Annotated in this window: 48 protein-coding genes and 1 riboswitch (1 of these 49 cut by a window edge); of the genes, 35 read left to right on the plus strand and 13 right to left on the minus strand. The window is 69.7% G+C overall.

Translation table 11 applies throughout. The features are described 5' to 3' along the window. The 5 genes from LRH25_RS19755 to LRH25_RS19775 form a co-directional block, all read left to right on the plus strand. The coding region (locus tag LRH25_RS19755) for an RHS repeat-associated core domain-containing protein (RefSeq protein ID WP_231012015.1) at window positions 1–3,777 on the plus strand (3,777 nt) is incomplete at its 5' end. Between the two features lie 27 nt (window positions 3,778–3,804). Further along, window positions 3,805–4,062, plus strand: a complete 258-nt coding sequence (locus LRH25_RS19760) for a hypothetical protein (protein ID WP_141290265.1) — start codon at window positions 3,805–3,807, stop codon at window positions 4,060–4,062. 217 nt (window positions 4,063–4,279) lie between these two features. Then, a complete protein-coding gene (locus LRH25_RS33175; protein ID WP_310742438.1) occupies window positions 4,280–11,254 on the plus strand; it encodes a hypothetical protein in 6,975 nt (2,324 codons plus the stop codon). A gap of 101 nt (window positions 11,255–11,355) precedes the next feature. Next, window positions 11,356–11,988: a glutathione transferase gene (yfcF, locus tag LRH25_RS19770; RefSeq protein ID WP_141291601.1), complete on the plus strand. Its 633-nt coding sequence runs from the start codon at window positions 11,356–11,358 to the stop codon at window positions 11,986–11,988. A 68-nt stretch (window positions 11,989–12,056) separates the two neighbouring features. Further along, on the plus strand, window positions 12,057–12,611 hold the full coding sequence (locus LRH25_RS19775) for a Uma2 family endonuclease (protein ID WP_231012016.1): 555 nt from the start codon (window positions 12,057–12,059) through the stop codon (window positions 12,609–12,611). Between the two features lie 32 nt (window positions 12,612–12,643). Here LRH25_RS19775 and LRH25_RS19780 read toward each other — a convergent pair whose 3' ends face one another. After that, entirely contained in the window at window positions 12,644–14,050 is a 1,407-nt protein-coding gene (locus LRH25_RS19780) for a glutamine synthetase family protein (protein ID WP_231012017.1), read from the minus strand. A 269-nt stretch (window positions 14,051–14,319) separates the two neighbouring features. On the opposite strand from LRH25_RS19780, the gene LRH25_RS19785 reads away from it, so the two are divergent. The 5 genes from LRH25_RS19785 (at window position 14,320) to LRH25_RS19805 (ending at window position 19,323) form a co-directional block, all read left to right on the plus strand. After that, a complete protein-coding gene (locus tag LRH25_RS19785) occupies window positions 14,320–16,527 on the plus strand; it encodes a hypothetical protein (RefSeq protein WP_231012019.1) in 2,208 nt (735 codons plus the stop codon). A gap of 58 nt (window positions 16,528–16,585) precedes the next feature. Next, window positions 16,586–17,467: a 3',5'-nucleoside bisphosphate phosphatase gene (locus tag LRH25_RS19790; RefSeq protein WP_141289288.1), complete on the plus strand. Its 882-nt coding sequence runs from the start codon at window positions 16,586–16,588 to the stop codon at window positions 17,465–17,467. Window positions 17,468–17,563: 96 nt separating this feature from the next. Next, complete coding sequence (locus tag LRH25_RS19795; RefSeq protein ID WP_141289289.1) at window positions 17,564–18,187, plus strand: L-threonylcarbamoyladenylate synthase; 624 nt, start codon at window positions 17,564–17,566, stop codon at window positions 18,185–18,187. Between the two features lie 158 nt (window positions 18,188–18,345). Further along, a complete protein-coding gene (locus LRH25_RS19800; RefSeq protein WP_141289290.1) occupies window positions 18,346–18,876 on the plus strand; it encodes a hypothetical protein in 531 nt (176 codons plus the stop codon). A 63-nt stretch (window positions 18,877–18,939) separates the two neighbouring features. Next, window positions 18,940–19,323, plus strand: coding sequence for a VOC family protein (locus tag LRH25_RS19805; protein ID WP_141289291.1), 384 nt, complete (start codon window positions 18,940–18,942; stop codon window positions 19,321–19,323). Window positions 19,324–19,386: 63 nt separating this feature from the next. On the opposite strand, the gene LRH25_RS19810 is transcribed toward LRH25_RS19805, so the two are convergent. Beyond that, window positions 19,387–19,731 (minus strand): RidA family protein, encoded by a 345-nt coding sequence (locus LRH25_RS19810; RefSeq protein ID WP_141289292.1) that lies wholly within the window; start codon window positions 19,729–19,731, stop codon window positions 19,387–19,389. Between the two features lies 1 nt (window position 19,732). Next, a complete protein-coding gene (gene plsY / locus LRH25_RS19815; RefSeq protein WP_141289293.1) occupies window positions 19,733–20,422 on the minus strand; it encodes a glycerol-3-phosphate 1-O-acyltransferase PlsY in 690 nt (229 codons plus the stop codon). A 238-nt stretch (window positions 20,423–20,660) separates the two neighbouring features. Between plsY and LRH25_RS19820 the strand changes: the two genes are divergently transcribed. After that, complete coding sequence (locus tag LRH25_RS19820; RefSeq protein ID WP_231012020.1) at window positions 20,661–22,925, plus strand: hybrid sensor histidine kinase/response regulator; 2,265 nt, start codon at window positions 20,661–20,663, stop codon at window positions 22,923–22,925. Between the two features lie 59 nt (window positions 22,926–22,984). Here LRH25_RS19820 and LRH25_RS19825 read toward each other — a convergent pair whose 3' ends face one another. From LRH25_RS19825 to LRH25_RS19835, 3 genes are all read right to left on the minus strand, one after another. Next, on the minus strand, window positions 22,985–23,821 hold the full coding sequence (locus tag LRH25_RS19825) for a substrate-binding periplasmic protein (protein ID WP_141290159.1): 837 nt from the start codon (window positions 23,819–23,821) through the stop codon (window positions 22,985–22,987). A gap of 66 nt (window positions 23,822–23,887) precedes the next feature. Further along, window positions 23,888–24,376 carry an aminoacyl-tRNA deacylase gene (locus LRH25_RS19830; RefSeq protein ID WP_141290160.1) on the minus strand — a complete coding sequence of 163 codons (489 nt, stop codon included), beginning with the start codon at window positions 24,374–24,376 and terminating at the stop codon, window positions 23,888–23,890. A 114-nt stretch (window positions 24,377–24,490) separates the two neighbouring features. After that, window positions 24,491–25,549 carry an aldo/keto reductase gene (locus tag LRH25_RS19835; protein ID WP_141290161.1) on the minus strand — a complete coding sequence of 353 codons (1,059 nt, stop codon included), beginning with the start codon at window positions 25,547–25,549 and terminating at the stop codon, window positions 24,491–24,493. 112 nt (window positions 25,550–25,661) lie between these two features. Here LRH25_RS19835 and LRH25_RS19840 point away from each other — a divergent pair, with 112 nt between their 5' ends. The 3 genes from LRH25_RS19840 to LRH25_RS19850 are packed head-to-tail and all read left to right on the plus strand — an operon-like array spanning window position 25,662 to window position 27,118. Then, on the plus strand, window positions 25,662–26,264 hold the full coding sequence (locus tag LRH25_RS19840) for a DUF2975 domain-containing protein (protein ID WP_141290162.1): 603 nt from the start codon (window positions 25,662–25,664) through the stop codon (window positions 26,262–26,264). A gap of 7 nt (window positions 26,265–26,271) precedes the next feature. Then, entirely contained in the window at window positions 26,272–26,508 is a 237-nt protein-coding gene (locus LRH25_RS19845; protein ID WP_141290163.1) for a helix-turn-helix domain-containing protein, read from the plus strand. Next, complete coding sequence (locus LRH25_RS19850; RefSeq protein ID WP_231012028.1) at window positions 26,501–27,118, plus strand: hypothetical protein; 618 nt, start codon at window positions 26,501–26,503, stop codon at window positions 27,116–27,118. The genes LRH25_RS19845 and LRH25_RS19850 overlap by 8 nt, the downstream gene beginning before the upstream one ends. Window positions 27,119–27,197: 79 nt before the next feature. Here LRH25_RS19850 and LRH25_RS19855 read toward each other — a convergent pair whose 3' ends face one another. From LRH25_RS19855 to LRH25_RS19875, 5 genes are all read right to left on the minus strand, one after another. Further along, window positions 27,198–28,613 (minus strand): ATP-binding protein, encoded by a 1,416-nt coding sequence (locus LRH25_RS19855; protein WP_231012030.1) that lies wholly within the window; start codon window positions 28,611–28,613, stop codon window positions 27,198–27,200. Further along, window positions 28,610–30,286 carry a sensor histidine kinase gene (locus LRH25_RS19860; RefSeq protein WP_141290237.1) on the minus strand — a complete coding sequence of 559 codons (1,677 nt, stop codon included), beginning with the start codon at window positions 30,284–30,286 and terminating at the stop codon, window positions 28,610–28,612. Before LRH25_RS19860 ends, LRH25_RS19855 begins: the two co-directional genes overlap by 4 nt. Window positions 30,287–30,321: 35 nt before the next feature. Then, window positions 30,322–32,586 (minus strand): S8 family serine peptidase, encoded by a 2,265-nt coding sequence (locus LRH25_RS19865; protein WP_231012031.1) that lies wholly within the window; start codon window positions 32,584–32,586, stop codon window positions 30,322–30,324. Between the two features lie 138 nt (window positions 32,587–32,724). Next, window positions 32,725–32,812, minus strand: a riboswitch (cyclic di-GMP riboswitch). A gap of 164 nt (window positions 32,813–32,976) precedes the next feature. Next, window positions 32,977–34,752 carry an acetate--CoA ligase gene (locus LRH25_RS19870; RefSeq protein WP_231012032.1) on the minus strand — a complete coding sequence of 592 codons (1,776 nt, stop codon included), beginning with the start codon at window positions 34,750–34,752 and terminating at the stop codon, window positions 32,977–32,979. 62 nt (window positions 34,753–34,814) lie between these two features. After that, complete coding sequence (locus tag LRH25_RS19875) at window positions 34,815–35,315, minus strand: GNAT family N-acetyltransferase (protein ID WP_141291991.1); 501 nt, start codon at window positions 35,313–35,315, stop codon at window positions 34,815–34,817. 80 nt (window positions 35,316–35,395) lie between these two features. On the opposite strand from LRH25_RS19875, the gene LRH25_RS19880 reads away from it, so the two are divergent. The 21 genes from LRH25_RS19880 to lhpI all read left to right on the plus strand — a co-directional run bounded on the left by LRH25_RS19880 (window position 35,396) and on the right by lhpI (window position 56,368). Continuing rightward, window positions 35,396–36,331 carry an alpha/beta fold hydrolase gene (locus LRH25_RS19880; protein ID WP_231012033.1) on the plus strand — a complete coding sequence of 312 codons (936 nt, stop codon included), beginning with the start codon at window positions 35,396–35,398 and terminating at the stop codon, window positions 36,329–36,331. A gap of 350 nt (window positions 36,332–36,681) precedes the next feature. Continuing rightward, window positions 36,682–37,359 carry a hypothetical protein gene (locus tag LRH25_RS19885; RefSeq protein WP_141291222.1) on the plus strand — a complete coding sequence of 226 codons (678 nt, stop codon included), beginning with the start codon at window positions 36,682–36,684 and terminating at the stop codon, window positions 37,357–37,359. A 34-nt stretch (window positions 37,360–37,393) separates the two neighbouring features. Beyond that, window positions 37,394–38,233, plus strand: a complete 840-nt coding sequence (locus tag LRH25_RS19890; RefSeq protein ID WP_141291224.1) for a hypothetical protein — start codon at window positions 37,394–37,396, stop codon at window positions 38,231–38,233. 71 nt (window positions 38,234–38,304) lie between these two features. Beyond that, entirely contained in the window at window positions 38,305–39,339 is a 1,035-nt protein-coding gene (locus LRH25_RS19895) for a beta-ketoacyl synthase N-terminal-like domain-containing protein (protein ID WP_231012034.1), read from the plus strand. A gap of 9 nt (window positions 39,340–39,348) precedes the next feature. Further along, window positions 39,349–39,630, plus strand: coding sequence for an acyl carrier protein (locus LRH25_RS19900; RefSeq protein ID WP_141291645.1), 282 nt, complete (start codon window positions 39,349–39,351; stop codon window positions 39,628–39,630). A 10-nt stretch (window positions 39,631–39,640) separates the two neighbouring features. Beyond that, complete coding sequence (locus tag LRH25_RS19905) at window positions 39,641–42,058, plus strand: virginiamycin B lyase family protein (RefSeq protein ID WP_231012038.1); 2,418 nt, start codon at window positions 39,641–39,643, stop codon at window positions 42,056–42,058. A gap of 1 nt (window position 42,059) precedes the next feature. Next, complete coding sequence (locus LRH25_RS19910; protein ID WP_141290197.1) at window positions 42,060–42,569, plus strand: SRPBCC family protein; 510 nt, start codon at window positions 42,060–42,062, stop codon at window positions 42,567–42,569. A gap of 13 nt (window positions 42,570–42,582) precedes the next feature. Then, a complete protein-coding gene (locus LRH25_RS19915) occupies window positions 42,583–44,712 on the plus strand; it encodes a virginiamycin B lyase family protein (protein ID WP_141290196.1) in 2,130 nt (709 codons plus the stop codon). 4 nt (window positions 44,713–44,716) lie between these two features. Then, window positions 44,717–45,754 (plus strand): alpha/beta hydrolase, encoded by a 1,038-nt coding sequence (locus tag LRH25_RS19920; protein ID WP_231012040.1) that lies wholly within the window; start codon window positions 44,717–44,719, stop codon window positions 45,752–45,754. After that, window positions 45,747–47,630 carry a virginiamycin B lyase family protein gene (locus tag LRH25_RS19925; RefSeq protein ID WP_141290667.1) on the plus strand — a complete coding sequence of 628 codons (1,884 nt, stop codon included), beginning with the start codon at window positions 45,747–45,749 and terminating at the stop codon, window positions 47,628–47,630. Before LRH25_RS19920 ends, LRH25_RS19925 begins: the two co-directional genes overlap by 8 nt. Further along, window positions 47,627–48,427 carry a cyclase family protein gene (locus LRH25_RS19930; protein ID WP_231012041.1) on the plus strand — a complete coding sequence of 267 codons (801 nt, stop codon included), beginning with the start codon at window positions 47,627–47,629 and terminating at the stop codon, window positions 48,425–48,427. Before LRH25_RS19925 ends, LRH25_RS19930 begins: the two co-directional genes overlap by 4 nt. Further along, window positions 48,424–49,434 (plus strand): cytochrome c, encoded by a 1,011-nt coding sequence (locus tag LRH25_RS19935; protein ID WP_231012042.1) that lies wholly within the window; start codon window positions 48,424–48,426, stop codon window positions 49,432–49,434. Before LRH25_RS19930 ends, LRH25_RS19935 begins: the two co-directional genes overlap by 4 nt. Window positions 49,435–49,447: 13 nt before the next feature. Next, a complete protein-coding gene (locus tag LRH25_RS19940) occupies window positions 49,448–50,704 on the plus strand; it encodes a beta-ketoacyl-[acyl-carrier-protein] synthase family protein (RefSeq protein ID WP_231012043.1) in 1,257 nt (418 codons plus the stop codon). A gap of 8 nt (window positions 50,705–50,712) precedes the next feature. Next, window positions 50,713–51,882, plus strand: a complete 1,170-nt coding sequence (locus LRH25_RS19945) for a multicopper oxidase family protein (protein ID WP_141291300.1) — start codon at window positions 50,713–50,715, stop codon at window positions 51,880–51,882. After that, window positions 51,879–52,568, plus strand: a complete 690-nt coding sequence (locus tag LRH25_RS19950; protein ID WP_231012045.1) for a 4'-phosphopantetheinyl transferase family protein — start codon at window positions 51,879–51,881, stop codon at window positions 52,566–52,568. Before LRH25_RS19945 ends, LRH25_RS19950 begins: the two co-directional genes overlap by 4 nt. 137 nt (window positions 52,569–52,705) lie before the next feature. Continuing rightward, complete coding sequence (locus LRH25_RS19955; RefSeq protein ID WP_170201051.1) at window positions 52,706–52,954, plus strand: response regulator transcription factor; 249 nt, start codon at window positions 52,706–52,708, stop codon at window positions 52,952–52,954. Between the two features lie 62 nt (window positions 52,955–53,016). Continuing rightward, complete coding sequence (locus tag LRH25_RS19960) at window positions 53,017–53,547, plus strand: SRPBCC family protein (protein ID WP_141290180.1); 531 nt, start codon at window positions 53,017–53,019, stop codon at window positions 53,545–53,547. A 15-nt stretch (window positions 53,548–53,562) separates the two neighbouring features. Then, the gene (locus LRH25_RS19965) at window positions 53,563–54,159 is read left to right on the plus strand and encodes a hypothetical protein (protein WP_141290179.1); all 597 of its coding nucleotides are present in this window, start codon (window positions 53,563–53,565) and stop codon (window positions 54,157–54,159) included. Window positions 54,160–54,269: 110 nt separating this feature from the next. Next, window positions 54,270–54,698, plus strand: coding sequence for a hypothetical protein (locus tag LRH25_RS19970; protein ID WP_141290178.1), 429 nt, complete (start codon window positions 54,270–54,272; stop codon window positions 54,696–54,698). 87 nt (window positions 54,699–54,785) lie between these two features. Then, window positions 54,786–55,412 (plus strand): glutathione S-transferase family protein, encoded by a 627-nt coding sequence (locus LRH25_RS19975; RefSeq protein ID WP_141290177.1) that lies wholly within the window; start codon window positions 54,786–54,788, stop codon window positions 55,410–55,412. Continuing rightward, window positions 55,409–56,368: a bifunctional Delta(1)-pyrroline-2-carboxylate/Delta(1)-piperideine-2-carboxylate reductase gene (gene lhpI, locus LRH25_RS19980; RefSeq protein ID WP_231012046.1), complete on the plus strand. Its 960-nt coding sequence runs from the start codon at window positions 55,409–55,411 to the stop codon at window positions 56,366–56,368. The genes LRH25_RS19975 and lhpI overlap by 4 nt, the downstream gene beginning before the upstream one ends. A 1-nt stretch (window position 56,369) precedes the next feature. Here lhpI and LRH25_RS19985 read toward each other — a convergent pair whose 3' ends face one another. Beyond that, on the minus strand, window positions 56,370–57,113 hold the full coding sequence (locus tag LRH25_RS19985; RefSeq protein WP_231012047.1) for an anti-sigma factor family protein: 744 nt from the start codon (window positions 57,111–57,113) through the stop codon (window positions 56,370–56,372). After that, window positions 57,110–57,415, minus strand: partial view of a sigma-70 family RNA polymerase sigma factor gene (locus LRH25_RS19990; protein WP_141290094.1) — the 3' portion only. 222 nt of this gene lie beyond the right edge of the window; 306 of the gene's 528 nt are visible here — the last part of the coding sequence; its start codon lies beyond the right edge, outside the window; the stop codon is at window positions 57,110–57,112. Before LRH25_RS19990 ends, LRH25_RS19985 begins: the two co-directional genes overlap by 4 nt.

Raw genomic sequence — 57,415 nt, forward strand, 5'->3', positions numbered from 1 at the left:
GGCTGGCGGCCGGTGACGGTGGCCGAGGCCGCGCAGGTGCGGGGCATGGGCTACACCAACTCGGGCGATCCCAACGCCACGCGGCCGGACGACCCGAAGGAGAAGCCGCCTTGCGGCAATGCCGGCATGTGCGGCTACAACGCGCATTCGATGAACGTCAGCCTGAACCTGACGGACACGCCGGTGGGCTACCGGCCGGCGGTCGGCCCGGATGTCTTCTTCCAGCTGACCTACAACCAGCGCGAGGCTCGCCAGCCGACGCTGCCGACCTTCGGCAACCTGGGCCCGAAGTGGACCCACAACTGGCTGGCCTACGTGGTGGACGTGCCAGGGCGCCCGGGGGTCAACACGATGAGTTATGTGCGCGGGGGCGGCGCCTATGACGAGACGGGTTATTCGGCCAACACCGGCAAGTTCGCCCACGAGCCGGCGGGCTATTCGCTGCTGCGCATGGTCTCGGCCAGCCCGGTGCGCTACGAGCGCAGCTTCAAGGACGGCAGCGTGGAGGTATATGCCAGCCCGGATGGGGCGACCGTCTACCCGCGCCGGGTGTTCCTGACGCAGGTGCTGGACCCGCAGGGCAATGCGGTCACGCTGACCTATGACGGCAGCATGCGGGTCACCAGGCTGACCGATGCGGTGGGCCGCATCACCAAGCTGGCCTATGGCAATGCGAGCTTCCCGCTGCAGGTGACCAAGGTCACCGATCCGTTCAACCGCTTTGCGGCCATCGTCTACGACGCTTCGGGCCGGCTGCAGAAGATCACCGACGTGCTGGGCCTGGCCTCGACGATGACCTATGACGCGGGCAGCTTCATCACGCAGCTGACGACGCCTTACGGTGCCAGCACCTTCACGGCCTCCGAGAGCGGGCCGGACCGGGTGCTGGAGATGACGGACCCGCTGGGCTACACCGAGCGGGTGGAGTCCAAGCAGTCGGCGCCTGGCATGCCGTATTCGGACCCACGCGGCATGCCCGCGGGCATGGACAACGACAACCAGTACCTGTACTACCGCAACACCTTCTACTGGGACAAGCACGCCTACCAGCTGGCCGCCGGTGACTACACCCAGGCCAGGGTGCAGCACTGGTACCACGACATGGTGAATTTCAGCTATTCGTCCAGCGCGATGGCGTCCACCGTCAACCCGCTGGAAGGCCGGCTGTGGTTCCGCACGCCCAACGACAGCGGGCTGACCTCGGGCACCTACAACCAGCCCTGGCAGATCGGCCGGGTGCTGGACGATGGCAGCACGCAGCTGACGACCCTCCTCTACAACCAGACCGGCAACCCGGCCTCGGTGACCGATCCTGAAGGGCGCTACACCCAGTACACCTACGGCAATGGCAACGGCATCGACGTGACCCGGGTGCGGGTGCGCGACAAGAACGGCAACTACTACGTCACGGCGCAGGCGACCTTCAACACGCGGCACCTGCCGCTGACCACCACCGACGCAGCGGGCCAGGTCACGACGTACACCTACAACCCGGCCGGGCAGTTGCTCACCAAGACCAACCCGCTGGGCCAGGTCTGGACTTACCAGTACGACGCGCTGGGGCAGTTGACCAGCATCACGCTGCCAAATGCCGTCGCTGGCGTCACGCTGACCTACGACGGCTTCGGCCGGGTGGCCTCCCGCACCGACTCCGAAGGCCACGTCATCGGCTACAGCTATGACGCGCTGGACCGCATGCTCAGCGCCACCTACCCGGACGGCAGCAGCGAACAGTACGCCTACGACAAGCTGGACCTCGGCAGCTACACCGACCGCCTGGGCCGCGTGACCAGCTACGGCCACGACGCCAACCGCGCGCTCAGCAGCGTCACCGATCCGCTGCTGCACACCGTTTCCATCGGCCGCTACCGCAATGGCGAGTTGCAGACGCTGACCGATGCCAAGGGCAATGTCACCACCTGGCAGCGCGACCTTCAAGGCCGCGTCACCAGCAAGACCTTTGCCGACGGCAGTGTCGACACCTTCAACTGGGAGACTTACGGCGCACGCATGAAGTCGCGGGTGGACGCGACCGGCCGCACCCAGACGCTGACCTACCGCAAGGACGACCGCATCGCCAGCGTCGCTTACAGCGGCGGCAGCGTTGCCACGGCCACGGTCAAGTTCAGCTACGACACGGTGTTCCCGCGTGTGAAGTCCATGAGCGACGGCACTGGCACGACCCAGTACCAGTACGGCGCCGTGGGCAGCCTGGGCGCACTGCAACTGACGGGTGAAGACGGGCCCTACGCCAACGACGACATCGCCTACGCCTACGATGAACTCGGCCGGGTGAAGCAGCGCACGGTAGCGGGCAATGCCGAGAGCATCGTCTTCGACGCGCTGGGCCGCGTGAGCAGCGGCCAGAACGCGCTGGGCGCACTGGCCTACAGCTACCTGGGCAACACCTTCGCACCGCTGACCGTGGCCGTGGGCACCAAGGCCAAGACCACCTTCGGCTACGAGAACAACACGCTGGACCGGCGGCTGAGCAGCATCGCCGGCCTGGGCACGCGCAGCTTCCAGTACACCAGCAACGCCCAGGCCCTCGTCACCGCCATCGCCGACACCACGATTGCCGGCGCGGCACGCGGCTGGACCCCAGCCTACGACGCCGCGGACCGGCTCACCGCCATGTCGGTTTCCCCTGGCGATGCATTTGCCTACGCCTACGACGCGGCCGACAACCTGACCAGCCTGACCCTGCCCGGCGGCACCACCTCCACCGCCACCTTCGGCGTCAACAACCAGTTGCTGAAGCTGGCCGGCGCCAATGTGACGCACGACAGCGCCGGCAACATCACCGACGACGGCAAGCGCACCTACACCTGGGACGGCGCCGGCCGACTGGCCACCATCCTCTACAAGAACAACGCGGCGCTGAAGAGCGAATTCCGCTACGACGGCATGGGCCGCCGGGTGGCGATGCTGGAGACCAATGGCAGCACCGTCACCGAGACCCGCTTCCTGTGGTGCGGCATGGTGCTGTGCCAGGCCCGCGACGGCAGCGACGCGGTGACCCGGCGCTACTTTGCCGAAGGCGAATTCCGCCCGGCGAACTCGGCCAAGTATTACTACAACCGCGACAAGCTGGGCTCGGTGCGCAACGTGACCAACGTCGCCAGCGGTGCCGTGCAGGGCTCGCTGGACTACGACGCCTACGGCAACTCGGTGGCCACCGGCGGCACGCCGACCTCCACCGACTTCCGCTACGCCGGCATGTTCTATCACGCCACCAGCGGCCTCTACCTCACGCCTTTCCGGGCCTACAACCCGGCGGCCGGCCGCTGGCTCTCACGGGACCCGATTGCCGAAAACGGTGGCGTGAACCTGTACAGCTACGTCAAGGGCAACCCGGCTTCGCAGATCGACCCGCTGGGCCTGTGGACCATCAACATCGGCATCTCCGGCAGCGTCAACATCCCGCTGATCGGCCCGGTGGGCATTGGCGGCGGCGGTTTTGCCGGCATTGCCTTCGACGGCACCAACTGGGGCTTCTACGGCGGTGGTGGCGGTGGCGTGGGCGCTGGGGCCGGCGGCTCGATCGGCATCCAGTTCGGCGGCTCGAATGCCAAGACGATCTGCGACCTGGCCGGCCCGTTCGCCTCGGTCAGCGGCTCCGGCGGCGAAGGTGTCATCGGCGGTGCCGAGGGCTACTACGGCCAGGGCTCCGACGGCAGCAACATCTACGGCGGCAACGGCTTCATTGGCGTGGGCGGCGGCACCCCTGTCTCAGGCACCGCCGGCGCCACCTACACCTGGGTGCACCCCTTCTGAACAATGCCTGCCGACACAAGGATGCCGATGCTCAGATCCCTGAAAATCATCTGCGGCCTGCTGGCGCTGGGCTTGTGGTGCTGTTCCTTCTTCGTCTGGCAGCGCTACGCCTCGACCGGCGCCGCCTCGCCACCGCCCGGCGAACCCTCGTACCCGCTGAACACCCACGGCGCAGTGGTCTACCTCACGGCCGGCGAGCACTTGCTGCTGTACGGCCTGATCACGGCCGGCGCGGTGCTGTTCGTGCTGGCCGCCGGCCTGTACTTCTTCGGGGACAGGAAATAAGCCGCGGCGCGCCAACCCAGCTGCGGCAAGCCCGTGGCCACCCTGCAGGCTCATGGCCGCATCGGCCTGCATGCGCCCGTTCGTGCGCGCCTTCCCATTCGTGCGCGCCTTCGCGCGCCTCTTCATTCAATCAAACGCTGCCGCCAGGCCCGGCCACCGCATCGGGTGGCCGGGCTTCGCCGCGGCCCCAGTGCCCCACTCCCTCCTGGAGCGATTCATGCAAGCTTTCTCCGACACCTCCCGCGCCAGCAACCCGCAGCGCCGTCCGCAAAGCCTGAAGCTGGGCGCACTGGCGCATGCCATCCAGGCCTGGCGTGCGGGGAACTCGACGCGGTTGGCCGAGGCCGGCACCTGGTCGGCCATCGGCGCACTGCTGGTGCCGCTGGCCATCGGCATCGCGCTGCAACCTGCGGCCGCCACCACCGTGACCACGACCGGCTCCAACGGCACCACCGGCACGGCCGGCACCGACCCTGGCGGTGACGGCGGCGTTGGCGGCAACGGCCAGGCGGCCAATGCCACCAACCCGGCCAACGGCGACAACAGCAACACCTCGACCGCCACCGGCGGCACTGGCGGCACCGGCGGCAATGGCGGTGCGGGTTCCGCCGGCGTGCCGGGTGGCAATGCCGGCAAGGGCGGCGCAGGCGGCGCGGCCACCGCGGTTGCCAACACCACGCCGGCCACCGGCAACGCAGCGGCCATCAGCCGCGCCTATGGCGGCCAGGGCGGTACGCCGGGCACACCAGGCTCGAACGGTGGCGTGGGCGGCGGCCTGGGCGCGGCCGGCGGCAAAGGCGGCGCGGCCACCGCTTCGGCCAGCGCCACCGGCATCGGCAGCGCCACCGCTTCGGCCGATGCGCAAAGCCTTGGTGGCAACGGCGGCGCGGCCTCACGTGGCAAGGCAGGCGACGGCGCCACCGCCACCGCCAGCGCCGTGGCCCAGTCAGCCAGCGGCGATGCTGCGGCGCTCGCCGCCGCCACCGGCGGCTCCGGCGGCACCGGCAACACCAACTCCGACGGCGGCAATGGCGCCGCCACCACGCTGACCAATGCCGTCAGCGGCAGCACCACCGGCAACCTCAGCCTGACCCAGAACGCCACCGGCGGCTCGGGCGGCTTCTCGTATGGCGACAGCGGCGGCAACGGCGGCGCAGCCAGCAGCTCGCTCACCGTCAACGACACCACGGCCAACGCGCTCACGGTGAGCCTCAACGCCACCGGCGGCAACGGCGGCGGCACCTCCGGCGGCACGGCGGGCAGCGCCGGCGCCGGCACGGCCACCGCCAACATCACGGCCAAGGGCGGCCTGACGCTGAACGTGCTCGCCGCAGGCGGCGTGGGCGGCGTGGGCCAGGCCAACGTCGACGCCACCAACGGCGCCAATGCCACCGCCTCGGCCACCGGCACTGCCAAGGGCGCGTCCAACCTGTCGATTCTTTCGCGGGCCTATGGCGGCAATGGCGGCGGCACTTCGGGCAGCGGCTTCGTGCAGGTCTCGGGCGACGGCGGCACCGCAGCGGCCACCGGCATCGGCAAGTCCGGCCGCGGCAATGTCAGCGTGCAGGTGCAAGGCTTCGGCGGCACGGGCGGCGGCACCAGCGGCACGGCAGACGGCGGCGCAGGTGGCCTGGTCAACCTGGTCAACGCCACCAAGGGCACGACCAGCGGCGACATCACGCTGGTCCAGCAGGCCTACGCCGGCAATGGCGGCGGCACCGGTGGCGGGGCAGGCGGCACCGGTGGTGCGGCCACCTCGAACCTGACGGCCAGCGACAGCGCCGCCTCCAGCCTCAGCGTCACCCAGCAGGCCTACGGCGGCACCGGCGGCGCGGCCAACATCGGCTTCACGGGCGCAGGCGGCGCAGCCACGGCCAAGGGCAACTTCAATGCGGTGGGCGAACTCGGCGTGACGGTACTGGCCACTGGCGGCAATGGGGGCAACGGCAGCCTGACCGGCGGTGGCGCTGGCGGCGCCGCGCTGGCCACCAACTCGGCAACCACCGTGGACCAGCACACCGCAGGCGCCACCACCACGGCCAACGGCGGCAATGGCGGCTCGGCCGGTGGCAGCGGCAGCACCGGCGGCAACGGCGGCAATGCCAGCGCCACCGGCGCGGCCGTGTCCGACTTCGGCCCGATCAATGTCTTCACCACCTCGGCGGCCGGCTCCGGCGGCAGCGGTGCCTCCGGCGCCAGCGGTGGCAGCGCAGGCACTTCCAGCGCCACCGCCACCGGCACCAGCATGGGCAGCGACACCGTCAACGTGCGCGCCGATGCCTATGGCGGCAACGGCGGCGGCGGCAATGGCACGGACGCCACCTCGGCCGATGGCGGCAGCGCCAGCGCCACGGCCAGCGGCAGCTCCAGCGTCGGCACCGTCAACGTCACCACCCGCAGCTTTGGCGGCAGCGGTGGCGCCGGCAGTGCAGGCGTCGATGGCGGCGCAGGCGCGGCCCAGACGCTGACCAACGCCACCACCGGCAGCACCGCCGGCACGCTGAACCTTTCGCAGAGCGCCACCGGCGGCAACGGCGGCAGCAGCGACACCGCGCTGGCAGGCCTTGGCGGCAAGGGCACGTCCAACCTGACGCTGACCGACACGGCCGCCAGCAACCTCTCGGTGGCCGTGGGCGCCGCGGGCGGCGTGGGTGGCGCCACCACCTCGGGCACGGCCGGCGCGGGCGGCGCCGGTGTGGCGACGGGCAACGCCACCAGCGTCGGCAGCCTGGGGCTGAACATCAGCGCCTCGGGCGGCACTGGCGGTGCCGGCAGCGCAGCCAGCGGCGGTGCCGGCGGCAACGCCAGCAGCACTGGCCAGGGCACGACGATCAACAACCACACCGCCGGCAGCACCATCAATGCCTACGGCGGCACAGGCGGCACTGCCACCGGCGCCGGCTTCACCGCGGGCGCAGGCGGCACTGCCACCGCGATTGGCAGCGCCACCACCGGCAGCGCGGCCGCCAGCGTCGCCGCCACGGCCTACGGCGGCGCAGGCGGCACCGGCTACAGCGGGGCGGCCGGCGGCGCAGGTGCAGCGGTCACCGCCACCAATGCCGCCAGCGGCAACACCACCGGCGGCCTGACGCTGACCCAAACGGCCAATGCCGGCACCGGCGGCTATTCGTATGAAGCCGCCGCCGGCATCGCCGGCAAGGCCACCAGCAACCTGACGGTCAACGCCAGCAGCGCACAGTTCGACACCACGGTCACCGCCAATGGCGGCGGCGGCGGCTCGACCACCAGCGGCACCGCCACCGCCGGCGGTGCGGCGGTCGCCAAGGGCACGACCACCAGCCTGGGCGGACTGAACCTGAACGTCTATGGCAACGGCGGCACCGGCGGCTATGGCGGCAGCAACGCCACCGGCGCATCCGGCGGCAGCGCTTCGGCCACGGCCAGCGGCAGCAGCATCGGCATCAACACCGTCAGCGTGCTGGCGCAGGCCGTGGGCGGCGGCGGCAACTACGGCAACGGCGCGGGCAAAAAGGGCGGCGACGGCTCGTCCAGCCTGACCGCCATCGCCAGCGGCGCCTCCGGCAGCGGCACGGTCAACGTCACCAGCCGCGCCTATGCCGGCAGCGGCGGCATCGGCTACGCAGGCGCCACCGGCGGCAAGGGCGGCAGCAGCACCTTGACCGACGCGGTCAGCGGCAGCACCACCGGCACGCTGAACCTGACGCAGAACGCCTACGGCGGCAACGGCGGCGGCACCGACAGCGGCAATGCCGGCCTGGGCGGCGCCGCCAGTTCCAGCCTCACGCTGAGCGACACGGCGGCCAATGCGCTGTCGGTCAGCATCGGCGCCACGGCCGGCGCGGGTGGCAACACCGGCACCGGCAACATCGCGGCCGGCGGCGCGGCCACCGCGGCCAGCACGCTGAACAGCGTCGGCGCGCTGGGCCTGAACGTGGGCGCCACCGGTGGCACTGGCGGCTCGGGCACCGGCACCGCCAACGGCGGCCTGGGCGGCGCAGCCACCAGCAGCGGCAGCGGCACCACCACCACCAACCACAGTGCCGGCATCAGCGTTGGCGCCAGCGGCGGCACCGGCGGCTATGCCAGCGGCGCCGGCTTCACCGGCGGCAACGGCGGCACGGCGACTGCCAGCGGCTCCGGCACCAGCGGCAGCGCGCCGGTCAGCGTGGGCGTCACCGCCAGTGGCGGCTCGGGCGGAACCGGCTACAGCGGCGCGGCAGGCGGCGCAGGCGCAGCAGTCACCCAGACCAATGCCACCAGCGGCAGCACCACCGGGGCGCTGACCCTGGGCCAGACCGCCAACGGCGGCAGCGGCGGCTACTCCTACGAGGCAGCGGCCGGCGTGGCCGGCAAGGCCACCAGCAACCTCACGCTCAACAGCACCAGCAACGGCCTGTTCGACACCACGCTGCATGCCAACGGCGGCAACGGCGGCTCGACCACCAGCGGCACCTCCGCTGCCGGCGCCGCTGCGGTTGCCAAGGGCATCGCCTCCGGCCTGGGTTCGCTGAACCTCGCCGTCTATGCCAATGGCGGCGGCGGCGGCTACGGCGCCACCAATGCCAGCGGCAGCATCGGCGGCACCGCCTCGGCCACCGCCAACGGCAGCAGCGTCGGCCTGGCCACGATCAACGTGCTGGCGCAAGCCACCTCGGGCGGCGGCGGCTCCGGCAACGGCGCCGGCAAGAAGGCGGGCGACGGTGCCTCGGGTGCCGTATCGGTGGCCAGCGGCGCGTCCGGCGGCGGCAGCGTCACGGTGACCAACCGGGCGTATGCCGGCAGTGGCGGCATTGGCTACGCAGGCGCCAACAGCGGCAAGGGCGGCAGCACCACGTTGACCGATGCCACCACCGGCAGCACCAGCGGCGCCCTGAGCCTGACGCAGAACGCCTACGCCGGCAACGGCGGCAATGTCGACACTGGCGTGGCCGGCGCAGGCGGCGCGGCCACCAGCAGCCAGACGGTCAATGACACGACGGCCAGCAGCCTGACGGTCAGCACCAGCGCGATCGCGGCAGCAGGCGGCAGCGCCTCGTCCGGCACCGCTGCGATCGGCGGCGTGGCCACCGCAAGCCAGACGGTCACCGGCGTTGGCACACTGAACATCGGCACCGGCGCTTCCGGCGGCAATGGCGGCGGCGCCAATGCCGCGGCCGGCGCCAAGGGCGGCGCAGCCACCGCCACCAGCAGCGGCACCACGATCAACAACAACGGCGCCACCGTCAGCGCCTCGGCCACCGGCGGCAACGGCGGCGGTGCCGGCGGCGCCGGCAAGGTGTCCGGTGCGGGCGGCACCGGCACCTCCAGCAGCACCGCGGTCACCGGTACCGGCGGCGTGAACGTCAGCGCTGGCGCCACTGGCGGCACCGGCGGCTACGGCGGCGGCGGGGCCAGCGGCGCGGTCGGCGGCGTGGGCAGCGCCACGGCCAGCGGCACCAGCGGCGGCTCGGCCACCATGTACAGCCAGGCCACGGCCTACGGCGGACGGGGCGGCGATGGTGACGGCAGCGGCAGCACCGCAGGCAACGGCGCGGCGGCCACCGCAGTGGCCAGCGGCACCGCCGGCAACGGCACGCTGAACCTCAGCGCCGGTGCCACCGGCGGCGCTGGCGGCACCGGCTTCAATGGCGCCAAGGGCGGCGCCGGCGGCGCGGTCACCGAGACCGACGCCGTGACAGGCAGCACCAACGGCACGCTGAACCTCAGCCAGGGCGCAGCGGGCGGCGCGGGCGGCTATTCGTACACCGCCGCAGCCGGCAAGGGCGGCAACGCGACATCCACGCTGACCCTCAGCAACGCCAGCGCCAGCAGCGCCACCATCGCGCTGTCTTCCGGTGCCGGCGCGGGCGGCGGCACCAGCTCCGGCACCGGTGGTGCCGGCGGGGTGGCCAAGACGGTCGGCACGCTGACGCTGACCGGCGTTGGCGCACCGCTGACCGCCAGCACGCTGGCCAACGGCGGCGCGGGCCAGGGCACGGCAGCCGGCGGCGCGGCCACCAGCACCTTGACCGCCACTGCCACCACCTCAGTTACCGCCACCGCCACAGCCAATGGCGGCAGCGGCGCAACCGTCGGCGCAGCCACCGCCTCGGCCACCGCGAAGGAAACCCTGGCTTCGGGCTATGCCCACGCGGTCAGCAACGCCAACGCGGTGGGTGGCGTGGCCACCTCCACGGCCACCAGCCAGGGCCTGGCCGCGGCCGACCTGGACGCTGTCGCCAACGCCAATGGCGCCAGCGGCACCGCCACCGCCAACAGCACGGTGACCAATGGCGCAAAAAGCATCAGCAGCACGGCCGCGGCCGATGTCTCGGGCGCCACGGTGACCAACACCCAGTCGGCCTACCGCACCGCCGTCGGTCTGAACATGCCCAACCTCAGCGGCGGCAGCAATGGTGTGCAGTCGTTTGCCTATGCCAACGGCTCGCCCAGCGCCGCCACGCTGAACGCCCAGCTGTCCTCGCACCCCAACGTGGCGGCCTCGCTGTCCGGTGGCAGCACCACGCTCGGCCTGGGCTCGTTTGGCGCCAACTATGGCGGCGGCGCCAGCGGCACGCGCACCTACTCGTCGAGCACGACCTACGGCTTCTCGCTGTCGGACACGCGCACGCTGAGCCTGGGCCTGCTGGGCATGACCAGCTACAACGGCGGCTTCGATTCGCTGAGCTTCACGGTGAAGAGCGGTAGCACCACGCTGCTCAGCAACACCTTCACCACGCTGGCCTCGGCGCAGACCTTCTTCACCGACAGCGCCGTCAGCCTCGGCAGCTTCAATGCCGGGGCCAACAGCGTGGTGCTGAGCTTCAGCCTGACCGCCAGCGCGGCCAAGGGCACGGACATCAGCTACCTGCTGTCCTGGCTCACGCCGGCTGTCGCTGGTGCGCCGACGACCACCACGACGGCCAGGCCGACCATGGGCATCGCCTCGACTGTCACGGTGGCCAAGCCTGTGGCAACCGCAACGGTTGCTGCGGCGGCCGACGACGACGCCATGACGCTGCGCCGCGGCTTCGGCCGCGCCATCAAGCCGGGCGTGGTGAGCTCGATGACGGTCGCCAAGCCAAGCCTGGGCATGACCGGCTTGCGGCCGACGCTGGGCGGCGCCACGCTGGGCAGCACCGTGCTGCCCACCGCCGCAACCGCCAACGGCCGCGCCGGCAACATGGCACTGGACCGGGCCGACGGCCTGCTGCGCGGCCGCGGGCGCTGAAAGGCAGGCAAAGCACTGGCCGCCCGCGAGGGCTGCCGGTGCTACGCTGGCCTTCCCTCCGTTTTGACAGACGCGGCGCCCAGGGCGCCGCGCGCCATTTGATGCGCCAGCTCTACGTCGATGCCCAGTACGCCAGCCCTTACGCCATGTCGGTCTTCGTGGCCCTGCATGAAAAAGGACTGCCCTTCGAGATGCACACCGTGGACCTGGGCGCAGACGCCCACAAGGCCGCGACCTTGGCCGGCACGCTGCTGACCCAGCGCGTGCCCACGCTGATCGAGGACGATGGCTTCAACCTGGCCGAGTCCTCGGCCATCACCGAGTTCCTGGAAGACACCGCCGCAGGCCCTGCCCTCTACCCCACCTCGCCGCGGCAGCGTGCGCACGCTCGCCAGGTGCAGGCCTGGCTGCGCAGCGACCTGATGCCGATCCGCGTCGAACGCCCCACCGAAGTGATCTTCTTCGCCCAGCGCCGTGCCCCGCTGTCGGTCGAAGCCGAAGCGGCTGCGCAGAAGCTGTTCAGCGTCGCGGACACGCTGCTGCACGGCCACAGCGACGACCTGTTCGGCGAGTGGTGCCTGGCCGACCTGGACCTGGCACTGATGCTGAACCGGCTGGTAATGCACGGCGACCCGGTGCCGGCCCACCTGGCGGCCTATGCGACGCGGCAGTGGCAACGCCGCAGCGTGCGCGAGTGGCTGGCGTTGCCGCGGCCCGGGCTCAGTCTGTCTTGATGAGAGGTTCAGGGCCGCGCTATGCTGGGGCTCAGTGACTTCCAACCATGAGGGCCACGCGAATGGGCATGCCACTGCACAAGATGACGATGGCAGAGTTCCTCGCCTGGGAGGAGGAACAGCCGGAACGGCATGAGTTCTACCGAGGCGAGACCTATGCCATGGTCGGCGGAACCTTGCGCCACAACCGGGTCATCCTGAACCTGGCCAGCCGCATCGGCGACCACCTGGACGGCACGCCGTGCCAGGTCTTTGCCGAGAACGTCAAGGCAGAACTTTCCGAGGGCTTCCTGTACCCCGACGTGATGGTCACCTGCGGCAAGGCCGAGGCCGGCGACGAGCAGACCATCACCGACCCCAAGCTCGTCATCGAAGTGCTGTCGCCAAGCACCAGGGGCTACGACAAGCGGGACAAGTTCATCCTCTACCGCACACTGCCTTCACTGCGCGAGTACGTGTTGATCGACACGACCAAGCGCCAGGTGGAGGTCTTCACCCTGGCCGAGGCCGGCGCCTGGTTGCTGACCGACCAGACCGGGACCGGTGAGTTGGTGCTTGGCAGCATTGACCTCAAGCTGTCGATGGCACTGGTTTTCAAGGGCGTGGAGAGCGGCGCAGCATGAGCAGCTGAACCCGAGAACCGCGCCTCAGCCTCTCAGCCCAGTTCGAGCAGGTGGGTCAGGTCCCACTGCTCGCGCGGCTGGGCCAGCGCGGCGCGTTCGGCGTGTTCGTGGCGCTTGATGGCGATGAAGGCGTTAACCAGCGGGTCGCCGAGCAGTTCGCGCAGGGCCTGGCTGGCATGCAGCGCGTCCAGCGCGGTGGGCAGGCTGCGTGGCAGGCGCAGCAGCTCGTCGCTGTCATCCATCGGTGGCTCGGCCGCCTGCAGGCCCAGCAGGCCCAGGCCCAGCGTGGCGGCCACCGTCAGGTAGGGGTTGGCATCGCCACCGGGCAGGCGGTTTTCAATGCGGCGCGCGCTGGCGCCGGAGGCCGGGATGCGGAAGGCCAGCGAGCGGTCTTCATGGCCCCAGCTGGCGTGGGACGGTGAGGCATTGCTCAGCGCGATGCGGTCGTAGCCCATGTCGTGCGGCGAGAAGAAGGCCATGGCCGCAGGTGCGGCGCGCTGCAGGCCGCCCACGAAGTGCGCCAGCGCGGCGCTGTCGGCCCCGGCCGGCTCGGCGAACAGGTGCGGCCAGTCGGCCGCCTGGCGCTGCACGCTGAAGTGCCAGTGCATGCCGGTGCCAGGCTCGTCCAGGAAGGGCTTGGGCGCGAAGCTGCACAGGTAGCCATGGCGCGCGGCGATCTCACGGGCCAGGCGCTTGAAGCGGAACACCGCATCGGCCTGGGCCAGCGGCTCGCCGTGGCGGAAATTGACTTCGTATTGCGACAGCGCCGATTCGTGGGCATGGCCGTTCACCGGAATGCCCAGCAGGTCGCAGGCGGCGTACAGCTCGTCGAAATAGGCCTCGAAGTGCGACAGCCGCTCCAGCGACAAGGCCTCGCAGGCACGCTCGCGGGTCAGCGAGCCGCCATGCGCACGGGCCGCGCTGAGGCGGGCCTGCGCGTCGCGGTCCAGCAGGAACAGCTCCAGCTCCGGTGCCACCAGCGCCTGCAGGCCGGCGGCGTCCAGCCGGGCCAGCACGGCGCGCAGGGCGGCGCGGGGCGAATAGGCCGAAGCGTCCACCATGCCGGTGGCCGAGCGCAGCGCGCCGGTGGGCTCGCACAGCACTGTCAGCTCGCCGGGGCGACCCGGCCGGGCGCTGAGTGTGCGCAGGTCCGGCACCAGGTGCATGTCGTCGTAACTGTCCGGCAGCAGGGGGCCGAAGACGGCTTCCGGCTCGCCGGCGGTGAGCGTCAGCCCCATCACCACCGAGGGCGCACGGCAGCCGCCCATGCCGGTGAAGTCGTCGGCGTGCACCAGCTTGCCGCGGGCCACCGAAGTGAAGTCGCCGAATGCGCATTCGACCAGCCGCGTCGGCTTGCCGCCGCTCCTGGCGGTCTCGCAGGACTGCAGCGCGGCCTTCAGCTCGGCGGTGGACGGGGAAACAAGCGGCTCGATCTTCATGGGAACGTCAGGGAAATGGGTGTGCCTTGTGGGCGCAACCGAGCATGATAGGTGAGCCGACCTTGGTCACCCAGTCGGGTAAGCCGGGGCCAACCGCCGGGCCGGGCCCAGCCACCGATGGTCGAACAAACTTGCGCGTGGGCCACTTGCCGGCCCCAGAATCAGTCCACGTTGGGGACGGCACCGGCCACGTCGCAAGGGAGCGGCGCGGCACAGGGGGCCGCCAAAAAGCGGCGCAGCACGCCTGACGCCGCAAAGGAAGATTGACCGTGCAGGAACACACGCAAGGCAGCGCCAGCCTGGGTGCGCGCAGGCCGCCGCCGGAACAGACGCTGCGCCAGCAGGTCGCCCGCCATGAGCTGGCCTGCCGCGACAACCCGGCCGCCTTTGTGCAGGCCACCACGGCCTGGGCGCTGGGCGCCTGGCTGGCGCTTGCGCTGCCGGCCGTGCTGGCGGTGCTGGCGATGGCCGCCGCGCTGGCCGGCTGGTGGATGGACGAAGCGCTGTGGCCGCCGCTGGTCGGCCTGCTGGGCCTGCTGCTGGGCTGGACGCTGGCCAGCGCGGTGTGGCCGCAAACGCTGCCTGCCGGTGGCAAGACCTTGCCGCGCAACCAGGCGCCGCGGCTGTTTTCGCTGGTGGACCGCCTGCGCGGCGCACCGCCACCTGCACCACCTCGCCCGGCCGGCGCGCCACCCCAGCCTTTGCTGCCCCGCGCCATCGCCGCCTGGCGCCAGCACCGCAACCCGCCGCTGGCCGTGCAGCTCGACAGCAGCCTGCAGGCCGAACTGCAGGAAGCGCCGCGCCTGGGCCTGCTGGGCTGGCCGCAGCGCCGGCTGCGCCTGGGCCTGCCGCTGCTGATGGCGCTGGACGGCCCGCAGCTGGCCGGTGTGCTGGCGCGAGAATTCGCCCACCAGGGCCGCGGCGTAGAACCGCGCCTGGCCTGGATCTTCCGGCTGCACCAGCGCTGGGCCAGCCTCTCGCCGGCTCAGCGCCCCGCCCGGCTCAGTGCGCCGGGTGCGGACCTGGCCCGGCGCCTGTTCTACCGCCACCTCTACCCCGGGTTCGAAGCCCGCGCGCTGGTGCTGGCCCAGTTGCACCAGCGCGCGGCAGACGCCTGCGCGGTGCAGGTGGCCGGCGCCCAGGCCGCCTTGCAGGCACCGCTGGCGCTGGCAATCCAGCAGCGCTACCTGGACCAGGACTTCTGGCCACGCCTGTGGGAACAGGCCGCCCGCGTGCCCGAACCGGACGCCGCACCGCTGCGCGGCTTGCGCGTGCTGTTGAAGGACAGCCCGCGCCAACCGGCCGCACGCCGCTGGCTGGCCGAAGCACTGAAAGCGCTGCCCGCCCAGCGCGCGCTGGAACCCAGCCTGCGCGAGCGCGTGGCCTGGTTGCAAGGACAGACGGGCGACGAGGCCGACGCACCGGCCGCCCTGCCCGCGCCAGTCGAAGTGCCGGCCGTGCCGGCCCGCAGCGCCGCCGAGGTGCTGCTGGGCAGCGGCCTGGAGCCCTGGATCGACATGCTGGACGCCGACTGGCGACACCAGGTGACCGACGAGTGGCGCGCGCAACATGCTGCCCACCGCCGCCGTGAGCGCCTGCTGCACGAGCTGGCCGATGCCGATGCCAACGCACCGTTGCCACTGGCTGACCTGCTGCTCTGGGCCCGGCTGGCGAGACAGGTGCAAGGCCCGGGCGCCGCGCTGGCGCCACTGCGGCTGACGATGGCCCGCCACCACGCGATTGGCGAGGCCCGCTACCTGCTGGCCTGTGCGCTGCTGGACCATGGACCTGCCGTGCAGCCGCGCGGCAGGCGGCCGGACCCGACACCGAGTCAAGCCGAAGCCATCGAGCTGCTGCAAAGCCTGGCCAACGAAGGCCGCGAAAGCCTGCAGTACACGCAGGCCCTGGCGGCAGACCCCCACTGGCGGCTGCCGGCCGCGCAGCGGCTGGAAATGGTGCTGGAACAGCGCGAGGATTTCGAGGCACTGAAGCCTGTGCGCGCCCGCCTGCGCGAGCTGGCGCTGGAGGCCGAGCGGGCCGAGAAGGTGTTGCGCAGCTTCCAGGGCGAACAGCAGCTGGAAGTCGCACCCACCGGCCTGCGCAGCCGCCACACCGGCACGCTGCCCAGCACCGCGGCCCAGTTGCACACCCGCCTCAGCGCCCGCGTGCTGGCCGACACGCTGGCGCTGCTGAAGTCCGAGCCGGCCGTAGGCAAGGCCTGGCTGCTGCGCAAGACCAGCCCGCAGGTGCGCGGCTGGAGCCTGTACCTGATGGTCATCGAGCGCTCGCACGCGCTGCTGCAGCCGGACCCGGCGCAGTGGAGCCAACTGCTGGAGGCCAAGATCCAGCTGCCGCTGCCGGTGGCCGTGGTGGACCTGGCGCAGCCCTACTGGCAGGACATTGGCCGGACCGACCTGGTGCAGGCGATGCGCAGCACCGAAGGCGCGTGCATTTACACCGCCGAAGCCCCGAAATGAGCAGCCGGAATTGACCCTGACGCCGCAGACGGGCGGCGGAGTTTTTTAGAATGCTGCAGTGCACCTACTGAACGCCGACCTGCACTGCCATTCCATTTTTTCGGACGGCAGCCTCTCCCCCAGCGAACTCGCCCAGCGCGCCCACCAGGGTGGCGTGGCGCTGTGGTCCCTGACCGACCACGACGAACTCGCTGGCCAGGCCGAAGCCAGGGCCGCTGCGGAGGCCCTGGGCATGGCCTACGTCACCGGCGTCGAGATCTCGGTCACCTTTGCTGGCGAAACCGTGCACGTGCTCGGTTTCGATTTCGACGAACACCACCCCAGCCTGGTCCAGGGCCTGACCGAATTGCGTGCCGGCCGCCACCAGCGCGCCCGCGACATGGGCGAAAGCCTGGCCCGCGCCGGCATTCCGGGCGCCTACGAAGGCGCGATCAAATACGCGGCCAACCCCGAGCTGGTCTCGCGCACCCACTTCGCCCGTTTCCTGGTCGACAACGGGCATTGCAGCTCGATCCAGGAAGTTTTCTCGCGCTACCTGAAGGAAGGCAAGCCAGGCTTTGTCGAGCACCGCTGGGCGGGACTGGGCGAGGCCGTGCGCTGGGTCAAGGAAGCCGGCGGTGTGACCGCCATCGCCCATCCCGCCCGCTACCGCTTCTCGCCGACCGAGGAGTTCGCGCTGTTCGGCGAGTTCCAGGCCCATGGTGGCCGCGGCGTGGAAGTGACCTGCGGCAGCCATTTCCCGGATGAGGTCGTGAAATACGCCGACATGGCGCTGGAGTTCGACCTGCTGGCCTCGCGCGGCAGCGACTTCCACGCGCCCGGCGAGAGCCGCGTGCCACTCGGTACGCTGCCGGACCTGCCAGGCAAGGTCACGCCGATCTGGTCGCTCTGGGCGCCGCGCCTGGCAGCCCATCAAGCGGACCCGATGGCCGCGGCTTGAGTTGGCCCGGCCCGCCAGGCCACACACCCACATCGGTATGTGGATGGCATTGACGACACCGTCAAAAGGGCCGTCCGGCGCTGCGAGAATATCGGCATGGCCCAGTACTTCGAGGTCCACCCGCAGAACCCGCAGCTGCGCCTGCTGAAGCAGGCTGCTCAGCTGCTGCATGCCGGCGGCGTGGCCGCCGTGCCCACCGATTCCAGCTACGCCCTCGTCTGCCACCTGGACGACAAGGCCGCCGCCGAGCGCCTGCGCAGCATCCGCCAGGTCGACGACAGGCACCACCTGACGCTGCTCTGCCGCGACCTGTCCGAACTCGCCAATTACGCCCGCGTGGACAACCGCCAGTACCGCCTGCTGAAGCTGGCCACGCCAGGCCCGTTCACCTTCATCCTGGAAGCCACCAAGGAAGTGCCGCGCCGGGTCTCGCACCCGTCCCGCCGCACCATCGGCCTGCGCGTGCCCGAGCACACGGTGCTGCAAGCCCTGCTGGCCGAATTCGGCCAACCGCTGCTGGCCACCACCTTCATCCCGCCCGGCGAAACCGAAGCGCTGAACGAACCGGCCGAAATCCGCGCGCGCTTCGAGAAACAGCTGCAGGCGGTGGTGGACGCCGGCGCCTGCCCGCTGCAGCCAACCACGGTGATCGACCTCAGCGGCGACGAACCCGTCATCGTGCGCGAGGGGCGCGGGGACGCGGCGAAGCTGGGGTTGTAGACGCCACCCTGCCGGCCGCTGCCGCAGCATGCTTGGCGCTTGGTTGGGGTGGCGGCAGAATCCGCCGCGGCCAGTGCCTACCTTGCAACGGCCACAGTCGCTGGCCTCAGGGATTTCAGGAGGAGGCCTGCGTTGGTCAAATCCAGAAGACAGCTGCCATGCAAGAACCCCAGTTCAATCCATTTGCGCCCCCGACGATAGAGACCGAGCGCAAAACCACCGATTGCGTCCGCAAAGGCAAATCGGTCATCGTGCCGGTCGGTTTCGACCTTCCCCAACGTTGCATCATTTGCAACTCGGCCGCGCAAACGCCGGTCAAGTCGAAGAAGCTGTATTGGCACAGCCCGTGGCTGTATCTGCTGATCCCGCTGAACATCCTGATCTACTTGGTCGTCGGCTTGCTGGCCAGGAAGTCGTTTGTGGTGTCGCCTGGGCTTTGCGAGGCCCATGCCAGCCGCCGCAAGCGGCGCGTGGGGGTGGCCATGGCCATCGCGTTGGTCGCACTGTGCCTGGGCGTGGGCCTGCTCGCGCGTGGCCAGCAACTGCCTGGCATCGGCATGCTGTCTTGGGGACTGGTGAGCCTGATCGTGGCGATGTTCCTGGGCCGCAAGGTCTATCCACGCAAGATCACCAAGGAATACCTCAAGCTCGGCGGTTGCAAGGAACCCTTCCTCGCCTCGCTGGAGTAGGCGAGACGGGCCCAGCCCGCCAGTGCCACGCCCTCATCCATTCACACAGGGAAGCAAACCAACATGATCGACCACACCGGCGTCAGCGTCAGTGACTACGGCCGCAGCAAGGCGTTCTACGAGAAGGCGCTGGGCGCCATGGGTTACCAGCTGCTAGCGGAGATGCCGGCCGAGCTGGTGGGCACCCGGGTGGCGGGTTTCGGCGAGCCGCCGAAACCGGACTTCTGGATCGCCGAAGGTACGCCGAATGTGCCGGCGATCCACATTGCCTTCCGCGTGGCCTCGCGCGCCATCGTCGACGCGTTCTACCGTGAAGCGATGGCTGCGGGCGGGACCGACAACGGGCCCCCCGGCGTCCGCGCGCACTACCACCCGAACTACTACGGTGCGTTTGTGCGCGACCCGGACGGGCACAACATCGAAGCCGTCTGTCACGCGCCCGAGTGAGGCGCTGAAATGGAAAAGGCCTGGAGAACCCAGGCCTTTTTTCATGGTCGAGAGACCCGCAGCTCAGAGCGCAGCGGTCACCACGATCTCGATCTTCCACTCCGGCTTGGCCAGTGCGGCCTGCACGGTGGCACGCGGCGGCGTGTTGCCGGCGACCACCCAGGCGTCCCAGACGGCGTTCATGCCGGGGAAGTCGGCCAGGTCGGCCAGGAAGATCTGCGCGCGCAGGATCTTGGTCTTGTCGGTGCCGGCCTTCACCAGCAGCGCGTCGATGGCTGCCAGCACTTGCCGGGTCTGGCCCCCAATGTCCTGCGAGCCGTCTTCGGCCACCTGACCGGCGAGGTAGCAAACGCCGTTGTGCACGGCCATCTCGGACATGCGGGCGCCGACTTCGTAGCGTTGGATCATTTCAGTGCTTTCCTTTGGTGTGCGAGTGCGGACGAGGATGCGCGGGCTTCTTCCCGGTGGCCGCAGCAGCGGTCGCCGCGCTCGCCTTCTGGCCCAGCCTGGATTCGGTCCCGTTCATCAGTTTGCGGATGTTGGCGCCATGGCGCCAGATCAACAGCAGGCTCATCACGGTGATGGCCAGCAGCAGCGGCGAGACCTCCCAGATCAGCATCTGGTAGAACGGCGCAAAAGCTGCGGAGACGATGGCCGCCAGCGACGAATAACGCGTGAAAACCGCGACGATGACCCAGGTGCCCAGCGTTGCCAGGCCCAGCCAGGGGTTCAGCGCCATCAGCACCCCGGCCGCGGTGGCCACGCCCTTGCCACCCTGGAAGCGGAAGAACACCGGCCACAGGTGGCCGATGAAGGCCGCCAGGCCCACCAGGCCGATGGTCAGTTCGCCCCAGCCGAAGCGAGGTGCCAGCAGCATGGCCAGCACCACCGGCACATAGCCCTTGAGCGCGTCGAAGGCCAGCGTCAGCAGCGCGGCGACCTTGTTGCCGGAGCGCAGCACGTTGGTGGCACCCGGATTGCCCGAGCCGTAGGAGCGTGGATCGTCCAGCCCCATGAAGCGGCTGACGATGACTGCAAACGACAAGGAACCGATGGCATACGCCACGGCCACGGCAAGCAGGGAGGTCGCAATGTCCATCGAAGCAGGCGATGGCGAAACCGCACACCGCAATGAAATACCGGGCGTGGAGTGTAAGCTGCCCGACAGGCCGGCCTGGCTGGCGTCTGCCCTGAAGACCTGCGCCAACGCAAGCCCCGGCAATACCGAGGCACTTCCGGCGGGCGATTACCATCCAGGATTGCAGCCGCCACCGCGCCTGCACCGACCGGGCCGGCGAGCCGCGGGTGTTCGCTGAAGGTCCACACGCTTGTACAGGATGTCTTCCTCACTGGTCACGCGCATGCTGCTGGCGGTGGCCGCCGCATCGCTGCTGATCTTCCTGCTGATCGGCGGCTTCGAGCTCTGGCACGAGCGCAACCTGCTGACCCGCGAGGCCCAGGCCCGGGCCGACGCCGCGGTGGCGCTGAGCGCGGACCCGATGGCCAATGCCTTGTGGAACTACGACCTGGCGGCGCTGCAGCGCATGACGCAGGGCCTGGTGAAGGACGGCAGCATCGTGCATGCCGAGGTGCGCAACGAACGCGGCGAACTGCAGTCGCAGGCCTGGCGTGCGGGTGCGGGCCCAGGCCCGGGGCTGCGCAGCCGCGAGCTGGCACTGTCGATGCCGCTGCGCTCCCAATCCATTGGCCTGTTGACCGTGCAGGAGTCGGACGCCGACGTCAACGCCGAGATCCAGCGCCGTGCTGTCGACCGGCTGCCGCTGGAACTGCTGAAGGTGCTGGCGGTGGCGGTCAGCCTGCTGCTGCTAATGCACCGGCTGGTGATCTCACGCCTGTCGGCCCTGGTGCGGCAGCTGCGCAACCTGCGCGTTGACGACCTGCAGGCCAGGCTGCAGCCCACGCCGCAACCCGCCAACACGCGCGACGAGATCGTGGTGCTGGCGCGCGGCATCGAGCGCTACCACCATGCCCGGGTACTGGAGATGCAGCGCCGCCAGCATGCCGAGGAGCAGCTGCGCGGCAGCCTGCAGGAGCGCTCGGCCATGCTGGGCTCGCTGCGCGAAGGCCTGCTGGGCCTGGACGCACTGGGGCGGGTGCAATATGCCAACCGCGCGCTGGGCGAATTGCTGGGCCTGGACACGGCGCCCACCCGCGGCCAGGGACTGCAAGGCCTGGCGCAACTGGACAGCGGGGACGGCGCGCGCGACTTCGGCGACGCCTTGTGCGACGGCATTGCCGCAGGCCAGCCGGCCCAGCTGCGCGCCGAACTGAGCCCGCAGGTCGGGCAGCCGCGCACGGTGCAGATCCAGCTGACGCCGCTGGGCGAGACCCGCCACGGCCTGCCGCAGGGGCAGACGCCAGGCGTGGCCTGGATCGTCGTCATCGCCGACATTTCCGACGCGGTGCAGCGACGCCGCTCCGAGCAGGCCCGCATGGCCGCCGAGGCCGCCAGCCAGGCCAAGAGCGACTTCCTCTCGCGCATGAGCCACGAGCTGCGCACCCCCTTGAACGCCATCGTCGGCTTTGCCCAGTCGCTGACGCAGGACCCTGCGATCCAGGCCGACGCGCAGCGGCTCAACCAGGTGGCCCTGATCGAGCGCGCCGGCTGGCACCTGCGGGCCATGATTGCCGACGTGCTGGACCTCTCGCGCATCGAGACCGGCAGCCTGCGCATCAACCGCGGCCCGGTGGACCTGCAGGCGCTGGTGGACGACGCGATGGCCCTGGTCGCGGGCGAGGCAGCGCGCGAGCAGGTGCACTGCAGCGCCGAGGTCGACCCGCGCGCGCGCTGGGCCATGGCCGACGAGGTGCGGGTGCAGCAGGTGCTGCTGAACCTGCTGGGCAATGCAGTCAAGTACAACCGGCCCGGCGGCGACGTGGCGCTGCAGGTCAGCCCCGCGGGCGATGGCGAGGTCTGCATCGAGGTCAGCGACACCGGGCTGGGCATGGACGAGCAGCAGCAGGCCGGGCTGTTCCAGTCCTTCAACCGCCTGGGCCGCGAGCTGGGCGGCAAGCCCGGCGCCGGCATCGGCCTGGTCGTCACCCGCAGCCTGCTGGACATGATGGGCGGCCGCATCGAGGTCGACAGCGAAGCCGGCGTGGGCACCCGTTTCCGGGTGACGCTGCCGGCCGCCGCACCCACCGACGACCAGCAGCTGACCCTGCCTTTCGACAGCAGCGCCAGCACCCGCCACACCGTGGCCTACATCGAGGACGATCCGGTCAACACGCTGGTGATGAGTGCGCTGGTGGAGCAGCGCGAGGACCTGCAGTTGGTGACCTACACCAACCTCGGCGAGGGCCTGGCCGGGCTGCGCGCCCGGCGCCCGGACCTGCTGCTGCTGGACATGCAGCTGCCCGACGGCCGCGGCACCGAGCTGCTGGCCAAGCTGCAGCGCGAGCCCGCGCTGGCCACGCTGCCGGTCATCATGGTCTCGGCCGATGCGCTGGACGACAGCGTGCGCAATGCGCTGGCCGCCGGCGCGCGCGCCTACGTCACCAAGCCGCTGGCCTTCGATGAAGTGCTGCGCGAGATCGACGCCGCCCTGCAGGCCGGCAAGGCGCCGCCGCAGGCGGCCTGAAGCCAGCGGCCCGGCAGTTCAACGGTTCATCGGAAACCGCAGGGCCGTCCCAAGTTCCCTCATCCCCTTCGAGGCGCCTGACGCAAAGCGGCAGGCACGGGGGTGATCATGACCGGCTGCGCCAGGCCAGCCTGGCAAGGCACGTCGCCCAGCAGCCGCTGATAGTCGCCAGAGGCATGCAGCGCCGCCAGACCTCGGTTGAAGTCGGCCAGCAGCGCCACGCTGCCGGGCAGCTGGCGCGGCAGCATCAGGTGGGTGGTGAACTGGTTGGTGATCAGCCGCGGGTGGGCGCGGATGGTCTTGCCCTCGGCAGGCGTGAGCTGGGTGTCGATCAGGTGGCAGGCCACGTTGCGCTCCAGCAGCATCGCGTCGACCCGGCCTGCCGCCAGCTTGCGCAGGCCGGCCAGGTCGTCAGGCGTCCAGTCCACCTTCAGCGTGCCGTCATTGAAGCGGGCGATGAACTCGGGCGTGTAGGTGTAGGTGCGGATCGCCGCGAAGGTGTAGGGCGCCAGATCGGTCGGCACCTGCCAGTCCAGCTTCAGGCCGGCGCGGTACAGCACCACCCACTGCTCGGTCAGCACGTTGTCGCTGAGCAGGAAATCGCGTTCGCGGTCCGGCCGCCGGCCCCAGTAGGCCGAGCCGTCCCACAGCCCCGCCTTGGTCTCTTCCTGCGCCCGGCCCCAGGGCATGAAGCTGTAGATCACCTCATGGCCCGCGGTCTTCAGCGCCTGTCGCACGATGTTCAGCGCAATGCCCTGGTCGGCACGCGACTGCGTGGCATACGGCGGCAGCTCGCCCGTGGCAATGCGCAAGCTGCGGGCCTGCGCCAGGCCGGGCAGCGCAATGAGACATGAAAGCGAAATGAAAACCAGGCGGGCAAGGCAACGACGGCGCATGGGCCCGCAATATAGGCGCGCCCACCGGGATTGGCGAGCGCGCGCGGCGCCATTGCCCACGGCGTTTCAGATCGCGCAGCTGACCGGCTTCGCGCCCAGCGGCCCGCTCAGCACCGCGGGCGCGATGCCCACCAGGTAGCCGCGCCGGCCGCCGTTGATCAGGATGCCTGGCAGCGCCAGCACCGTGGCCTCGACATAGACCGGCATCGCCTTGCGCACGCCGAACGGCGAAGTGCCACCGACCTGGAAGCCGGTGTGGCGCTGCGCCACCTCGGGCTTGCAGGGCTCGACGCTCTTGGTGCCGATGGCCCGCGCCAGGTTCTTGGTGCTGACCTGCTTGTCGCCATGCATCAGGATGATCAGCGGCTCGGCCTTCTCGTCCTGCATCACCAGCGTCTTGATCACCGCATGCTCCGGGTGCCCGAGCTGCCTGGACGACTCGGCCGTGCCGCCGTGGTCCACGTAGTCGTAGACGTGTTCGGTGAAGGCGACGCCGTGGGCTTTCAGCCACTGGGTCGCCGGGGTTTCGCTGACGTGTTTGTCCTTCTTGGCCATGCTCGCATTGTCGCCGCCCGAGGCGGGAAAAAGATGTTTGCCGCCGGGCCGCCCCAAGGCAAACGCTCCCCCTCGGGGGGGCGACGCCGCAGGCGTCTTGGGGGCAAACATCACTCACTGTGCCGGGTCGCGCATCTCCAACCGAATTGCATCAATCTCAGCCAACAATTCCGGGCTCAGCGTCGTGCCCCAGGCGTCCAGATCCTCATCGAGCTGCGCGAGCGAGGTCACGCCGATGATGGTGGAAGCCACGCGCCAGCTGGTGTAGCAGAAGGCCAGCGCCATGCGCGTGGGCGTCAGCCCGTGCTTACGGGCCAGCGCGTTGTAGCGCTTCGCAGCGGCCAGCGCGGCAGGCCGGCCCCAGCGCTGCTGCTTCATGCGCTCGAAGCGGGCAATGCGGCCAGTGTTGCCAGGATCATCGAAACCGCGCTCGTCGTACTTGCCGGTGAGCAGCCCGAAGCCCAGCGGCGAATACGGGATGGAGGCCACGCCCAGCCGGTGCATCACCTCGTCCAGCCCGTTGTCGATCTGGCGGTTCACCAGGCAGTATGGGTTCTGCACCGTCAGCACCCGCGGCAGGCCATGCTGCTCGGCCACGCGCACGAACTCGGCCACGCCGTAAGGTGTTTCGTTGGACAGGCCGATGTGCCTGATCTTGCCGGCCTTCACGAGTTGCCCAAGCGCTTCGAGCTGGTCGTGGATGCTGGTGTATTCGGCCTCCTGCTTCGGGTCGAAATACATGGCGCCGAAGCTGGGCGCGTTGCGGTTGGGCCAGTGGATCTGGTAGAGATCGATCACGTCCGTCTGCAGGCGCTTCAGGCTGTCGTCGCAGGCGGCAAGGATGTGCGCGGGCTTCAGGTCCGGCGCACCGCCGCGCACCCAGGGCATGCCGCGCGAAGGGCCGGCCACCTTGCTGGCCAGCACCACGCGCTCGCGCATGCCGGGCCGCTGCGCGAACCAGCGGCCGAGGATGACCTCGGTCGCGCCAAAGGTCTCGGCGCGCGGCGGTACCGAATACATCTCGGCCGTGTCGAGGAAATTCACGCCGCGTTCGACGGCACGGTCCAGGATCGCGAACGCGGTGGGCTCGTCCACCTGCTCGCCAAAAGTCATGGTGCCCAGGCAGATCGGGCTGACACGCAGTTCGCTGCAGCCGAGGTTCAGGAGGTTCATCGTGGGCATTTGAACAAAGGCAAAGCCGAGAGTTTGCCGCAGCGAGGCAATTCCTGCCGGTCAGAGAGACTGACTGTTTGACGATGTGTTTTTATTGTTTTACAGTAAATTCATGCGCAAATCGACCGCTCGCCCCACCCTACCCTCCGCGCCGCTGCTCGGCCCCACGCCATCGCTGGCCCAGCGCCTGCGCCGGCTGGCACTGGCCGTTCAGGGCCTGGTGGCGGCAGGCGCCGTGCTGCTGCTGGCCTTGCTGATCTGGCGCATGGTGGCGCCGGCCGAGGCCTTGATGGCCGATGAATGGCTGGCGGGTGCGTCGATCCGTTCGCTGTTGATCGGAAACTTCACGGCGGCAGTGCGATGGCGCATGGTGGCGGTGAGCCTGTGCTCGATGGCGTTGGCCTGGGCAGTGCTGTGGCAGTTGTGGTCCTTGTTTGGCCACTATCGGCAGGGTGCGGTATTCGCTGCGCCCGCCGTGCGGCACCTGCGGCGCCTCGGCTGGCTGATGCTGGCGCACGCGTTGAGCCAGCCACTGGCAGGCGCGCTGATGACGGTGGCCGTCTCCATGGACAACCCCGCAGGCAAACGCCAGCTGCAGCTCTCGTTTGGCTCCGACGACTATGCCGGGCTGCTGATGGCGCTGGTCTTCTTGGCCATCGCGCGGGTCATGGCCGAGGCCGCCCGGGTGGCGGCTGAAAACGAGCAGTTCGTCTGACCACCGCATGCCCATCATCGTCAACCTCGACGTGATGCTGGCCAGGCGCAAGATGCGCTCGCGCGAGCTGGCCGAACACGTCGGCATCACCGAGCAGAACATCTCGCTGCTGAAGTCCGGCAAGGTGCGCGGCGTGCGCTTCGACACCCTTGCCGCCATCTGCCGCGTGCTCGATTGCCAACCCGGCGACCTGCTGGTCTATGCGCCAGGCGACGACGCCCCTGCCGGCGACACCGATGGCTGAGCCCACTACCGCTCATGCCTGGCCGCTGCCCGCGCCACGCCGCCGGTCGCTGCGCTGGGGCGCGGTGCTGCTGGCCCACGCGCTGCTGGTGCTGCTGTGGCGCTCGGCGACAGGGCCGGTGCAGGTCAGCGTGACCCAGCGGCCCGACACGCAGGTGCTGCAGTTGCTGGCACTGCGGCCGGCTGCGCCACCCATTTCCGGTCCACCGCCGCGGGCTGCTGCAACCACGCCCCCGGCGAGACCTCCAGTGGCCACCCAACGCCCGCAGCGCGGGGCCGAAACAACGGCAGTCCTGCCCTCGCCGGCCCCAACGCCCGAATCCACGCTCAGCCTGCTGCCCGAGCCAGCGGCCAGCGCGCCGAAACGGGAGCGGCTGCTGGACAACGCGGCCACGCGCCAGGCGATCCGCGACGCTGCCCGCGGCCCCCTGCTCTCCGAGCGCACAGCCGCGGCCACCGGCATTGCCCCTGCCACCGCCAGCAGTCGCCTGTCCGGCGCCACCCAAGGCGCCCTGGCGACCGACTGCATGGCCCCTCAGGAAAGCGGCCCGGGGCTGCTGGCCCTGCCTTTCCTGCTGGCCGCAGCGGCAGCTGGCAAGTGCGCACACTGAGCGCCGCAGGCTTGGGGCTCGCGGTCAATGCCTGTCTCCAACGGCGCCGCCAAGCCCGTGCAGCCGGGCCGTGCCCGCATCAAGCCGGCACCATCTCGGCGGGCGTCGCGCGGCGTCGCAATGGCAGCGTCACCCTGAAAGTTGTGCCGCGGCCGACTTCGCTGTCGACCGTGATGCGCCCCTGGTGCTTTTGGACGATGCCGTAGGACAGGGACAGGCCGAGCCCGGTGCCTTTGCCGATGGGTTTGGTCGTGAAGAAAGGATCAAAGATGCGCGGCAGCACCTTACTTGGAATGCCGCTGCCGTTGTCGGTCACCTCGAACCAGGCTTCGCCGTCGGCACAGCCTGTGCGGATGACGATGCGGCCTCGCTTGTCGCCCCTGTCTCCCATCGCGTGGGCGGCATTGACCACCAGGTTCATCACCACCTGGTTGAGCTGCGAGGACAGGCATTCGATCTCCGCCACCTGGCCGTATTCCTTCACCACATCGGCCTTGTCGCGCAGCTCGCTGCCCAAGATGTTCAAGGTCGAATCGATGCCCTGGTGGAGCTGCACCATCTGCCATTCCTGCAGTGCATCGACGTGCGAGAAGTCCTTCAAGTCCTGCACGATCTGGCGCACGCGGCCGATGCCTTCCTTGGATTCACGCATCAGGCTCGGCACGTCATCCTTCAGGTAGTCGATCTGCAGCTCTTCGCGCAAGGCCCGCAGCTGCGCTGCCGCCGGCGTCTGCTCGTAGGCGTCCAGCATGCGGAACAGGTCGGCCAGGTAGCCCTCGAGCGTGCCGACATTCGAGAAGACGTAGCCGATCGGGTTGTTGATCTCGTGCGCCACGCCAGCGGCCAGTTGGCCGATCGAAGCCAGCTTTTCCTGCTGCACGAGCTGCGCTTCCAGGTTCTTGCGCTCGGCGATCTCGGCCTGCAGCGCAAGGTTGGCCTGCGTCAGACGCTGAGTGCGTTCGTCGACGGCGGCCTCCAGGCTGTCGATCTGCAGGGCGGCCTGCTGCGTCATCTGCCACTTGGCGGTCAGCGCCTGAGCCAGCTGGCGCACCTCGATGTTGTCGAAAGGCTTCTTCAGGATCAGCAGGCGGTCGCGCGCGTCCAAGCGCCGGAAGACCTCGTCCCACGAGGTGTCGGAATAGGCGGTGCAGATCACCACCTGCAGCCGCGGGTCTGCATGCCACAAGTGCTCGATGGTCTCGACGCCGTCCCAGCCCGGCGGCATGCGCATGTCAACGAAGGCCATCGCGTACGGCCGGCCGTTGCGCAGCGAGGCCTCCACCTTCGCCAAACCCTCCTGGCCCTGGTAGGCCGAGTCCAGTTCGAAAACGGCCGCGCCGGTCGTGGCCTTCGGTGGCTCGTCGCCGAACAGCGCGGCGCGCGTGGCCTGGAGCGCAGACTTCGCCGGTGCCTGGGGGCAAAGGATCTTGCGGAAATCGTCGTGGATCGTCGGCATGTCGTCGACCAGCAAGATGCGGCGGTTTTCAAGGGTCATGATGGCCGTTCGGTTTTGAGGGGTAGTTCGAGGGTGAAGGCGGCACCCTGGCCGGGGCCTGCACTGGCAACGGTCAGCTTGCCGCCCATCTCGCGCGCGGCCAGCACGCAGCTGTGCAGGCCGAAGCCGTGGCCGTCCTTCTTGGTCGTGAAGCCATGGGCGAAGATCTTCGTCAGGTGTTCGGCGGCAATGCCTTCGCCGGTGTCAGCCACGATCACCTGCAGGCTGCACGGGTCGGCCACCTGAACGCGCAGCGTCAGCCGGTGTGCGGCCTCGGGCAGGCGCTGCATCGCGTGGCGGGCGTTGGCGATCAGGTTGACCAGGATCAGCAGCACGCGGTGCTTGTCCAGCAGCAGCGCGGGCACGGCTTCGAATTCGCGCAGCAGCGTCACGTTGCGGCCGGCGAGGGCACTGTTGTCGATGCGCAGCGCATCCTCGATCAGCTCGACGATGTGCACCGGCTCCACCAGGCTCGATGCGCCGGCGTAGGCCTGCTGCGTCGACACGATCTCCTTGATGTGCCGCACGTTCTTGGTCAGCACCGCCAGCTCGGCGGCAATCTCGGCACGCTCTTCTTCCAGCGCCTGCGCCAGCTGCTTCAGGTACATCGGCAGCATTCGGCCGCGAGCATCGTTCGTCAGGTAGTCGCCGAGCCGGTCGCCGTTCTGCTCGATCAGCTGCACCGCGCAGCCCAGGCTGGCGGCTTCTGAGTCGCGCACGCGCGTGGCGATGAGTTCGGCCGAGACATTGACGCTGTTGAGCACATTGCCGACGTTGTGCAGCACGTTGGTGGCGATCTCGGCCATGCCGGCATGGCGCGCGTTTTCCAGCGCCTGGCGCTGGGCGGCTTCCTGCTCGCGGGCCTTGCGCACCGCTTCCTCGGCCTCCTCGCGGCGGAAGAACCAGTGGCCGGTGGTCAGCAGGATCACGATGATCGGCACCGCCGCGACGACGACGACGATGCCCGACTGGCGGAAGCTGAAGTACAGGAAGGTCGCCACCGAGGCGTTGCCGGCGTAGGCGATGCCCAGCCACCCGAAGGAATCGAGGAAGGCCTTGAGGTTCAGCGGCTCGTTGCGCTTGAGCCGCGGCACCATGGTCACCAGCAGCGTGTTGAGCAGGAAGTAGCCGAAGGCGAACAGGATCGCCCCCAACAGCAACAGCCCGTCATGCGCCAAGCCATGGCGCTGCAGTGCCTGCAGGCCGGTCTGCAGCAGCGAGCCCGCGCTGAACATCGCCAGCGCAGCCATCGCCGGGCTGGCAATGCGGCTGGTCCAGCGTTTGGAGGTCCGCCACGAACCGACCAGCGCCTCGCAGGCCGAGCCCAGCGCCGCCGCCTCCGGGCCGCTCAGCAGCAACAGCAGGAAGATGAAGATCTCGCCGGCGGTGAACGAGTTGGTCGAGCGCGGAATGCGCACCGGCACCAGCCCGGCCACCATCGCCAGCATGCTGGCCGCGAGCACCTGCAGCCACGTGGCCGCCGTCATCGCGGCCAACTGGTGCAGCGAATACCCGAGCACCGCCGCGCCCAGCAGCACCACGCTCCACCAGTAGATCGTGGCATTGCGGTTGTAGTCCGGCATGAGCCGGGCGTGCAGGCGCTGCCAGGGCCAAGGCGACGCTGGCGGCGGCTGCGGCGGCGGCAAAGCAGGGGCGAGAGCGGTGGGTTGCATCACGCGGGCTTGAGGGCTGCGGGCCTGGGCATGTTTCAGGGCTCGCCGGTCGGGCCGACCTGCGTCTCGCTCAGCACCAGGCCTTCGCTGAGCACGATGCCCTCGCTGAGCACGATCCCTTCACTGAGGACGATGCCTTCGCTCAGCACGATGCCTTCACTCAGCACGATGCCCTCGCTGAGCACGATCCCTTCGCTCAGCACAATGCCTTCGCTCAGCACCAGTCCGCTGCCGGCGGCCAGCCATCCGGCGAGCGTCGCGGTCGGGATGAAGATCCCGGTGAGGCCGCGCGCCGAGCTGCTGCCGGCGAGTGCAGCCGCCCAAGTGACGCCGGGCGTCAGCAGGCGCTGGCTTGCGGCGGGCTGCGCGACGATCGAGCGGATCCAGGCGGGGGCTGCTTCGCCGCGGGCGGCCGGCCACCAGCTGATCGTCGAGCGCTGCGCCGTGCCGCGCGCCCACACCAGGCGCGGGTCCCACAGCGGCTGGTACTGCGTGAAGAGTGCGCTGCCGCTGGCGATCTGATTGCCGCCGACGAAGACGATGCGGCTCCACGGCACGCTGATGCCGTTGATGGTCGAGACCGGCGCCGGCAGGCTCTTGCCGGCGGCCAGCAGCGGAGACCCGGCGGACAGCGTGCCGGCGTCGATGGCTGTGGCGATGTCGGTGCGCAGGGCACCCGCCAAGGCCACCGCACCGGCCACGTTCAGCAGGCCGGCACCCTGCTGCAGCAGGTTGGCGCCGGCCATCGGCTGTGCCGCGTATTGCAGCATCGCCTTGATCAGCGGCGGCGTCAGGCCCGGGTTGGCCTGCAGCATCAGTGCCACGGTGCCGGCGACGACCGGAGCGGCCACCGAGGTGCCGCTCAGTTGCATCAATTGCTTCAGCTTGGGCTGGCCGCTGCCGCCGTAGGGTGCCGAAATGTCGGGATAAGTGCGCGGCAGGTAGGCGAAGGCACTGGCCGAGCCCTGCTTGTCCGAGGCCAGCACGCCGACGATGCGGTTGCCGGGTGCGACGAGGTCGGGCTTGAGCAGGTTGTCGGCCTGGCGCACGCCGTTGGCGTCGATCCGGCCGCCGCGCGTCGGCCCGCGCGAGCTGAAGAAGTTGACGCTGTCGTCGCTGCGTGCGGCGCTGTCCTTGAGGTTCGCCGATCCGACGGTGATCACCGAAGGGTCGTTGCCTGGTGCGCTGATCGTGCCGTAGGCCTCGGCGCCGTTGGCATCCTTGCCGAAGTTGCCGGCAGCGACGACCACCGTGATGCCGGCAGCCGTTACGCTGCGCACGGCGCGGCACAGCGGGTCGGTCAGGTAGGACTCGGTCGAGTCGGCGGCCATGCTGACATTGAGCACGCGGATGTTGTATTCGCGGGCGTGGTAGATCACCCAGTCGATGCCGGCGAGCACGTCGCTCAGCTCGCCGTTGCCGGCGTCGTCCAGCACCTTGACGTCGTAGAGCTTGGCGCCGGGGGCGATGCCGGTCGAATCGACGGGCTGGTAATTGCCGCGGCCGGCAGCGATCGCCGCGACATGGCTGCCATGGCCGTAGGGATCGGCACGGTCGGTGCGATCGGCAGCGATCAGCTTCTCGAAGGCCGATGCGGCCCGGCCGCTGCTGCTGCCGCTGTTGAGCGAGGCCGAGACGTCGACGCCGGGCTGCCACAGCTTGCCGGTCATGTCGCCGGCCTTCTGGAAGTCGACCGCGCGGGCGATGCGGCTGGACTTGCCCGCCGCGTCGAGGAAGTTGCTGTGGTGCCAGGCGATGCCCGAATCGAGCACTGCAATGCCGATGCCGCTGCCGTCCAGCCCGGGCTGGCCGAGGCTGCTGCCGGCATGCACGTCGGCGGCGCCGGTGGCCAGCTCCAGCAGGCTCGCGGTGCGCCGCGCCGGGCGATTCGGCGAGATGCTCTGCACGTCGGCACGCTGTGCGATCTCGGCCACGCGGTCAGCGGGCAGCAGCACCGACAGCGCGCTGACCGCCAGGTAGCGGTAGTACACCGAGCCACCTGCGGCCAGCACGTGCGCGCGCAGCTCGGTCAGCTCGGGATCCGGCGAGTTGCTGACGACCAGGACGCGCACATAGCGGCCACTGCTGGTGTCGCGCGCCCAGGAGGCGCGTGCGGCGGCAGAGGGGGACTGCAGCACGTCGCGCAAGTCGGTGGCAATCTTGTGCGAGTTGCCGGTCTGCGAATGCGCCGCCTGCGGCCACCACAGTGCCGATATCAGGCCGATCAGCGGCAGCACGGCAACCAGCAGGCGGACGAGGCGGCGCTCGGCCAGGACGACAAAGCGGGTGACGTGGCTCATGCAGAACTCCTGAAGCTCGAGCGCAGGCCCGGTCCGCTTGGCCAGGAATCGCATGCCGCAACCATTGCACAGGGTTGCCAGCGCCGTATGGCGCACACGGCGCGCTCGGCTCAGGGGCCGTGCTGGCCCCGCCGCTTCGTTGGCAACCCCGCTGTCATCGCCCCTGAGGGCCTTAGACCGGAAGCTTTGCGACCCCGACTTTCGTGCGGGTGTGCCTTTGTCTCGATGTCAGTCAATGTATCGACCCGTGGGCCCATCAGACTGAGCAGTTTCCCGGTAAGCACGGCCGCAGAAAGGGCCCGGCGTGATGGAGTTTGCAAAGGACGGGGCAAAGCGGCAAATTCCTGCCGCGTGCGGTTTTGCCATCCACCGGGCATGCGCGCCGCTCGCTCATGCCGCGGTGTCCCGGCCAGGCAAACGCGCCTGCTCCGCCCGCGCCTCTTCCTGCAGCCTCAACACCCGCCGCTGCACCTTGCCGGTGGTCGTCATCGGCAAGGCCTGGATGAACTCGATCTCCTTCGGGTATTCGTAGGGCGCAAGCCGGCCGCGCACATGCTGCTGCAGCGCCTCGACCAGCGCCGCGCTGCCGTCGAAGCCAAGCGCCAGCACCACGTAGGCCTTGACCAGCGCGCCGCGCTCGGCGTCCGGCTTGGGCACCACCGCGGCGTTGGCCACCGCAGGGTGCTTGACCAGACAGTTCTCGACCTCGCTCGGGCCAATGCGGTAACCCGCGGCCTTGAACACGTCGTCGCTGCGGCCCTGGTACCAGAGGTAGCCGTCGGCATCCATCACCGCGCTGTCGCCGGTGCGGCACCAGCCCTGGCCATTGGCCTGCGTGAACTTGGCCTGCGTCGCGGCTTCGCGCCGCCAGTAGCCGAGGAAGACGATGGGATCGGGCTGCCCATGCACATCCAGCCGATGCAGCGCCACATCGCCCGGCGTGCCGCGTGGGCACTCGTTGCCAGCATCGTCGATCACCGCCACACGGTGGCCCGGGTAGGCGCGGCCCATGCTGCCGGGCCGCGGCGGCCAACCCAGGCCTTGGCTGCAGTTGCCCACGATGTAGTTCACCTCCGTCTGGCCGAACATCTCGTTGACCGTCACGCCCAGCGCCTGCTGGCACCAGTGGAAAACCGTGTCGCCCACCGCCTCGCCGGCACTCATCAGCGCGCGCAGCTTCAGCTTGTAGCGTTCACGCGGCGCCGGCACTGCCTTCATCATCGCCTTCAGCGCGGTCGGAAACAGGAAGCTGTTGGTCACACGGTGGCGCTGCATCAGCTCGAAGGCGCGCTCCGGCGAGAAGCGGCCGGCAAAGGCGACGATGGGCACACCGAAGTACAGCGACGGCAGCAGCGCGTCCATCAACCCGCCAGTCCAGGCCCAGTCGGCCGGGCTCCAGAAGACCGCATCGGCCGGCACGCCCGAGGGCCCGAGCTTCACGCGAGAAGCAGGATCGACCAACCAGTTCTGGCTGCAGACGAAACCGCTGAGGTTGCCGATCAGGGCGCGGTGTGGAATCAACGCGCCCTTGGGCGGGCCGGTGGTGCCGCTGGTGTAGATCAGCAATGCGCCGTCGTCCGCCCGCGTGCGCACCGGCGTGAACTCGGCCGACTCGCGCGCCAGCAGCAGGTCCAGCGCCTGTTCGCCCTCGCCAAGCGCCTCGGCCTGAACGGCAATCAGAGTTCGCAGCGCCGGGCACTCGGCCCGCGCCTCGCGCAACGCGGGCAGCGTGCTGTCGTCGCCCAGCACCACGCCCACCTCGCCGTCCTGCAGCCGGTAGGCCAGCGCCTCCGGGCCGAACAGCTGCGACAGCGGCATGCTCACCGCGCCCAGCTGCGCCACCGCGATGTGCGCCACCGCCGTCTCGGCACGCTGCGGCAGCGCCACCGCCACCCGGTCGCCACGCTTCACGCCCAGGCGCCGCAGCGCGTTCGACAGCCGGTTCGCCCGCGCCTGCAGCTCGCAGTAGCGCAGCAGGCTGAGCCTGCCGTCCAGCCCCTCGGTGCGGATGGCCACCGCCTGCGGCTGGCTGCGCGCCCAGCGGCGGCAGCAGACCTCGGCCAGGTTGAAGAAGGCCGGCACCTGCCAGCGGAAGCCGGCATGCAGCGCGGCGTGGCCATCGAACACCGCGGTGGGTGACGATGACGGCAGATCCTGAAGTTTCATGGCGCCAGCCTAGGGCCAGCGCCCGCGGGCCGCCAGAGGGAAGGCCCGAAGCGCCGCAGTCTTCAGGCCGGTGCAGCAAAGGCCTGCAGCGCGTCCCCGCTCAGGCGGCACAAGCGCCAGTCCGGCAGCAGCGAAGCGCCCATCTTTTCGTAGAACGCAATCGCATTGGTGTTCCAGTCCAGCACGCACCATTCGAAGCGGCCGTAGCCGCGCGCCACCGCCAGCGCGCCGAGCTGCTTCAGCAGGCGCTTGCCCAGGCCGTTGCCGCGCTGCGCGGGCTGCACGTACAGGTCTTCCAGGTAAAGGCTGGGCTTGCACTTGAAGGTCGAGAAGGTGGTGAAGAACAGCGCGAAGCCCACCAGTGTGTCGCCCTGCTGCGCCACCAGGCATTCGGCCGAAGGCCGCTCGGCGAACAGGTGCCGGCCCAGCGCCTCGGGCGTGGCTTCGAACAGGTGGGTCAGGCTCTCGAACTCGGCCAGTTCGTGGATCAGGCCGACCACGGCCGGCAGATCGCGCGGCTCGGCAGCGCGGATCAGGGGAAGGGCATCGGGCAAGGTGTTCATTGCAGGATTCTCGCGCCAGCCCGCCCAGCGCTGGCCGGTTGGTGACCGCACTGTCACGGCAAACCCCCTACATTCCTGCCATGACCGCTGCCTACGTCCCCCACCGCCTGGCCCACTCGCGCTACACCACCGTGCGAGGCCTGCGCCACCATGTGCTGGCCTGGGGCGACCCTGGCTTGATCACGCCCGAGCGGCCGGCGCTGGTGATGGGCCATGGCTACATGGACGTGGGCGCCTCGTTCCAGTTCGTGGTGGACGCGCTGGCCGCGCTCGAAGGCCCCACGCGCTACATCCTCGCGCACGACTGGCGCGGCTTCGGCCGCACCGACACGCCCGCCAGCGATAGCTACTGGTTCCCCGACTACCTGGGCGACCTGGACGCCTTGCTCGCGGCCAGCGAGCTGGGCCTGAGCGCGGACGTGCCGGTCGACCTGCTGGGCCACAGCATGGGCGGCAACATCGTGATGAGCTACGCCGGCCTGCGCCCCACGCGCATCCGCCGGCTGGTCAACCTCGAAGGCTTCGGCATGCCGCGCAGCTCGCCGCAGGACGCGCCGGCCAAGCTCACGATGTGGCTCGAAGGCCTGCGCAGCCCGCGCACGCTGCGCCCTTACGCGAGTGCCGCCGCGGTGGCCGAACGGCTGCGCCAGACCAACCCGCGCCTGCCGCTGGACAAGGCCTTGTGGCTGGCCACGCAATGGGCCGAACAAGGCGCCGACGGCCGCTGGCACCTGCAGGCCGACCCGGCCCACAAGCACCCCAGCGCGCTGCAGTACCAGGCCGACGAAGTGCTGGCCTGCTGGCGCCGCATCACGGCACCGCTGCTGTGGATAGAAGGCCGCGACACCGAAGCCCCGCTGTGGTGGGGCGAGCGTTACCCGCACAGCGAGTTCGAGGCCCGCCTGGCCGTCGTGCCGCAGGTCAGCGCGCATGCCTTGAGCGACTGCGGGCACATGGTGCACCACGACCAGCCCGAGGCCGTGGCCCAGCTGCTGCAGGGCTTCCTGGCGCCCTGAAGCAGAACTTGTGAAGTCTGCTGCCGGCCCCGCGTGAGGGCCGGGCGCCGCCGTGGCGAAACAGTGCGCCCATCCACGGGAATCCACCCCCCAAACCTGACGTGCGTCGAACGCGCCGCCACATCCGTGGGCGCCGCTTCGTGGTGGCACGAACATGCGCTATCGGGCCCAGGGGTGCGGCGATAGATTGGCTTGCGTCTGGACGACGCCGGATCCTTCACCCCCTCTTGCGGAGCATCGCCATGAATCGGAGACCCACCTTCGTTGCAGTCAGACAAGCGGTATGCCCAGTGTTTGCAGTCTGTGCCCTTGCCCTCTCGCCCCTCGCCGCTCGCGCCGACGAGCCGGCCATGATGATGATGAACCTCGTCAACGCGAATTACGCCGAGGTCACCGTCTACAACGTCAAGCCTGGCCAGGAGCAAGCCTTCCTGGAAGCCATGGTCGACAACGGCCCCTACCACCGGCTGATGAACGGCGCGGTCGGTGAAAAAGTGCTGGCACCCTTGCCTGATGAAGCGGCCAACGGCCGCAGCGCGTGGGTCTCGGTGGCCCGCTACCTGGACTCGGTGACGGCCAAGCGCGTCAGCAGCGCGCGCGACAAGAAGGTTGCCGAGTTCCTCGACGGCCCGCCCACCCGCACCGGCGGCACGCTGGTCAAGCATGTGTTCGCCGACTGGGGCTGGGAGAAGGGCCGCGCGCCTGCGCTGGTGGACGTGCAGGCCAATGGCTCTGACCGCATCTTCAAGGAACGCCTGACCTCGCTGAGCTTCCTGAAGACCGGCTACACCGGCCAGGCCGGCTTCGTCGAGTTCTTCGACCAGGGCCAGACCCCCACCTCGCTGCGCGCCTCGCTGGCCAACCGCAGCGGCCTGTCGGGTGCGTCCATCTACGCCACGCCGAACAAGGGCTACTTCATCTACAGCGAGTACTTCAGCAGCCCCAGCGGCGCGCAGCGCGCCAGCCTGCAGGCCGAAGCCAGCCGGGCCCAGGCCGGCACGGTGGAACTGAACTACGTGCCGCGCTGAAGCGCCGCCTTTGAACAGCCCAAAGGAGAAAACCATGCATGCCAACCTGACGCGCCGTGTGGCGCTGCTGTCTTCCGCCATCGCACTGGCATTCTTGAGTGCCACCCTGCCCACGGTCGCCGTGGCCCAGGGCGAATACGAGCAGACCCTGCTGGCCCAGAAGGCCACGCCGGTGTTCGCCCAAATCGTCATCTATGACGTGCTGCCCGGCCGCGAAGCCGAGTTCGAGAAGCTGATCGCGCTCGGGGCCAAAGGTGGCGCCAAGGGCAGCGAGTTCATCAACGACCGGGTGCTGAAGAACATCGACGCCGCCAGCCCGCAATACGCCACCTACACCAAGTTCGGCAACGCCGGCACCGCGCAGGCGCTGACGACCAGCCGCATCACCGCCGTGCGCGCGCTGCTGCGCCGCGATGCCGAGAGCCACCTGGCGCAAATGGACAAGGTCTACACACCCAAGGGTGAACTCAATGCGCCCAATGGCCGCGAGCTGGGCACCAGCGTCGGCCAGATCGCCCACCTGGGCCTGTTCCTGCCAACGCCCTCGCGCGTGGAGGACTACTACGCCGCGCTCTACAAGGTGAAGGTGCACACGCTGAACCGCAAGCCGCGCGGCTACATCGGCGACGAGCTGCTGATCGAGACCCAGCGCAACACCGCGCAGCTGCAGGCCCCGTACACGCCGCGCCCGCGCGAAGCCACCCGGCTGTCGTTCAACTACGGCGAGTACAAGAAGCTGGAAGACGCCGAGGACTCCTACGTTGATCGCACGCAGGAAACCTCGCCGGAAATGATCACGCTGGAGCGCACCTTCTACAGCGCGCTGCAGGTGCCCAACCGCTTCTACATCTTCAAGGTCATCGGCAACAGCTGAGCGCGCACCCGCGCGCCCGCTCAACCGGCCGGCTCCCGCGGAGCCGGCCCCGCATCAGAAGGGAGGCTGACATGCGAAGCACGATCGCAGGATCGCGTGCGGACGGCGCCTGCCATGTGCTGGCCGCCGGCTGCATTGCGCCAGGCTGCGCAGACGTGGGCCAGGCCCATGCGCAGGTCTGGCGCGGCGCCCGCAGCACGGTGCCGATGCGCCGCGTCGCGGACGACGCGCTGGCCATCGCCAGTGCGCTGCCGGCCCGCATTGCCAAGCGCATGGACCGCTTTGCCCACCTGGCCGTGGCCGCCACGCGCAGCACGCTGGCAGCGCATGCCGCCGCGTCGCTGCCGCGCAGCGATTGCGGCATCGTGGTGGGCAACATGACAGGCGGCTGGGGCTGCACCGAGCCCGAGCTGCGCAAGCTGCACAGCACCGGCCTGGCGGACATCAGCCCCTACCTGGCCTCGTCCTGGTTCCCGGCCGCGGCCCAGGGCCAGGCCAGCATCCAGCTCGGGCTGGAAGGCTATGCCAAGACGATTGCCACCGACCGCTGCGCCGGCGGCCAGGCCATCGGCCTGGGCTTCGCGCGCATCGCCCACGGCAAGGCCGAGGCCATCGTCGCCGGCGGCGCCGAGGCGCCGATCACGCCCTTCGTCGAAGCCGCCTACGAATGCAAGTTCGGCGACCGCGCGCAGCTGCGTGAGGCCGCCGCCTTCCTGCTGCTTTCGCCCGAGGCACCGGCAGACCAAGCCCGGCCGCGCATCACCCGCCACCGCACCCGCGCGCTGTTCCACGACGAGCCGCTTCAGGCCCAGGTGCGCGAGATGCTGGCCGCCGCGTCCGAGCCGGAAATGGCCGAGCTGGCGCTGTTCGTCAACACCTTGCCGCACGACCGCATCGAGGCCGAGATCGAGCAGGCGGTGCGCGCCAGCGGCCTGGCCGTCGCCACGCTGATGTTTCCCAACCGCGTGCTGGGCGACAGCCTGGCCGCTTCGGCGGCGCTGGCCGCCGCGGTCGCCTGCGAGAGCCTGCTGCAGGCCCAGTGCAGCCACGCGCTGGTGCTGTCGGTCGGCCACCAGTGCCTGGACATCCTCACCCTGACCCTCTAGGAGGCCAACATGAACGACTTGAGCGCAGCGCTGGACCAGCGCCACACGATCGCCACGATCAGCACGACGGATCGCGTCATCAAGGCCATCCGGGCCCTGGGCTGCGACGCCGACCCCATCCTGCCGGTGCACGAGCTGGACCGAGAGCTCGGCATCGACTCGACCGAGTTCGTCGAGCTGGGCATGCTGGTGCGGCGCGAGTTCGGCGTGGACGACAAGGCCATCAGCCTGTTCGGCGTGGAGCGCGTGTCGGACATCGTCGCCCGCGTCGACCAGCTGCTGGCGAAGTAGGGCCACCGCCATGCACACGCTCCTCCTCACGCTGTGCCGGCTGGCCCTGCCGCTGGCCCTCGCCAGCGCACTCGGCTCGGCCTTTGCCGCGACCCACACCATCACGATGCTGGACGCACCGCCCTACTTCGACCAGCCCAACCTGGAGGTCAAGGTGGGCGACACGGTGACCTGGTCCAACACCGGCCCCGAGCTGGCCCACATCGTGATGGACGGCGACCTGAACCTCTACTCGCAGGACATCGTGCCCGGCAAGAGCTGGAGCTACAAGTTCGCCAAGCCGGGGGTCTACGACTACATCTGCCACCGCCACTTCTTCATGAAGGCACGCGTCACCGTGCGCGACGAGAGCGGCAGCACCGCCGCGGCGCTGGACTTCCCGTACCAGAAGGCCTTCCGCGAGTTCGTCATCCCGACCATGCGCAGCGTGCCGCGCATGATCATTGCGGGCCAGGACCACCGCATGTGGTTCACCGAAGGCGGTGGCGACTTCTACGGCTTCGAGGACATCCCGGCGCAGAACAAGATCGCGTCCATCGACGAGCACGGCCGGGTCGTCGAGTACGCCACACCCACGCCTGATTCAGACGGCAGCAAGGTCGGCGTCGATTCGCTGGTGATGGACAAGAAGGGGCACATTTATTTCACCGAGCGGCTGACCAACCGCATCGGCGTGCTCAGCCCCAGCGGCGCCATCACCGAGCACCAGATCCCGACCCCGGGCGGCTACGCACTGGGCGTGGACATCGATGCCAGCGGCAAGATCTGGTTCGCCGAGCGCTTTGGCAACCGCATCGGCCACATCGATGCCAAGGGCAAGATCACCGAGATCGAGTTGCCGGACAAGGAGTCCGAGCCGCGCACCATCTTCGTCGACACCCGTGGGCGCATCTGGTACACGGCCCGCGTGGCCAACGAGATCGGCTGGTACGACCCGGCCGACCAGCAGTTCCACCGGCTGCAGATCCCGACCAAGCAGGCCCGCCCCGCCGGCATTGCCGAAGCGCCGGACGGCACCATCTACTTCGTCGAGATGGTCGGCAACAAAGTGGCCAAGGTGGTCGGCGACCAGATCGTCGAGTACGCGCTGCCCACCGCTTTCGCCGCGCCGTTCAAGATCGTGCCGGACCAGAACGGCCACCTGTGGTTCACCGAGGTCTATGCCAACCAGATCGGCAAGTTCGACCTGGCGACCGGCGAGATCACCGAGTACAAGATCCCCACGGTCGACAGCCGGCCCGGCGGCATCGCGGTGGACGCCAAGGGCCGCGTCTGGTTCACCCAGCAGATGGGCAACAAGATCGCCTACTTCGACCCGGCGGTGAAGATTGGCGGCGCCAGCACCGGCGTGGCTGACGCAACCTCCGCGACGCCCGCGGCGCCCCCGGCAGCCAAGCCCGTCGCGCCGGCCGCACCGCCCCCGGCCGCCCGCAGCGAAGCCACGCCGGCCGTGCCCAAGCCGCAAGCCGCCATGCCGGACAGCCTGCAGATGGCCAAGGCCATGATCGACTACAAGATCCCTTCCGCTGGCGGCGGGCCGGGCAACACGCTGGTCGCCGCGGCCGATGGCTGGCTGTGGTTCCCGCTGATGTTCGGCAACAAGGTCGCCGCCATCCACCAGACGACCAAGGAGTTCCGCGAGGTGGCGCTGCCGCGGCCTGTCAGCATGCCGGTGGGCCTGGCCTCGGCAGGCGACGGCGTGATGTGGGTGGCCGAGTTCCGCGGCAATGCGCTGGCCCGCATCGACATGGCCACCGCGAAGGTCGACGAGTTCCCGGTGCCCTGGGCCAACGCGCTGCCCAGCGCGGTGGTGGTGGACGAGACCGGCGCGGTGTGGATGTCGCTGATGGGCGAAAACGCCATCGTGCGCTTCGACAGCGCCACCAGCCAGTTCACCCGCCACGCGCTGCCGCTGGCCGACAGCAACCCGCTTTACCTGCTGCCCGACGGCCACGGCAACCTGTGGGTCAGCGCCGCGAAGGACGACGGCAGCTACGTCGCCCGCTTCGACCGCGCGCAGCAGCAGTTCCAGGTCTACATGACCACCGAAGCCGGCGCCAACCCGACCGGCATGCTGCTGGACGGCAGCGGCCTGTGGGTCGCCGAAGGCGGCAGCGGCCACCTCTCGCGGCTGGACCCTGTGACCGGCGGCTGGGCGCGCTATCGCATCCCCGGCGCCAAGCCCGAGCCGGTGCGGCTGGCGCGTGACGCAGAGGGCCGCATCTGGATCGCCGACGGCGGCGAGATCGGCAGCGTTGGCGGCAACCAGCTGGCCGTGTTCCAGCCGTCCACCGCGCGCTTCACCACGCTGCCCATGGCCAACGGCCAGGCCAAGCCCATGGGCATCTACGCCGGTGGTGCCGGCGGCATCTGGTTCACCCAGCAAGGGGCGAACCGCATCTCCCTCATTCCCACGGACGCCATCTGACATGAACACCATCGGACTCGACATCGCCTACCCCGTGCCGGCCGCGGCGGTCATGGAAGCCTTCTGGCGCGCCGAACACTGGCCCGGCCTGACGGAGCACGTGACCGGCATCACCTTCCACTACGAAGACGCGCAGTGCCAGGTGCTGACCATGGCCGTCAACAGCCGCGGCAGCCATGCCTCGTTCCAGACCATGCGCTGCCGCCAGCGCAACCGCATCTACTACTTCCAGCCCACGCCGCCGGCCTTCCTGCGCATGCACGGCGGCTACTGGGAGATCACGCCGACCGAGCAAGGCTGCAAGGCCGTGAGCCACCACGAGTTCGTGGTCAACGAGGACGAGGCGCGCCACTTCGCCAGCACCGTGCTGGGCTGGGACGGCCAGGGCGACGTGGCCGAACGCATTGGCGAGCTGCTGCGCGCCAACAGCCGCCAGACCATGGAAGCGCTGCGCAACGCGCTGGCCAGCGCTCAAGCCGAGTCCGCCGCCGTTGCCACCGACGTGGCCTAGCCAGGAGACCGCCATGCACACCACCTTCCTCAGCCTGGCCCTGGCCGGCGCGATGCTGCTGCCCACGTTGGCCCTGGCCGCGGCCCCCTCCACGGACTTCGGCACGCCCACGGCCGTGACGCCGGCGCCGACCACGCTGCACCGGCTGCAAAGCTCCGCCGGCAAGACCTTCACGATGGCCGAGTACACCGTGCCGACTGCCCATGCCGTGCCGCACATCCTGGCCATCGACCAGAACGACGCGGTCTGGTTCAGCGAAAGCGGTGGCCGCTTCGCGCGCAATTTCATCGACGTGCCGGCGCAGTCCAAGATCGGCCGCATCGACGTGGGCGGCACCATGTCCGAGTGGTACCTGGGCGACGCCGAGACCAGCCCGATGGGCATCGAGTTCGACAAGGCCGGCGACCTGTGGATCACCGAGCGGCTGGCCAACCGCATCACCCGCTTCAAGCGCGACGGGCAGAAAGTCCACTACCAGGTGCCCACGCCCGGCGCTTGGCCGACCGGCCTGGCCATCGACCCGGCAGGCGACGTCTGGTTCACCGGCACCAAGGCCGACAAGATCGGCGTGGTGCGCATCAAGACCGGCCAGGTCGAGGAGTTCGCGCTGCCGGCCAAGGCGACGATGTCCACCGGCATTGCCGCCTCGCCGGACGGCACGATCTGGATTGCCGAGCGCGATGTCAACATCATCGGCAAGTTCGACCCCAAGACCGCCACCTTCACCCAGTACAAGCTCTCCACGCCTTCGGCCCGGCCCTGCGGCGTGACGGTGGACAAGACCGGCACCGTCTGGTTCACCGAGCGCGGTGCCGGCAAGCTCGGTCGCATCCTGGCCGACGGAACGGTGCAGGAATTTGCGCTGGAGAACCGCCAAGCCGGGCCCTTCATCATCGTGGCCGACCAGTTCGGCCAGATGTGGTTCAGCGAGCTGTTCGCCAACAGCATCGGCCGCTTCGACCCGGCCACCGGCCAGTTCGAACACTTCCCGATCAGGGGCGACAACGCACACCCGGCGGGCCTGGCCATCGACTCCAAGGGCAACGTCTGGTTCGCCCAGCAAAGCACCAACAAGCTGGCCACCATCATCCGGGCCGACCTGGGCTACGTGGGCGGTGAACAACGGGTCTCGCAGGCAAGCCCGGCCGACCCGGTGGCCGACGCGCTGAAGGGCTACCGCTACGACCCGATGGAGATCCCGACCACCGACTCGCTGCCCGGCATCGTCAACATCGACAAGCGCGGCACCGTGTGGTTCACGCAGATGGGCGGCGGCTTCGTCGGCCCGGGCTTCCCGCCCGGCCCGGCCGGCAGCAAGGTCGGCTATGTGCGCGACGGCAAGCTGCACGAGCTGGCCATGCCCACGCCCGAATCCGGCCCGACCTCGCTGGGGCTGGACCCGGTCAACGACGACGTGTGGGTCAGCCTGCGCGCGGCCAACAAGATCGCCCGCATCCGAAACGATCAGGTCACCGAGTTCACGGTGCCGGTGCCCGACAGCCTGCCGGTCGGCGTGGCGGTGGACAGCAAGCACAACGTCTGGGTGGCCCTGAGCGACGGCAACGCGCTGGCCCGCATGACGGCCGAAGGCGAGTGGCGCGTGCTGCCGCTGCCGGCCCCCAACCTGGCGCCGCGCACCGTCTTCGTGGACCACGAGGACCTGGTCTGGTTCGCCGAGAAGCAGGGCAACCACGTGGGCCTGGTGGACCAGCAGAAGTGGCGCGTGGACCGCTGGAAGATTCCCACCCGCATGGCCTGGCCGCTGTCCATCGTCGAGGACGAGAAGGGCGACATCTGGTTCGCGCAGATGCGCTCGGACAAGCTCGGCGTACTGGACCGCCACACCAAGCAGATCCGCGAGTACGCGATGCCGGTCAACTCGGCGCCGTTCAAGCTGTCCTACGACGCCGGCAACCACGCGATGTGGGTCTCCACGGTGTTCGGCAACGCGGTGATGCGCTTCGACATCCCGAAGGGCGAAGTGGTGGCGCGCTACCCGGTGCCGCAGGACGGCGTGTGGGTGGGCGGCATCGACCGCGACGCCGACAGCTGCTTCTGGATCACCGAGCAGTTCGGCAACCGGGTCGACCGGCTGTGCATCGACGGCGTGTCCAAGCCACTGCGCGCAGCCAAGGCGGACTGAGGCCATGGACCGCCAGGACTTCGTGCTGCACCGGGTGGCCTTCGCCGGCCTGCCCTACGCCGCGCTGCGCGCGCTGGACGGCGAACGCGGCAGCGCCATCGGCTGGCGCCAGGGCATGCTGGGCCAGGCCAGGCTGCTGCGCGCCTGCGCCCGCCGCGCCGCCTCCGAAGGCGCCGCGGCCAGCGCCGCGCAGTACTTCCGCTGGGCCGGCGTGGCCTACCACAGCGCCACGCTGGGGCCGGACCTGTCGGCCCTCGACGGCCTGGTGCGCGTGAGCCGGCTGCGCCATCTCGCCGTGGCCGCCTACCGCCGCGCGCTGCAGCAGGACGGCGGTGCGAAGCTGGTCACGCTGGCCCTGGGCGCCCATCGCCTGCACGGCTACTGCAGGCTGCCGGAAGGCGAGCCGCGCGGCGTGGTGCTGCTGCTCAATGGGCTGGACTCGCTGTGCGAAGTCGAGCTGCATGCCTTTGCTTCCGGGCTGCTGGCACGCGGCATGGCCACGTTGTCGCTGGACCTGCCGGCGCGCTTCAGCGCCAGCGGCCCGCGCGACATGCAGGCCGAACGCTGGCTGCCGGCGCTGCACGAATGGTTGGCCGGGCATGGGCTGGGCGGGCAGCCACTGGGCGTGTTCGCGGTCAGCTTCGGCGGCTACCTGGGCGCACGGCTGCTGGCCGGCAATGCCGGCCTGTGCGCCGGGCTGCTGATCTCGCCGCCCGCCTGGATCGAGGACAAGCACCGCCAGCACCCGTACTTCTCGCGCATGTTCAGCTGGAGCTTCGGCCAGCCGGGCGAAGCCGAGCTGGACGCGCTGGCCGCCTCGGTGCGGCTGGACGCGCTGGCGCCGCCGCAGGCCGCATGCCGGGTGTACGCGATGACAGAAGACGCGATGTTCGACGCCCGCCACACCGAGGCCTACGCGGCCTGGGGCCAGGGCCGGGTGGAGGTGAAGACCGTCGCCGCCGAGCACGTGGGCACCAGCAGCTTCTACCGCTGGTTGCCCGGGGCCTTTGACTGGTTTGCTGAAAGGTTTGCACATGCCTGAACAACACCTCCCCCGCGCCAACCTGGCGCAGCGGCTGAGCCACACGCTCGGCGAACACCTGATGCGCCACTGCACCCAACATTGGGCGCCCTGGGTCGTCACTGTCTGCAGCTGTGCGGTGCCTGCCATGGCAGCGGAGATGCCCAAGTCCGTCACCGTGCAGGGCCACTTCCAGGAGCTGGCGCTGGACAACCCGGGCAGCGGCCCGGCCATCGTCTCGGTGGACGACGAGGACCGCGTGTGGGTGGCGCTGGCGCGCGCCGGCAAGCTGGCGATGTACAGCGGCGGCAAGGTGCGCACTTTCGAGCTCGGCGCCAACAGCCGGCCGGTCGGCGTGATCGCCGGCACCAAGCAGAACGGCTACCCCGGCTCGGTGTGGATTGCCGCCAGCTACGACAACAAGATCATCCGCTACGACTGGCAGACCGGCCAGCGCCGCGAATACGCCATCCCCGGCACCGAGAGCTGGCCGTTCAACATTGCGCTGGACGCCAAGGGCCACGTCTGGTTCACGCAGCGCGCAGCCGGCGCCATCGGCAAGCTGGACCCGGTGAGCGGCGAGTTCACCCAGCTGCCGCTGCCGCGCCCCGGCTCCGGCCCCGCGGGGCTGGGCATTGACGCGAAGAGTGGCAAGGTCTGGTTCACCGAAAGCTACAAGGACACGCTGGCCAGCATCGACCCCGCGACCGGCCAGGTCACCGAGATCGCCATGGGCCAGGCCAGCACCGGCCTGGTCAGCGGCCCGGCCGGGCTGGTGGTGGACGGCGAAGGCGGCGTGTGGTTTGCCAAGCTCGAAGGCCAGCTGGGCTACCTGCCGCCCGGCGCCAGCCAGGTGCAGCTGATGGCCACGCCGGCCAATGCCGCGCGCCCCGCCGGCGTGACACTGGATGCGCAAGGCAACCCCTGGCTGGTGGCGCTGGATGGCAACTCGCTGCTCAGCTACCAGCGGCGCGACAAGCAGTTTGTCGTCTACCCGCTGCCCGTTGGCGAGCAGGACGCGCAGCCCAGCTCGCCGCCGTTCGCGCGCAGCTCGCGCCCGTTTGGCCTGGCCTTCGACAGCAGCGGCAACCTGTGGTTCTCGCAGCAGTACACCGGCCAGCTCGGCGTGCTGGACCTGGCCAGGCCGGAGCTGAAGCTGATGTCGCCCGGCCCGGAGGTGAAGGCGGCGGATCCATACGTGACGGTGCAGGCGCTGGACAGCCTGGCCGGCGAGGTGACGGTGCGCTACGAGATGGACGGCGCAGCAGTCGCCCTGCGCAACGGCCGCTTGGACCTCACGCATGCCACGCCGGGCGAGCACGAGCTGAAGGTGGTGGCCACCGATGCCGCAGGCCTGAGCAACAGCCAAAGCCGGCGCTTCCGCTACCTGCCGGCGCCTGAATCTCTGCCCACGCTGATCGGCGCGCTGCGCTTCAAGTCACCCGAGCCCAAGGCCTTGCGCGACGCGCTGCTGATGACCGCCAACGACAGCGGCAAGGCCCAGCGCGTGGACGATTTGCGCGGCATGCTGGCCACCCACCGCGAGCAGCTGGCGGCCGACGAATACGCCAGCATCTCGGCCACGCTGGAGTGGATGGCCGGCGGCCGCGGCAGCGAGCAGGTGGTGACCATCCTGGACCGCGAACCCTTCTTCGAGCCGCGCCAGGTGGAGCTGAAGCCCGGCGGCAGCGTGGCCTGGATGTACCAGGGTGAAAAACAGGGCCACGAGATCTCGCACGAGCTGCACCAGATCGAGGTCGCCAGCCTGCAGGTCAAGTCACCGCTGATGCGCGCCGGCGACCGCTTTGTGCAGCGCTTCGACACGCCCGGCAGCTACACCGTGCTGGACTCGCGCAAGCCGGGCGCGGCGCTGCAAGTGACGGTGCTTCAACCATGACCAGCATGTTGCCGCCGCTGTTCATGCAGCCCGAAGTCCGGCTTGTGGACCTCAGCGTGCCGCTGGGCGAATCGGAAGCCGAGTCGGTGCCGGTTGTCGTCGAGTACCTGCCGCATTGCTGCGGTGGGGCCCACCTGGCGCAGCTGGCCGACATCGAGCAGCAGCAGCTCGAAGGCGGGCTGGCCTGGGCCAGCGAGCGCATCCAGGCCATCACCCACAACAGCACGCACATCGACGCGCCCCACCACTACTCGCCGCTGTGCCAGGGCAGGAAGAGCCGCACCATCGACGAGATTCCGCTCGACTGGTTCTGGGGCCAGGGCAAGTGCCTGGACATCTCGGACGACAGCGAGCCGCTGAGCCGCGAGGCGCTGCTGGCGGCCGAGCAGCGCGCCGGCATCCGCATCGAGGCGCAGGACATCGTGCTGTTCCGTACCGGTGCCGAAGCCTTCCATGGCGCGGCCGGCTTCAACCGCCGCGGCCGCGGGCTGACGGGCGACGTGGTGCGCGAGCTGACCGACCGCGGCGTGCGCCTGTTCGGCACCGACGCCTGGAGCATCGACGCCTCCTACCCGAAGATGAAGGAACGCTCGCTGGCGCTGGGGCCGCAGGCGGTGTGGGAGGCGCATTTCGTGGGCCGCGAGCGCGAGTTCTGTGCCATTGAAAAGCTGACCAACCTGGCCACGCTGCCGGCGGCCGGCTTCTGGGTTGCCGCCTTCCCGATCAAGGTCCAGTCCGGCAGCGCGGGCTGGAGCCGCGTGGTCGCGTTCGTGGCCAAACCGGCGCCACTGGGATGACACGCCGCGCCAGGCTCCTGCTGCTGCTGGCCACACTGTTGGCCGCAGGCCCGGCCGCAGCGCGCGACGGCCAGGCGCTGTTCGCCGAACGCTGCCAGGCCTGCCACACGGTGCAGGACGCGCCGGCCGCCGAGCGCTGGCGCGTGGCCTTCACGCAGCAGGGGCCTTCGCTGGCGGGCGCCGGCAGCAAGTTCAACCCGGCCTGGCTGGTCGCATGGCTGCAGCAGCCCGGCTCCCTGCATGGCGGCAGCTACCCGTATTTCCGCTGGGTGCAGCGCACGCCCGAGGGCGACAGGCTGCCCACGCGCGCCTTCGAGCACCTGGCGCTGAACGCCGAGGAGGCACAGGCCGCGGCCACCTACCTCGGCACGCTGCAGGCCGAGCTGCAGGCCTTCCCGCCGCAGCCCGCGCTGGCGGCCAACACCACCCGCGTGCTGTACGACAAGGTGGCTGCCTGCAGCGGCTGCCATTCGCCCGACGCCGCAGCCCCGCGCACCGGCCCGCTGCTGAGCAACGCCGGCCAGCGACTGAACCCCGCCTGGGTGGACGCCTTCCTGCACGACCCGCAGCAGCTCGGCACGGTCAACATGCCCAAGGCCAGGCTGCGCATGGACCAGGTCGCGGCGCTGGCGCAGTACGTGCTGAACCCGCCGCCCGCCGAGCCCGCCTCGCCAGCGCAGGCACCGGCCGCCGGCACGCCACCGAAGGCCCTGGACGCCAGCGCGCCGCGCGGTGCGCTGGTCTACCGCGTGGTCTGCTCGCAGTGCCATGGCGTGGACGGCGACGGCCGCGGCATCAACGCCCGCTTCCTCAGCGTGGAGCCGCGCAACCACCGCGGCCCGGAGATGGACAAACTGGGCGACGAACACCTGTACCGCGTGATCCGCTACGGCGGCACGGCCGTCGACAAGTCGGCGCTGATGCCTTCATGGGCCAGCGTGCTGAATGACGCCGAGATCCAGGACGTGATCGCTTATCTGAAAACCCTGCGGCAACGCACAGACTGAAAGGGCAAGCTCCATGGCGCATTCCCCTCCTCCTTCCGGCCGCGTGGTGATCACCGGCATCGGGCCTGTGACGCCCATCGGCAGCGGGCGCCACGAGTTCTGGCGTGCTGCGGCAGCGGGCCGCAACGGCGTGGTGGACGTGGCCAGCACTGGCGCGCTGGGGGCGCACGACGCGCTGCGTTCGCGCATCGTCGCCTGCCTGCCGGAAGCGGCGCTGCCCGGCGTGGGCCATGGCGACCAACGGCTGAGCGCCATGTGCATGCGCGCCTTCGAGCTGGCCTGCGACGACGCCGGCCCGCTGGACGGCCACGCCGCCGACCAGATCGGCGTGGTGATGGGCACCGCCGTGGGCACCACCGCCGCCATGGAGCGAAGCTTCCTGAAGATGGCCGGCACGGACGCTGGCGCCACCCCGTTCGACCTGATGGAACAGGTCTCCTTCCACACCGTGGCCCACGCCATGGCCCGCCGGCTGCGCGCCCACGGCCCGGTGCTGACGGTCTCGACCGGCTGCACCGCCGGCATCGACGCCATCGGCATGGCCTTCGACCTGGTGCGCCACGGCAGCTGCGGCGTGGTACTGGCCGGGGCGGGCGAGGCGCCGGTGTGCCCTGTGGTCTACGCCGCGTTCGACAGCATTGGCGCGCTCAGCACCCGCAATGACGATCCCGCAAGCGCCTCGCGCCCGTTTGCCAAGGACCGCGACGGTTTTGTGCTCGGCGAAGGCGCCTGCATGCTGGTGGTCGAGGACTACGAACGCGCCAGGGCCCGCGGCGCGCGCATCTACGCCGAGCTGCTGGGTTTTGCCTCGGTCAGCAACGCCTTCCACATGACGGACCTGCCGCCCGACGGCGCGGCGCTGGCGCGCTGCATGTCGCTGGGCCTGGCGGACGCGGCGCTGAAGCCCGAGGCCATCGACGCGGTCAACGCCCATGGCAGCTCCACGCCGCAGAACGATATTTGCGAGACCAACGCGATCAAGGCGGTGCTGGGCCAGCGCAAGGCACGCCAGGTGCCGGTCAACTCGCTGAAAAGCATGGTCGGCCATGCGCTGGGCGCGTCCAACGCGATCGAGATCGCCGCCTGCGCGATGGCCATCCAGGAGCAGTACATGTTCCCGACCATCAACTTCGGCAGCGCCGGCGACGGCTGCGACCTGGATTACGTGCCCAACCAGGGCCGCGGCGCCCCGATAGGCGCGCTGCTGAAGCTCAGCAGCGGCTTCTCCGGCGTGCACTCGGCGCTGGTCATGGGCCATCCGCAGCGCTAGGCCCGAACATGTTGCAGCGGCGGACGTGGCTGGGCCTGGCGCTGGGCCTGACATTGGGTCCGTGGCCGGGCGAGTCGGCCCATGCCGCGGCCGTGCCCGACGCGCTCACCACACTCATTCCGCCGCCCTACCAGGCCCAGGCGCTGACGCCGGAGGAAACCCCGCACTTCACCCGGCGCAAGCCCTACCGCGAGGGCGACCACCTGGTCTGGGAATACCGGCTGGTGGTGACCGAGACCAAGCACCCGCTGGCCGACGGCACGCCGTACAAGGTCTACGCCTACGGCAACCGGGTGCCCGCCCCGCAGCTCTATGCGCGAGATGGCGACCGGGTGCGCATCCGCCTCGTCAACGAGACCACCGTGCCGCACACCATCCACTCGCACGGCCTGTACACGCCGCAGCGCATGGACGGCGCCACGCATGTGCACCTGGGCCCGGACGGCGAGATGCACCAGCACGACCCGGCCGGCGCGCCGCTGCCGGTGGCGCCCGGCGAGGAGTTCACCTACGACTACATCGCCCGCCCTTCAGGCTCGCACTTTTACCACTGCCACGTGAGCGCCAACGAGCACATGGCGCGCGGCATGATCGGCACCTTCGTGGTCTTCCCCAAGCTGCCCGAGCCGCCGGCCGATTTCGACAGCGTGCTGCTGCTGCAGGAGTGGAACTCCAAGTACGCGAAGCAGGGCAAGCCGGGCGACCCGCGCGAGGTGGGCGACGCCGACTTCTTCACCTTCAACGGCCTGTCCTTCCCGAACACGCCGCTGATGCAGGTAAAGCAAGGCGCCAGGGTGCGCATCCGCTTTGTCAATGCCGGGGCGCAGCCGCATTTCATGCACCTGCATGGCCACACCTTCCTGGTCACCCACAAGGATGGCTTTCCGCTGCGCGAGCCGATGCTGATGGACACGGTGGCGGTCGGCCCGGCCGAGCGGGTGGACATCTTCTTCATTGCCAACAACCCCGGCGACTGGCCGCTGCACTGCCACTCGCCGCCTCACACCACCAATGCCGGCGTCTACCCCGGCGGCATGATGGCGCACCTGATCGTGGGCCCGGACCGCTACCCGAAAAGCGGCGAAGGCCCGCTGGGCCCGGGCATCGAAGCCGCAACCGACGCCTGGCGCGACTACGCGCGCCGCTACTACGCCAGCCTGGCCAAGGCCGCGCGATGAACCGCCTGCACGCACCAGCATCCGTCGAGCCAGCGGTGATCGGGTTCAGCGCCAAGGTCGGCCTGGCCGGCCTGGCAAGGCGGCTGCACGGTCAGGCCCCCGACTACCTGGCCCCACCCGAGCTGGCCTTCTGGCAAGCCGTGCCTTCGGCCAAGCGGCGGCTGGAATACGCCGGCGGCCGGCTGGCTGCCAAGCTGGCGGTGCATGCGCTGCGCCGCTGGCAAGGTCAAGCCCCGCGGCCACTGGCCGAACTGCCGGTGCTGCCGCTGCCTGGCGGCGAGCCGCGGGTGCGTTTGCCAGACGGCAGCGAATATGCCTTGAGCCTTTCGCATGCCGCCGGACTGGCCTGCGCGGCGAGTTTCCTGCCAGCCTGGCGACTCGGCATTGACCTGATTTCCCAAGGCCGCGCGCCGCCGCATGATGAGGCGTGGTGCCATTCCACCGAATCCAGGTACTCGGTTTCAGACCGGGCCATCAGTTGGGCCGTCAAGGAAGCCACCGTGAAAACCCTGGGAAAAGGAATGGGGCCGGTGTTCCGCGAAATTCGATGCTGGCGCGACGCGCAACATCGCTGGGTGAGTTTGCCCACCCAGCTGATGGACCTCCGCAAGCGATTTCGCTACACTTTGTTTCAATCATCCCCCTACTTCATCTGCATCGCTTCGGTGCAAATGGAAACAATATAGAAACTGTTGCCAAGCAGGCGCATTCAGTACGATGCCGGCCTGTGAAGGCCACAGTTGAGCAGCAGCAGCATTTTTCTTCAGAGTCGATTCTCACAACACGCCCGCCATCCGGCAGGCAAATCGTTCAGGGAAAGAAGATGGCCAACATGCTCCATACCGGCGTCGGTTTCAACGCTGTCCCGCCTGTCGTCACCCGCTCCACGCTGAGCGCCCAGGAAACATTGGTCGCAGAACTGGTCTGCGCCGGTCTGTCCAACAAGCAGATTGCTGCCAGGGCCGGCCTCAGTGAACACACGGTGTCCTCTTATCTCCGACGCATTTACAGCAAGCTCGGCGTCAATAGCCGGGTTGCGCTGGTCGTCACACTGCATTCATTCAGCGCATAAGCCGTGCGTGCGCAGCATCGCCGGGTTTCAACATCAGCCAGCAGGCCGAATGGGAGGCATTCATGAATTACCTGATCGTCGTGGGCACCGTGGTGGGCCTGATCGTGGGTTTGATCGCCCTGATCGTCATCATCGGCATGCTGTTGCCAGTCAAGCATTCGGCCACCCGCAGCATCGTGCTGCCAACTTCGCCGGCCAGGCTTTGGGAATTGATCAGCGACTTTGCGGCTTATGACGGCTGGCGCACCGGCGTCGTCGAAATGCAGCGCCAGCCGGATGCAAATGGCCACCCAGTGTGGAAAGAACTTGAGAAAGGCGGCGGCGGGCTGGCATTTGAGACCTTGGCTGTCGAGCCGCAGCAGCGCATCGTGCGCAGGATCGTCGGCGAGGGTTTGCCGTTTGGTGGCACCTGGACTTTTGTGCTGAAAACCGTGGAAACCGGCACCGAGCTGACGGTGACCGAAGACGGCGAGGTCTACAACCCGGTGTTCCGCTTTGTTTCGCGCTTCATCATGGGTCACCAGCGCAGCATGCGCATCTATTTCGACGACCTGACGCGCAAGCTGGCGGTCCAGGCGGTGAGTTTTTCCTGAAAGGCGCGGCAATCCATGGGACGGGTGGTGTTGTGTTACGGCTCGCTGGGGCCGGACAAGGGCGAGGTGCAGGCCATGCTGGAGGGCCATGCCATCCTGCTGAAGGGCGACTTCAAGGCCAAGCTGGCGGTGGCCGAACTGCAGGACCTGCGCACGCAGGAAGACCTGCTGGTGGCGCACACGCGGCAGGGGCCGCTGGCGTTGGCGCTGGGCGAGAAGGAGGCGGCGCTGTGGCTCAAGAAGATCCTGCATCCGCCCTCGCTGGCGGACAAGCTGGGCGTCAGCGAAGGCCTGGCCGTGCACCTGCAGCAGGCGCATGCCGAGCTGAAGCGGGTGCTGGACCCGGTGGCACCGAACTACGTGCCGCTGGCCCAGGCGCAGCTGGCCTTCATCGTCGTGGACACGGCCCAGGACCTGACGGCGCTGAAGGCGCTTGCCAAGGCCAAGCCTGAGGGCTGCCAACTCTGGGTGCTGCGGCGCAAGGGGGCTGCGGCCGAGGTCAAGGAAAGCGAGATCATGGCGCTGACCAGGGCCGCGGGGCTGGCGCCGAGCAAGACCTCGGCCTGGTCCGACACCTACGCCGCCGACCGCTACGGCCGCGCCCGAAGCTGACGGCCGGCGGTTGGCGAGCTGACAGCTGGACACCACTGTTGCGCCGGCCGGCCGGGCCGCTCTGCTACGCTGCGCGCTCCCGCTCCCACTGGCCGCCAGGTCTTGTTGCCATGCTGTACCGATTGTTGTCGCTTGCTCCCGCTCTGATGCTGGGCGCGCTTTTCACCTCCCAGGCCCAGGCCGCCGATGTCGCCGTGTCGGTGCAGATCGGCCAGCCCGGCTTTTATGGCCGCATCGACATAGGCAACGCCCCTCAGCCCGAGCTGATCTATGCCGAGCCAGTGCTGATCCAGCGTGGCCCGACCCGCTACGCGCCGCTGTACCTGCGCGTGCCCCCCGGCCACGAGAAGCACTGGGACAAGCACTGTGGCCGCTACAACGCCTGCGGCCGCCCGGTCTACTTCGTGCAGGACCGCTGGTACAACGAGGTCTACGCACCTGACTACCGGAACCGCCACGGTCATGGCCGCGATCACGACGACGATCACGACCACGGCCGCGGAAAAGACAACGGCCACGGCCGGGGCCACGACCGCTGACGGCTGGAGCGGCGGCCCGTGCGGCGATACCATGCGCCCCTGCACCGTCCCGCCTCTTGCCGCGACAACCTTGCCGGAGCACACGCCATGCTGACCTTGCTGGGCCGATCCCCTTCGATCAATGTGCGCAAGGTGCTATGGCTGTGTGCCGAGATGCAGTTGCCGATCGCCCACGAGGAATGGGGCACGCCGCAGCTGCCGCTGGACCAGCCGCTGTTCCTGTCGCTGAATCCGAACGCCCAGGTCCCCGTGCTGCGCGATGGCGGGTTCGTGCTCTGGGAGTCCAACAGCATCTGCCGCTACCTCGCGGGCCGCGAAAAGCGGGCTGACCTGCTGCCCACCACGCCGGCCGCGCGCGCCCAGGTCGAGCAATGGATGGACTGGCAGCTGGGCGACCTGAACAACGCCTGGCGCTATGCCTTCATGGGCCTGGTGCGCCACAGCCCCGCCCATGCCGACCCGGCGCTGGTGGCCCGCAGCCTGGTGGACTGGACGCGGCTGATGCAGATCCTCGACACCCAGCTGAGCAAGACCGGCGCATTCGTGACCGGCGAGGACTTCACGCTGGCCGACGTGGTGATCGGCCTGTCGGTGCACCGCTGGTTCTCCACCCCGCTCGAGGACCGCCTGCCGCTGCCCGCGGTGGACGAGTACTACGCCCAGCTGAGCATGCGCCCGGCCTTCCAGCTGCACGGCCGCAACGGCATGCCGTGAAGACGTTCGACGCGGACGCCACCCGCTCCGCGCTGCCGTTCCCGGCCCTGCTCGACGCACTGGAAGCCCTCTTCGCCCAGGGCTGCGAGGTGCCGCAGCGCCATGTGCACAGCATTGGCGGGCAGCTCACCACGCTGATCATGCCGGCCTGGATCCCCGGCCGCTACCTGGGCATCAAGACCGTCAACATCGCGCCCGGCAATGCCGCGCTGGGCCTGCCTGCGCTGGCCGCCAGCTACCTGCTGTACGACGCCACCACCGGCCAGCCGCTGGCCCTGATGGACGGCAACGAAATCACTTCGCGGCGCACCGCCGCCGCCTCGGCACTGGCCGCCAGCCGTCTTGCGAAACCCGACGCGCAAACCCTGCTCGTCGTCGGCAGCGGCCAGGTCGCCCGCCTGCTGCCCGAGGCCTACCGCGCCGCGCTGCCCGGCCTGCAGCAGCTCTGGCTCTGGAACCGCACGCCAGCCACTGCGCTGGCGCTCGCGGCGCAGCTGCGTGACCAGGGCCTGCCAGTCGCCGCGGTGCAAGACCTCGCCACCGCCGTGCGCCAGGCCGACATCGTCAGCTGCGCCACGCTGGCCACCGCCCCGCTGATCCACGGCGAATGGCTGCAGCCCGGCAGCCACCTGGACCTGATCGGCAGCTTCACGCCCGCGATGCGCGAGGCCGACGAGTCTTGCTTCCAGGGTGCCTCGCTGTGGGTGGACACCATTGAGGCCCTGCGCAAAAGCGGCGACCTGCTGGCCCCGCTGGCCAGCGGCTTGCTGAAGCCAGAGGACTTGCGCGGCACGCTGGCCGACCTGTGCCGCCAGCCCGGCAGCGGTCGACAGCACGCCCAAGAGCGCACCGTCTTCAAGTCGGTCGGCACCGCGTTGGAGGACCTGGCGGCGGCGATGCTGGTGTACGAGCAAGCCTGCCCCAAGTCCAGGTGCGCGAACGCACCAGCCTCCTGATTCAGGGTCCCGCCGAGCGCGCCCGCCAGGCCGCCGCGAACTGCTGCAACTCCCCCGCCTCCACGTCAGACACCGCCCAGCACTGCATGCCGCCAACGCGCCAGGTCAGCACATGGAAGCCGCGTTCGGTTTGCAGCGAAGGCGCCGCGGCGGGTTCGGTGCTGGGGCGCACGTAGACGTCGATGACGTGCAGGCGGCGCATGTAGGCGAGCACGGCAGTGGCTTCGCCGTGCAGGGCTTCGATGCGGCCGCCGGCGAGCGGGAAGCCTTGGGCGGACAGGTCGGGCACGGGCGGGGCGTAGTCCAGCTTGCCCTGGTACCAAGGCTTGACGGTGTGGCGGTCGGACGAGGCGACCTGGTAGAGCGGGCCGGCGCTGAGGGCGTGCACGTGGCTGGCGACCAGTTCAGCCGGGTGCAGCACAGCCGCCTGGAAGCCGCCATTGGCGGGCAGGCGCAGCGCACCGGCAGGCAGCAGCATGGCCACCGGCAGCGCGCAGGCCAGGCCGGCGGCAAAGCCGATGGCCGGGCCTCGCCAGCCGCTCACCCACCGGCGCAGGCCGCTGAGCCGCGGCGCGTGGCGCGGCGGGCGGCTGGCGTCGGCCAGCGCGACCTGCGTCTGGATCGCCGCGCGCAGCGGATTGCCGGCCGTGTGGCGGCTGGCGTGCCGGCGCAGCAAGGCAGACAGCTCGGCGTTCTGCTTGGCGTCCGGCTCGTCTTCGGGAGGGTGATGCGGATCCGGCGTCATGAAGGGTCCATCCGGTGGGCGGCCAGGACTTCGCGCAGTTTGCCGCGGGCGCGGGACAGGCGAGACATCACGGTGCCGACCGGCACGTCGACGATGCGGGCGATGTCGGCATAGGCCAGCTCTTCCAGCTCGCGCAGCACGATCACTTCGCGCAGCGGTGGCGAGAGTGCTCGGATGGCCGCGTCCACCTCGTGCTGCAGGCGGCTACGCTGCAACTGCTGCTGCGGCTCGCCGCTCGCCGGAGCGCGCAGTTCGGCGGCGAAGACGGCTTCGTCGAACTCCAGCAGCATCGGGCCGTTCTG

Origin of the sequence: Ideonella azotifigens (assembly GCF_021043325.1) — a bacterium.
Taxonomy (GTDB): Bacteria; Pseudomonadota; Gammaproteobacteria; order Burkholderiales; family Burkholderiaceae_C; genus Ideonella; species Ideonella azotifigens.

Coding starts and splice junctions, on each gene's coding strand:
- LRH25_RS19760 (WP_141290265.1), top strand. CDS start 3,805: ATGCTCAGATCCCTGAAAATCATCTGCGGCCTGCTGGCGCTGGGCTTG.
- LRH25_RS33175 (WP_310742438.1), top strand. CDS start 4,280: ATGCAAGCTTTCTCCGACACCTCCCGCGCCAGCAACCCGCAGCGCCGT.
- yfcF (WP_141291601.1), top strand. CDS start 11,356: ATGCGCCAGCTCTACGTCGATGCCCAGTACGCCAGCCCTTACGCCATG.
- LRH25_RS19775 (WP_231012016.1), top strand. CDS start 12,057: ATGCCACTGCACAAGATGACGATGGCAGAGTTCCTCGCCTGGGAGGAG.
- LRH25_RS19780 (WP_231012017.1), bottom strand. CDS start 14,050: ATGAAGATCGAGCCGCTTGTTTCCCCGTCCACCGCCGAGCTGAAGGCC.
- LRH25_RS19795 (WP_141289289.1), top strand. CDS start 17,564: ATGGCCCAGTACTTCGAGGTCCACCCGCAGAACCCGCAGCTGCGCCTG.
- LRH25_RS19800 (WP_141289290.1), top strand. CDS start 18,346: ATGCAAGAACCCCAGTTCAATCCATTTGCGCCCCCGACGATAGAGACC.
- LRH25_RS19805 (WP_141289291.1), top strand. CDS start 18,940: ATGATCGACCACACCGGCGTCAGCGTCAGTGACTACGGCCGCAGCAAG.
- LRH25_RS19810 (WP_141289292.1), bottom strand. CDS start 19,731: ATGATCCAACGCTACGAAGTCGGCGCCCGCATGTCCGAGATGGCCGTG.
- plsY (WP_141289293.1), bottom strand. CDS start 20,422: ATGGACATTGCGACCTCCCTGCTTGCCGTGGCCGTGGCGTATGCCATC.
- LRH25_RS19820 (WP_231012020.1), top strand. CDS start 20,661: ATGTCTTCCTCACTGGTCACGCGCATGCTGCTGGCGGTGGCCGCCGCA.
- LRH25_RS19825 (WP_141290159.1), bottom strand. CDS start 23,821: ATGCGCCGTCGTTGCCTTGCCCGCCTGGTTTTCATTTCGCTTTCATGT.
- LRH25_RS19830 (WP_141290160.1), bottom strand. CDS start 24,376: ATGGCCAAGAAGGACAAACACGTCAGCGAAACCCCGGCGACCCAGTGG.
- LRH25_RS19835 (WP_141290161.1), bottom strand. CDS start 25,549: ATGAACCTCCTGAACCTCGGCTGCAGCGAACTGCGTGTCAGCCCGATC.
- LRH25_RS19840 (WP_141290162.1), top strand. CDS start 25,662: ATGCGCAAATCGACCGCTCGCCCCACCCTACCCTCCGCGCCGCTGCTC.
- LRH25_RS19845 (WP_141290163.1), top strand. CDS start 26,272: ATGCCCATCATCGTCAACCTCGACGTGATGCTGGCCAGGCGCAAGATG.
- LRH25_RS19850 (WP_231012028.1), top strand. CDS start 26,501: ATGGCTGAGCCCACTACCGCTCATGCCTGGCCGCTGCCCGCGCCACGC.
- LRH25_RS19855 (WP_231012030.1), bottom strand. CDS start 28,613: ATGACCCTTGAAAACCGCCGCATCTTGCTGGTCGACGACATGCCGACG.
- LRH25_RS19860 (WP_141290237.1), bottom strand. CDS start 30,286: ATGCAACCCACCGCTCTCGCCCCTGCTTTGCCGCCGCCGCAGCCGCCG.
- LRH25_RS19865 (WP_231012031.1), bottom strand. CDS start 32,586: ATGAGCCACGTCACCCGCTTTGTCGTCCTGGCCGAGCGCCGCCTCGTC.
- LRH25_RS19870 (WP_231012032.1), bottom strand. CDS start 34,752: ATGAAACTTCAGGATCTGCCGTCATCGTCACCCACCGCGGTGTTCGAT.
- LRH25_RS19875 (WP_141291991.1), bottom strand. CDS start 35,315: ATGAACACCTTGCCCGATGCCCTTCCCCTGATCCGCGCTGCCGAGCCG.
- LRH25_RS19880 (WP_231012033.1), top strand. CDS start 35,396: ATGACCGCTGCCTACGTCCCCCACCGCCTGGCCCACTCGCGCTACACC.
- LRH25_RS19885 (WP_141291222.1), top strand. CDS start 36,682: ATGATGATGATGAACCTCGTCAACGCGAATTACGCCGAGGTCACCGTC.
- LRH25_RS19890 (WP_141291224.1), top strand. CDS start 37,394: ATGCATGCCAACCTGACGCGCCGTGTGGCGCTGCTGTCTTCCGCCATC.
- LRH25_RS19895 (WP_231012034.1), top strand. CDS start 38,305: ATGCGAAGCACGATCGCAGGATCGCGTGCGGACGGCGCCTGCCATGTG.
- LRH25_RS19900 (WP_141291645.1), top strand. CDS start 39,349: ATGAACGACTTGAGCGCAGCGCTGGACCAGCGCCACACGATCGCCACG.
- LRH25_RS19905 (WP_231012038.1), top strand. CDS start 39,641: ATGCACACGCTCCTCCTCACGCTGTGCCGGCTGGCCCTGCCGCTGGCC.
- LRH25_RS19910 (WP_141290197.1), top strand. CDS start 42,060: ATGAACACCATCGGACTCGACATCGCCTACCCCGTGCCGGCCGCGGCG.
- LRH25_RS19915 (WP_141290196.1), top strand. CDS start 42,583: ATGCACACCACCTTCCTCAGCCTGGCCCTGGCCGGCGCGATGCTGCTG.
- LRH25_RS19920 (WP_231012040.1), top strand. CDS start 44,717: ATGGACCGCCAGGACTTCGTGCTGCACCGGGTGGCCTTCGCCGGCCTG.
- LRH25_RS19925 (WP_141290667.1), top strand. CDS start 45,747: ATGCCTGAACAACACCTCCCCCGCGCCAACCTGGCGCAGCGGCTGAGC.
- LRH25_RS19930 (WP_231012041.1), top strand. CDS start 47,627: ATGACCAGCATGTTGCCGCCGCTGTTCATGCAGCCCGAAGTCCGGCTT.
- LRH25_RS19935 (WP_231012042.1), top strand. CDS start 48,424: ATGACACGCCGCGCCAGGCTCCTGCTGCTGCTGGCCACACTGTTGGCC.
- LRH25_RS19940 (WP_231012043.1), top strand. CDS start 49,448: ATGGCGCATTCCCCTCCTCCTTCCGGCCGCGTGGTGATCACCGGCATC.
- LRH25_RS19945 (WP_141291300.1), top strand. CDS start 50,713: ATGTTGCAGCGGCGGACGTGGCTGGGCCTGGCGCTGGGCCTGACATTG.
- LRH25_RS19950 (WP_231012045.1), top strand. CDS start 51,879: ATGAACCGCCTGCACGCACCAGCATCCGTCGAGCCAGCGGTGATCGGG.
- LRH25_RS19955 (WP_170201051.1), top strand. CDS start 52,706: ATGGCCAACATGCTCCATACCGGCGTCGGTTTCAACGCTGTCCCGCCT.
- LRH25_RS19960 (WP_141290180.1), top strand. CDS start 53,017: ATGAATTACCTGATCGTCGTGGGCACCGTGGTGGGCCTGATCGTGGGT.
- LRH25_RS19965 (WP_141290179.1), top strand. CDS start 53,563: ATGGGACGGGTGGTGTTGTGTTACGGCTCGCTGGGGCCGGACAAGGGC.
- LRH25_RS19970 (WP_141290178.1), top strand. CDS start 54,270: ATGCTGTACCGATTGTTGTCGCTTGCTCCCGCTCTGATGCTGGGCGCG.
- LRH25_RS19975 (WP_141290177.1), top strand. CDS start 54,786: ATGCTGACCTTGCTGGGCCGATCCCCTTCGATCAATGTGCGCAAGGTG.
- LRH25_RS19985 (WP_231012047.1), bottom strand. CDS start 57,113: ATGACGCCGGATCCGCATCACCCTCCCGAAGACGAGCCGGACGCCAAG.